Raw genomic sequence first — 57,671 nt, forward strand, 5'->3', positions numbered from 1 at the left:
CCTTTGAAAAAGAAGCAATTCGCGATAAGTAAACTTCCTCCAAACCAAATACCTTCATTAACTTCATAGCCTTCTCATCAGCTTCGTCAAAATCCATCCCGTATAACTCGCCAACGAATGTTAAATACTCTCTAGCTGTAAGATTATCGTATAGTTCAGCAATTTCTGGAACATAACCAATTCTCTTCTTATATTCAACATGCTGATCCGAAATTTCCTCCCCAAAAATCTCAACCTTTCCAGAGTAATTCCCTTCTAGTCCTAATAAAATTTTAATAGTCGTACTTTTTCCTGCTCCGTTTGGCCCGATATAGCCAATAATTTGTCCTCGATGAACAGTTAAATCAATTCCTTTTAATATTGTTTTTGCACCATAGTCCTTCTTTAGATCCTTTAAGCATAATACGACTTCTTGTTTTGTATCGATGATGGTCACCTACTTTTTATTTAATACTTCCATATTAATAGACTACTAATCTTATTGAAAAGAGTAGGATTTACCATATTTTAGGAGATTTATTACAATAATAGAAGAATTATATGTCTGTTTTAAGGAAATTGAAAATGATTCAATAGTTTTAGAAAATTCATTTGAGTCAATATAAAAAAGCACCGATCTGCAAAATCGATGCCCTTTTAATATTGTATTAAATAATTGAAAATGCTGTTTAATTTTAGCGCTTAGTTAAAATAATGAGTATTGTAATTAAACAGTCTGAATTGGTGATTTTTCAATTAATGGAGATTTGTTTCCAGAATATAATACAGTCAAATTGTGAAGTGCTCGAGTACATCCAACATAAAGTAACTTAGCGTCTTGTTTCGTTTCTTCATAATGCACGTCATCTACATCGACAAGTAGTACCGCATCAAATTCAAGTCCTTTAGAAAGATACACCGGTACTACCGAAATTCCACCTTCGTATTTTCTCTGTTTTGAATGGATAAAGGATATTTCTTCTCCAGCTACGGATAATTCACTATGTAAAATTGCACACTCATCTTCAGTACGGCCAATAATTGCAATTGTATCCATTTTATCCTTTTTTAATTGTTGGATAGAATTAATTATGACTTGAATCCGATTTGTATGATCTACTTCTTGTATTTTAACTTTTTCTCCACTTCGAAATACTGGATTTGCTAAGCTAACAGGAATATTTGCTTTTTTTATAATCTCATTCGCAAAATGAATGATTTCCATTGTTGAACGATAGCTTCTATTTAACTCGTAATAGGTTACTTCTTTTTCATTGAATACATCTAAAAATTCATCCCAAGTATTGATCCCTTGGTACTCGTGAATGGCTTGGGATAAATCGCCTAGGATGGTGAACGAATTCCCAATTGTCATCTGCTTTAATAATGCAATTTGAAACGGTGAAAAATCCTGCGCTTCGTCTACGATTACATGATGAAACTTTTGATTTGACTCAATTCCAAACAGTCGATTGTGAATATATACTAGTGGAGCCAAATCCTCCTGATCCATCTCTTTCTTTTTACAATTTAAAGATGTAGATTTAATAATATCTGCCGGTATTTCGTCTACAATCGAAGCATCCTTTGTTGTAGTGAATAGAGATTTATAGAAAGTAAGTGCAGTATGCTTTGGCCATTGTTTCATATAAGAATTTAAATATTGAGTAGTTTTTTTCTTTTTTTCTTTTCTTATGTTAGTTTCTTCAATAACCTTTAGCTCATTATCTATCCATTTCTTAAGCCTTGCAACAATCCGTTCTCTCCGTTTAGCAAGTGGATAATGTTTATATTCAATACTAAACCAATGTTTAAGTGTTTCTTTATCAATCATTCTTTTTTTCCATGGTTTGAAATCTTTTTCAGGAACAGCTGAGGATTCATATCTATCCATACATTGATCAATATATGACATAAAATGCGTTGAGCCTTTCCATTTACCTGGACTATTATGGTTATTTTCAAGGCGGTTCGCACCAGTTGCGAACCATTTGTTTAGGTTTTCTGATGAATCCTTTTGTTTTACTTCATGGTCGAGAGTATTTAATGCCCAATCAGAAAAAGTTGTTTGTTGAATGCCACCTACTCCTAACTCTGGAAGAACGTTTGAAATATAATCTAGAAACATATTATTAGGTGCAAAAATAATCATTTTATCTGCCTTTAATGTTTCACGGTATTGGTAGATCAGAAATGCAAGTCGATGAAGAGCAACAGTTGTTTTTCCACTTCCTGCTACTCCTTGAATGACTAAAGGTGTATTTTTGGATGAACGGATAATATCATTTTGTTCAGATTGAATAGTAGATACAATATCCTTTAAGCGATTATCTTTGTTTTCACTTAATCGATATAGAAGAAAATCATCAGTAGTTGATACATCTTGATCGCCTTTTACATATGTATCTACAACGCGTTGGAGATTTTTTTTGCGGATTACTATATTTCGTTTTAAATAGATTATACCTTCGATAATTCCTTCAGGAGATTCATAATAAGCAAGTTCGTCTCCTCCTGTAAATGAATAAAACATACTTGCAATTGGAGCACGCCAATCAATTATCAATGGATTTTCTGTCGCTTGTTCTGAAATCCCTACTTTTCCTATGTAAACTGGTACCGACTCTTTATGCTCCTCTTGAAAATCCATTCGACCAAAATAAGGTTCGTTTTTTGCTAAGCGAAGATTTCTTCGATTTGTTTCTCGAATTCCTTCAAGCACTTGTTCGGTTACATCACTTCCAGTGTAAACGGGAATCCCTTCAAGTTTTGTAAGCTGCCGTTCCATTTCAGATAAAATTGTGTTTAAATACTGAAGTTCTTCATTATATTGTTGTGTAGACATTTTTCTACCCCCTTTATGTAAATAAATAGCCGAATTTTCAGACGGAAAGCTATTGTATCAAGAAGTATATTAAAAAGTAAAGAGATTTAAAAAATAAAATATTTGTTTATCATTTGGTTTTACTTCAAAAAATTTACAAAAGCTCATATACGTAAGCAGTGTAAAATAAAAAAGATGAACCTGTAGTAAACAGAAATCATCTTTTTTCTGAAACTTAACGTTTTCTTAGGTTCTTCTCTAAAGGGCATATTCCACAATCGAGACTTTTTTTATTTTTAATAGCCAAAATATCATGTTTTATTTATCTTATTCCTCATCAAATGAATTTTTCATATTTCAATCTTTAATTCCTTTACATTGATAACCCTTTATCAACCAAAATAATTTTAACCTTAACCTTAATTTTTGATTGTTGAAATGCACCAACCCAATTATCTTCTACTTTTTTCCATTCTGAGTATTTAAATGATCTAGCAAAAAGACCGAGGCCAATTGGGTCCAACTTGTCATTTTGGAAGGATTTAACAAGTTGATTTAGTTCTTTTTGTAATTCATTTTCTATTTCCTTTTTTAACTTTCCTTGCGAATTGTCATTTAATTTTATTGGAGATTCTGTTATTGCTACCGGTAATTTGAGATTTATAGTAAATTGGTATTTACCACCATCATATTTTTTTTTTACATTCCTTTTTATATCAGTAATATAAAAACTGATTCTGCTATTCGGGATTGTATTTTCATTTTTGTTGTGTTGTTTTGCATTTAACCACATTGCTAATTGTCCTTCATTTTTACCCTGTAAAATTGTTAATAACATTGTTTCCTTTAATGATAGAGTTCTTCGATATTCGTTTTGATTGTTTAATAATATAGTTCCACTGACTTCCAAAATGTTATCTTTTAAAGTTAATTCAGGTGCATAAGGAGTAATACCTTTTTCATAATTCAATTTGTAATAATATCGCAATGGAGTTCGCACAGAGACGTTTCTATAAGTTGCTGTTTTTATTAACTGTGGAATAAATATTGATAACCTTGGTTTATTTTTCGGACGAAATTCAAAAATATCTGAAACAGCACCGTTAACTACTACTAGATCCGCATTAAGACGCATCTTTGGATCTCGGTAAAATAAATCTAATAACGAATACCAATTTTTTTGTTCAATTACTTTTCTACCGATTAATACAGTTTGTACCTTTCCACCAGCTGTGATTCCAGTTGATCTTGAATCTATAATATCTCTAGCTTCTCTAAATGATAAGCTTTTAACTTTAAATTGTTCGTTTTTTTCTTTAACATCTTTACTAAAAACAGGACTTGCCATATAAATATTAACATCACCTTGCTGATCTATATCAATCCCCCATAAAAGTGCTATTGTAATGTCTTCAATATTAATTTTATCTTTACAACCTGTTAATCCAATTAATAACATAACAATTAACAAACATTTGGCAATCTTTTTCACTTTGTTGTCACCCTAAACTTATCTTTTTTTACTATTCCACCTATCCATAAAATTAAAGGTAACCCTAAAATAACGATAAGTCCTGTGTAAGAAAGAATTTTTAATTGAAGATGAATTCCTTTAAAGGTTGGAATGAATAGATATGAACAAATGGTGATTATGATAAAAATAGTTAAAACAAAGAGTGGAAATTTTTTTATTTTAAATATCTCATTAAATCCGTCCAATCCGGCCCAAAAATAAGTAACCCATGTTTTTGAAATGACCATAAATAATAATGATAATAAAATTACATCCATTCGCTCTAAAAATTGAAATTCTATAGCACTTAACATTGCAATAACTGGTGTAAAAATATCTAATATTTCATATGGACTAGCATTCACAAAACTAATTATTGTTACAAATAAATATGTAAACGTACTCATCGCATTAGCGATCATTACGCCATTCATTGCTTTTTCCTTTTTATCTAAATATGGATAGATTATGAATGTTATTTCTATTCCTAAAAATGACATTGTCGTTGTAGGTACAGCTTTTAAAATAGGAAGCCAACCTTCTTTTATAATAGGAAATAGATTTTTAAAGTTTGGCTCTTTTAATGTTAAAAATAGCATAAGTAAGAAAAAAATAACTAGTGGAAAGATCGTTTCAATATATTTCGCAATTAAAGGAATACCGCCTGTTATTAATTGATAAGTCGGGATCAGAAATAAGAACAATATTACATAAGCACCCGTATGTTGAAGTAAATATGCTTGTACAAATAATACAGATAACATTAAAACTAAATAACCAGCATATAAGAAATAAATTAATAGTATTAATAGACATATTTTTCCAAGGAATTTTCCTAAATAAATAGTAATTAAGGACGAAAAATTTTCGTGTGGAACTTTTTGGCTTAATTTTATATAAAACATACTAAGTAATGTAGAGATTAAACCTCCGAATAAGATTGAAATCCAACTGCTTGTTCCTGCTATTTCAGCTAAATTATGTGGTAGAGATAACATTCCAATTCCTATTTGTACTCCAAATATCATAAGAACAAATTGATAGTATGAAATATTCAATTTGGTTCCATTCATTTACTAATCACATCCAATATTCACTTAACCCTTTTTAATGTTTTTATTTTGATTTTTCCAAAGATAGTTTAATGGCATTCGTATAAATGTATCCTTTAATTGAGTAAATATAGTCGGTGATAATGGTGCAGTATACGAAGTATTGAAACTCTTTAATGATAATCCGTGTACAATTAAGATCATCGTGCTTATTATAAGTCCAAAAAAGCCAAATAATGATGCCATTACCATAATTGGAAATCTTAATATACGCAAACTTGATGCCATTTCGTATTTAGGAATGATAAATGAAGAAATAGCTGTCAATGCTACTACGATAACCATAATATTACTTACAATACCTGCTTGAACCGCAGCTTGGCCAATTACAATTCCTCCAACCACTCCTACTGTTGTACTAATTGGTGCAGGTAATCTTATCCCAGCTTCTCTAAGCATTTCTAATGTAATTTCCATAATAATTGCTTCAAATAGAGGATCAAAAGGGACCTGTGCACGTGATTCTCCAATTGAAAAAAGTAATTTTAATGGAATAACTTCATAGTTGAAAGATACGATTGCAATATAAAGTCCAGGTAAATAGAGTGTTATAATGAATGCCACAATTCTAAGTAGACGATTAAAGGAAGCTACTAAAGTTCTAGAAGAATAATCGTCAATACTTGTAAAAAAAGATATGAACTCAGAAGGTAAAATAATGACTTCAGATGAACGATCTAAAATTAGAACGACTTTTCCTTTTAATATAGCTGATGCCGCTTCATCTGGTCTTTCTGTCGTTAATATTTGCGGAAATGGTGAAAATTGATTTCTCTCCATTAATTGAGCCAGTTGATTTGCATTTAACACTGAATCTACTTTTATTTCTGAAATTCTATTTTCTACAGATAATAGGAGATTCTCATCAACTACACGATCTAAATAAGCAATTGACACAATGCTTCTATTCTCATTTCCAATTTCAGTTTGTTTTGTTCGAAAATCTTTATTTTGAATAAATCTACGGAGCAAGGCAATGTTAGCTTGATATGTTTCAACAAAAGAAATTCTTGAACCTTTCAGCGAATTATCGATATTTGGTGGCATGAATGTTCTATGAGGTGGATTCTCTGTAGAATAAATAAAAGCAGATGAGATGCCGTCTAAAAATAAAATGCTCTTACCATCTAATATAGATTTTTCGATTTTAGGAATTCGAATCGTACTTTCCGTATTATTATTTACGAATATCTCGAAATCTTTTTTTTGCGAAATAATATTATTAATAAATGAATCAATTTTTTGGTCATTTACTAGTCCAGATAAATAAATTAAAAGTGCAGGCTTTTCATCAATCATTAGAATTTTTTTTACAAGGTCAGATGTAGGGAAAATTGATTCAATGATTTCCAAGTTTTCATTAATATTTCCTTTGGGATTTATTGTGAAATTATGGATATTATTTTTCTTATTTTTTTCGTTTCTTCCATTTAAATGATCCACTTAATATTTCATCCCTTTACTAAAAACTAGAACTATTTTAGATAAATCAATCTGTCAATTACGACTCTATATTTATCCTAATTAGTATGCGCATCTTTGCTGCATTTCATGATTGAGAGTTTAAATAATGTGTATAAAGAAATTTTTATTAAATTGTTTGTGAAATAAATACTAATTTAACGATAAGAATTCGATGGTTTTGTACGATAAATTAGAATTAGATCATAAACCTCAAACAAATAAAAAGGCATGAATCAGATTAATTTTCGGATTCATGCCTAAGATACTGCAATATATTATATTTTTTTATTAAAGTTAGTTGCCTCAAATTATTTTTTGTGAAGTTTCCCTTTTTGTTGGAGAAACTAGAATTTCTTTATTTTTCACATCATATAATCCACTCGGAGTTAATCGAATAAATGGTAAATGGGTTGCAGAAAAGAATAATAGCGTAAAAGCAGGATCATCGTATTTATATCCTTTTTCTTTTAACAATTCAATCATTTTTTTCTCAATTTGGATTAAGCTGTCCATTTCTAATTCAGACATGCTACCTTTTAAAGCTAAAGCTATTTCATGAACAACTTTGTCCTCTTCTACAAGTACCATACCACCACCTATTTCTTTCATTCTTTCAAAAGCTTTCAACATATCTGATTTTCTTTTGCCTAAAATTAAAATGTCTCCAGTACCAGAATAAGAACTTGCAAATCCACCCAAATGTTGAGCAAATCCTTTCACTAGCGAGTTTAATCTCCAAGAACCATCTCTTCCAACCATTAAAAGAAAACATTCATCATGTTCATATGATAATTCATCACTTTCTACATCAATCATACTTTCATATGGTTTTGTAATGACATTATTTATCAAGTTTATACCATATGAGTTTGAAGGACCCAGATCTTCTTTTTGTATAGTCCATTTTAAATCTAGTTTAGAGAATTGATATTTCTCCCAATCGATCGGTAAATATTGATTGATAGGGTTCCCATCTTTCTTGACCCATTGACCTTTTGCTAAAACACTTCGAGGTGTTGGGTTTTCTTTACTGTCTAGTAGATTAATATTTGCAATTCTTCCTGTGGCGATTGAACCATGTAAATGTTCCATATTATAATAGCAAGCTACATTATAACTTGCCATATTATATGCATCAATTAATGGTATTTCGTGACGTATTGCTATTTTGATTAATTCATCAGTCATCCCCTTTTCATAGAAATAAGGATGTGAACCGTCAGTCGTAAAGAAAAAACGATCAAATTTTTGAATACCAAGCTCTTTAATTTCCTTTAAAAGCACTTCTAAATCAGGTCGTATCGAGGAATGTCTTAATGAAACCATATAGCCCTGCATTAACCGCGAAAGTACTTCTTTTCCTGTCATTGCTTCATGATCGCAATCTGCACCTAATAACATTAATTTAGCTAAAGTGCGTTCTGAAGCTCCAGGAAAATGTCCTTCGACTTTCTTATTTAATTTTTTAGTCTCCTGTATCCAGGTTAGCATCTGATCGTCACCATTTAGGAGCTTTGGCCACGCAGTTAGCTCTCCACCTTGTAAAACTAATTCATTTTCGAGCCAAGTCATCACATCTTGCGAATTAAATAGCTCATCATTTTTCAGTAATTCAGTTTGTGCGTCGAAACGGCACCACCAATACATGCTTGTTGGTATATTTTTAAAATCATTCAATAATTCAAAAGCAGCTTGACTAGGCAATTCTAGGAAAAATTTCAGATTATCGTTTATTAATGTTGTTGTACCGAATTGTCCAGCATGTTTTGCTAATGTTAGAGGATTATAGAGTTGATATGGATGAGCATGAGGTTCAATATATCCTGGCACTAAATATTGCCCTTCACAATCTACCACTTCAATTTCATCTAAATTTTCTGGAAGATTTTCTCCAACATAAACAATCCGATCTTGATAAACCCATATATTCGCATGTAACCATTGGTTCAAATATGAATTTAAATACGTTGCATTTTTTAAGACGATCTGCGGATTAATTACTCCATCAAGAACATTTACTTGGTTTCTAATTTGCTCATTACTCCATCTATAATTTTTCATCATTTCACCCCAATTTTGTTAAAAAACTAATTGTACAAGAATCATATAAACAATCGTACCACCTGCGATCGAAAGAAGCATCATTCTCTTCCATAAATGGAGAATCGCAACAACAAATACTGAAATAAACTCTGGAATACCGTGTGTACCTGAAAATACATTTACATTCTTAAAACAATAGATGACCAATAGTCCAATTACCGCAGACGGTAGAACTTTACCTAGATACTGTACATACTTCGGTGTAGCTTTCCCCGGTGGAAAAATGATAAATGGCAGAAATCTTGTAAGCATTGTACCTAAAACAACCATTGATACTGTGATAATTTGCTGTGTTATATTCATCGTCATACGGATACCTCGACTTTCTTAGATGGTTTAGATGGTTTTCTAAGCACACTAAGTGTAATAAGAATTGAAAGCATCGCAGGAATAATGAAGTTATTTCCACCAAAAATAATAAGACAAATGGTTGAAAGACCAACTCCTGTTATTGCACTAATGTGTTTTGTCTCTTTTTTCCATTGCTCAATGAAAATAACAACAAAAAGGGCAGTCATTACAAATTCAAGACCTTTAGTATTGAATTTTACAAGTGATCCAAAAATTCCTCCAATTGCTGCGCCAATTACCCAATATAAATGATTAAGGAATGTAACAAAAAACTTAAACCAATTCTTATCCACGTTATCTGGTATATCAGCGGTATAATTTATCGAAAAAGTCTCATCGCAAAGTCCGAAAATTAAATAGATTTTTTTCTTACCAGTGCCTTTATATTTATCTAACATTGAGATTCCATAAAACAAATGTCGCGCGTTTACCATTAAAGTTAGTAATAGTGCGTTAAGTGGATTAAAGCTCATCAGTAATAAGTTTGCTGCAATAAATTCCATGGATCCTGCAAAAATTGTTAGCCCCATCAATATCGGATAAATCGCACTGAATCCTAATGAATTCATAAAAATCCCATATGCGATACCTAAAAATAAAAATCCTGCAAAAATGGGAATAGTGTGTGGAAAAGCAGAGCGAAATGCCATCCAAAGTTTGTTTCCTTTTTTCATACTTTCACATCCTGTATCGTTAAATTTATTATAATTTAACATACAGAATCCATACAAAAAATGAAATAATTGTATGGATTACAATTTTCTAAAAATTAAATCAAGTACAAATTAAAGAGTATTTACCAACTATCTGCTCAGTTATGAATAGATTTGTATTTTTAGATTTCCATACAAAAATGATATAATTGTATGGAATTAAAGATTAGAGGTGAACTATGCTAGTATGCCAGTAAATTCATTTGATAATTACCCAATGTCTTGGAAACCCGACAAAATGACTTTAAAACGTCCTTTTTATAATTCCATTGCGCTACAACTTGAACAAGATATTCTTAATGGCTTTCTAGCTCCCGGTACAAAGTTACCACCGCAACGAGAATTAGCGGATTTTCTTGACTTAAATTTTACGACAATTACTAGGGCCTATAAAATATGTGAAATAAAAGGTTTAATCTATGCGATTACAGGAAGTGGAACTTTTGTTGCTCCAAATGCTGCCCATTCAATAACCATTTCAACAGATAAAACAGCAAATAGTATTGATCTTGGCTTTGTGGCTTCTTTTGAACAAACGAATAGTATTGTGACTGAAGCAATTCAGAAAGTAGTCAGTAAAAGTTATTTAGATCAATTATTAAATTACAATGATCCTACCGGAATCCCACATCACAAGGCAGCTGCACTAAACTGGATGGAAGCTTTCGGCATTAAAGCTGCTCAAGATAATTTAGCGATTGTATCTGGTACTCAAAACGCTTTGGTCATTGCTTTAGCTAGTTTATTTGAGCCAGGTAATCGTATTGCAACAGACTTTTACACCTTTTCGAATTTTATAGAGTTAGCAAAAACGCTTCACATTCAATTAATCCCTATTCATTCCGACCAATTTGGTATGTTGCCAGATGAACTTGAAAAGCAATGTAGCCAATTAAATATACATGGCATATTCCTAATGCCTTCTTGTAGTAACCCAACCACTATAATGATATCTGACTTTCGAAAACTTGAATTAGCTTCTGTAATAAGGAAGCATCGTTTAATTTTAATCGAAGATGATATACATGCATTTATCACTGCGGGAGTAATATCTAATTACAAACAACCAATGTATAACCTACTTCCTGAACAAAGCGTATATATTTGTGGTACATCAAAGTCCATCTGTTCTGGATTAAGAGTTGCTTACATGGTTTTTGGGGATACATTACGTGAAAAAATTCTAAAAGCTATTTTTAATCTTAACGTAAAAACATCATCTCTTGATGTTGAAGTAATTACTGAACTGATCTTATCAGGAAAAGCGCATGAAATCGTTCAACAAAAGAAACAGTTAGCTGAAACTGTAAACAAAATTTATACATCCTATTTCCCTGTAAATAAGTTTGGTCATCCGCTTAGTTTTTACCGTTGGCTTCCTATTCATGGAAATAGTAATGGGGTAAACTTAGAAGCGGATTTAAAAAAACTAGGTGTACGTGTATTTCATTCTGATCGTTTTCTAAGTGGACAATCTTCTTCTGAAAAGTATTTACGTATTGCACTTTCATCTACCCATTCATTAGATCATTTAGATTCTGGATTGAATGTTCTAGCTCAATATCTCGATAAACAGATGAAATAATTGCGATACAACAAATGCGTTTGAAAAAAAGGAGCTGAATGACAATCAGCTCCTTTCAGACTATTAATTTATACTTTTATATTTATTTAAAGCGAGAAGAACTAACCTTTAAGTTATAATCAGTAATCTCAAATCCAAGTTGTTGATAGAGGTTCAATGCTCCTTGATTATGACCAAAAACGTGTAGACATACGTCATCTACTCCTAATTCATTAATTTCTTTTATACACTTACTCATCGATTCTTTACCGAATCCCTGACCTCTATATTCTGGATAAATAAGAATTTCATATAAATAAGCATAATTTGCCTCTTGTTTTAAATTAATAGAATACCAAATATAGCCAATCGTTTCTTCGTTTAAAACGATGTTTTTCAAATAGTTATTTTCAGTATTTTCACCTTCTGGCAATAAAGATTGAAAAGCTGCCTTAGATTGTCCTAAAGCTGTTTCTTCTTTCCAACTTCCATTTTTCACTTTATCATTCGCAAAATTCACGGTTGCTATTTCTAGGAACCTCTGAAAATCTTGATTATTCATAAGTGTTAAATTTAAAGTCAAATTAGATCATCCTTTTCATTTGAATAATTTTTAAGCTTAAAGTCCCCATTAAGTATTCAATTTCATATCAGAAATATCCTTTTTTGATCGTCAGACTATGAAAATAGGACGATACTTTTGTTGCACAATTAGAAAACGCATTTAGATGAAATGAAATAAGCTGGAATAAATTTTTCTCACTAAGTTCCATTCTTTTATCAAGGTTCTGTTAAAGTAAAATCTTGAAATTTAATATTTGAAAAAGGACTGTCTAAATTTTGACAGTCCTTTTACGATCTTATTGAAATAATGCTAGCGTTAGCTCGATAAGAAAAGCTATGTTTGAACACTGAGAAATACCTATTCTAGTATAAATTAATTAAGAAAAGATGGTAATAAAATCACCTCATTAAACAAAAACGAATACAAATTAATTGTAAAAAACAGGGGGAACTCGATCACTAGTTTTATTATTTAATAGATTGTTACTGGTATATGATCTCTTGCTACACATTCACCATTTTTTACAATATAGCACTCTACATAATGATCACAATGAAATTCATGCAAGTTTGTTGTTGTTGTGAATTCAGCCAACTTCGCTTTAAATTATGAACGCTTTATTTTTTTATTATTTCTGTTTTTTCTTGTTTACTTTAGATAATCTTCCTAATGTAAAGGCACCGACCGCTAAGCCAATCATGGTGTTGTTTTTTTTATTAAAGACCTGTTTTGCTACAAGGTTTAAGTTTTGAGGTCTTTCCGCAAGCCGACGCATAAAGTAACCGTACCAATCTTTTCCAAATGGCACATAAGTGCAGAAATTGCAGCCTTCACTTGCTAGTTTCAACTGAAGGTCTTTTCTGAAGCCGTACAGCATTTGGATTTCAAATTTATCGTTCGGAATATTATTTCTTTTTACAAAATCTTTAACATGTTGGATGATTTTGTGGTCATGTGTTGCAATAGAAGTGAATTTTCCATTTAACAAGTGCCATTCTATCAACTTTATAAAGTTTTTATCAATATCTTTCTTGTCCTGGTACGCATATTCCTCAGGCTCTTTATATGCACCTTTTACAATACGAAGGCGAAAATCTTTATACTTTTCGAGATTTTCTTGTGATTGATAGAAGTATGCCTGGATAACGGTCCCTACATTATCATACTCCAAAGAAAGCTCATCTAAAAGATCAAACGAAGGCTTTAAGTGTCCATAATCTTCCATATCAATATTAACAAAAATCCCATATTGATGTGCCTGGTGAACAATTTCCTTTAAATTACTCAAACAAAAAGAGTACTCAATGTCCAAGCCCAATTGAGTCGGTTTTAACGAGATATGTGCATCTACTTTATTCTTATGAATAGCTTCGATGACTTTCAGAATTTGTTCTCTAGCCTGAATTGCTTCTTCCTTTTTAAAGACAAATTCCCCTAAGTTATCGACCGTACATGAGATCCCATGTTTATTTAGCTCTTTAATGCTTTTAATTACTTCTTCAATATTTGTACCAGCTACAACACTTTGCGCCCCCATTTTTAAACCATACTTTTTAGCGGCACTGTTAAGAATTTGGTTTTGTGATAGAGCCATAAAAAAATCTTTCAATATCATATTGATTCCTCCTATATTTTCCTGCTACCTAAATCTTTATTAGCAGGGTTAAATGATGTTATTTTGTGATCCGTTATAATTTTTTCCCCGCCAATTATTAGGGGATATTCTTTCCTAAGCTGTGAGTTTACAAGATTTAATGCTTGATTAAACGCGTTTATATTCTCCTCTTTTGAAAAGTCTGTAAAAGGTTCGTGTTTATAAGATAGCATGTTTTTCCCCCCTCAAATCCTTTGTTGCTTTATTTAAATGCAATTTTTGTGCCAACTTAAAAAACTACTTTATACTTGATTTTTTCGAAAATTGTGTAAACCAAATGTTTACAAAAGTGTAAACAGAGTGTAAAATATAAACACTTTTGTAAACCATTAAACAATGATAAGGTGATTGGTTATGTTAAAAGAAAAAGTTTCACTTCTGTCCATCTCCCTTCCTTTAGACGCGGAGATTCATACAGAAAAAATAAAACAATTCTCTGTCGACACCTTGCTCTCAGAGGTTGAAGAAATAGTTCTAGACCAAGATATTGTTCTTGTTGATGAAGCTGGAAGGCAAGTGCGCAGGGTCCCCTTTACTACATTAATAAATGCTATTTTTCAAGAGTGGCAAAAGCTTTCAGGTGTTTATCAGACGCTTCTGCGTGCGGTAGATAATGCCATTACAATAGTAGACAGCGATGGAAAAGTTGTTGCATGGAATCCTAAGGCAGAAGATTTGTACAAAACTTCTGCTGAAGAAATGATTGGCTCTAAAATTACGAATCGCTTTAAAGAGGATTCTGTAGTTTTAATGTCCACAATGAAGGAAGGAAAAGGGGTTATTCGGCATTATAACCAGCCGCAGGAAGATGTCCATGTATTAATTAACACCTTACCAATATTCATCAGGGATAAGGTGGTAGGGGGGATTTCCGTTGAAAGTGATATTACAGAAATTGTAAAACTAAATAATGAACTTACATCTACTACTGCGTATATTCAAGATTTGGAAAATCAGATTGGGTACAAGGATATTATCGATCCTTTCCACAAAATAAAGGGAAGAAGCCAAGCGATAAAAACTTCCATCTCTTTGTCCAAGAAAGTCGCCCATACAGATGCAACCGTCGTGATTACTGGTGAGAGCGGTGTTGGTAAGGAATTGTTTGCACAGGCTATTCACAAAGCAAGTCCCCGTTCAAATGGACCATTTGTTGATCTTAACTGCGGGGCCATTCCCTCGGCGCTTTTTGAAAGTGAATTATTTGGTTATGAAAAAGGTGCATTTACAGGGGCAATAAAAGAAGGGAAGCTAGGAAAAATAGGGACAGCAAAGGGTGGAACATTATTTCTCGATGAAATTGGAGAAATGCCATTAGAGCTTCAAGTAAAATTGCTGCGTGTCTTGCAGGAGAAACAATACTATCGAGTTGGCGGAAACCAACCTATTCCAATAGATGTACGAATTCTTTCAGCAACTAACCGGAATTTGGAGAAAATGGTGGAAGAAGGTTTATTTCGTGAAGATTTATATTATCGGTTAAATGTGGTTACGATCCCTATCCCGCCCCTCAGAGACAGAAAGGAAGACCTTCCCGAACTTGTCCAATTATTTTTAAAAGAGTTTTCCATCAAATACCGGAAGCCGGTTCCAGTCATTTCTCCGGAAGTGATGGTAACATTCATGCATTTTCCTTGGAACGGCAATATCAGGCAGCTAAGAAATATAATTGAGCGAGTAATGATATTTACAGATGATAATATAATCAAATCTGAACAATTGCCAAATGAATTTTTTAAAAGACACATAAATTCTCAATCGCCTATTCTCGGAGAAGTAGAATTACACGAAGGGGATGAAAAGTCACTAATAATACATGCCCTAAAAGTAACATATGGAAATAAATCAGCTGCTGCAAAAATGCTTGGTATTTCCAGGGTGACACTTTATAACAAAATGAAGAAATATGGGCAGTTATAATGAGATGTAATTTTTAACAACAAAAGTGATCGCCCAATAGAAATTTAGCGATCACTTTTTTCAAACAGTGACGTAGCACTTCCACCTCTACCCTATTAAATTGAAGATCCTTTAAATCACTATGCTATCTTTTTGTACAAATTATTGTTGTGATAACAAATATTGAGCGTCTCTAAGTAAATATTCTGCAGACTCAGTTATGATGTGTTTACCACTTTGAGCCCTAACTTCATTCAAGAAGCCTTTCAAATTGTTATTTCCTAACTTTTCCTGTATCATCTTAATTCTTTTTGCCAAAATAGAAAAAAACGAGCTACAGTAATAGCTCGTTTTTGCACGCGTTAATACACAAACTTTTATATATTTTGTGAACTCTTCAACTACACAGACTGACTTTGACTTGTCGCTATTTCCATTTCCACATTGTTTTTTGATTTCCATAATATAAAAAGTGAACAAATTACAAACAATATACAAAGTAAATAAACATTTCGAAACCCTGCTAATTGTGCAAACAGACCTCCGCCTAAATTTCCTACTAAACTTCCGATCGTCGAGCAATTCGCATAAATCGATGCAGAAAAGCCGGGTGAATTAGGTAGTAGGTCGTTAAAATAGCTTATACCATTACCCATAACAATCGCAATGTATGTTGCTTGTAGAAGCTGTGCAACGATTAACTCCCAAGTATGAGTTGATATGCTTAAGATTAAATAATAGAGTAACCCAATAAAGCAACCGTAGATCATCAAAGCATGATTCGATATTTTTTTAGAAAGTACACCCAACACTAACATGATTGGAATTTCCAAGCCTGCACATATACTTACGACTAATCCAACATCAGTATTAGTACCATGTAGCTCATTGACGATAAAAAGAGGTGTGTTGATCCAATTAATCGAACTAACTGCAAATAATAAGATAAAAGCAATAACTGGTAGTCTAAGCTGTTTACGTTTAGCTGATGTGACTTTAGTTTTACTTTTCTTTTTTAGATTGTTCTGAACTGGCTTTCTCTTTTCTAAAAAGAAGAATACTAGAATTGTAATCATTACATAAATGCTAGATGTTCCCCAAAAAAGTCCATGATAACCTTTTGCTCTTAGAATTATTGTTCCTATTAATGGTCCAATTAAAAATCCTAAAGAAACGAGCGAGCGTAAAGTTGATAAGGCTAAAGTCTTATCCTTAGATAAACTTGCATTTGCTGATTCCTGTGCGGATGCAAAAATTTGTGGCATGGCCGCTGCGCCTAATCCATTAAATAAAGCAACGAAAACTAATAATAAAAAGTAGTTATGAAATATTAAATAAGATGCATAACCTATTGCTGATGAAATCATCGCAATCATTATAATCCATTTTCTGTCAATCCCTCGATCAGAACGTTCAGCAATAAATGTATTTACTAAAACACCACTTAATGAAATCACTGCCATGAAGATACCAAATGCTCCAGAACTCATCCCGATATATTTTGTACTATACAGTGATAAATAAGGAGTTGTTATTGAAAGTCCAATCCCTACAAATAATAAACATATGACAAACAAACTATACCCTTTAATAGCAAATAGATCTTTTATCCGTCTAACCAATATTCACTCCCCCTTACCATTCTATATTTTAATCGATTAGTTAAAATAGACAAATAAAAACACCCTTGGATAAATTAAGATGCACCATTAATTTAACCAAGGAAAACGTTGCTTATTTGGATGTATTAAGATTCCTTAACTATTATAGTACATTCGACTTATTAAAAATATATTTTTCGAATGCATATGCAACACCATTTTCATCATTGCTTAATGTGACAAGATCACATGCGAGCTTTACTTCTTCTTCAGCATTCCCCATGGCTATTGATAAGCCGGCTATATTAAACATCGGTAGATCATTTTTTTCATCTCCAATAGCTACTGTATTCTCTAATGGTATCTGAAAATAGGATGCCATTGCTTTTAAACCATACCCTTTATTTCCATTCATATGTGTAATCTCGAGATTAAAAGGAGAAGAACTAGTAACAAAAGTCTCATCTATGAATCTTAATTTTTTTTCAATTCGCTCCATTTGTTTTGGATCAAGGTTTAAAATAAGAAACTTTTGAATCGTATAATCCTCATTATCAATTATTTCTTGAACTTTGTTAAAAAACGAATGTCCATATACATTTGGTGGTGTGGTAAACATTTTGTAGTGTCTATTTGTGAAGTAATCTTTAGGAACTCGCCCGGATGAAACAACTTGTTCAAATCGTTTATCCCAATTACTTGGGGCAAATATTCACTTATTTGTAGAAACATTGTACGGTAATTCTTCTCTCTCAACTTCTAAGGCAATTTTTTGTATTTGAGATTTCCCAATTGAATTTAGTTCAATTAATTCTCCGTTCACATATAATGCCGTCCCGTTATGCCCCCCAACTGGACAATTTAAGCCATACTTTGAAAGCTCATCGCTTACTGAACTTGGTGAACGACCTGATAAAATCATAACGATATGTCCTGCTGCCTCAGCTCTTTTAATCGCGCTTAACGTTTCCTCACTTATTATTTTATTTGAGTTGAGTGTAGTACCATCCAAATCTAAAGCAATTAGTTTCATATGAATCTCTCCCTTTATGGGTTCTATATTTTGATATTGTTATAGTTTTGATGATATGTTTGATATAATTAAGTATGCATTAAAATAAGCAGAGTTCGTTAACTCATTCCTCCTAAATGATTGCCTAATCCTCTCACTTTTACATATCCTATGGAAAATTTTTATGTTTTTTTAATATAAAATCAGCAAGGAGGACTATATGTCTGAAATTAATGTTTCTTATCTAAGCGAACTAATCCAAATTATTGATCGCAATACTAGTCGTGAAGGTGTTAATGAGACCTCAATTAACTCGTTATTTTTCATACGAGAGTCAAATATTACTGATCCAAAATACAGGGTCTATAAGCCATCTCTCTGTATTGTTGTTTCTGGTGTAAAGGAATTGTTACTAGGAAATGAAAGTTTTAAGTATGGCCCTGGAAATTTTTTAGTTGCATCCGTTGATTTACCTGTTACAGGCCAAGTTATTGAAGCTACACCAACCACTCCATATCTAGCTTTAAAAATTGAATTTAATCCAAATCAAATTTTAGAAATTTTAACTGATACAGAAATCCCCACTAATTCAAAGGAAAATGCAAAACGAGCGATATTTGTCAATGAATTAGAGGGTTCGATCCTAGAGGCAGTGATTAGATTGGCCCGTTTAATAGATTCGCCTGAAGATATTCCAATACTTGCACCTATTTTTACAAAAGAAATTCTATATAGAGTATTGCGTGGACACAATGGGAGTATATTGCAACAAATCGCCATCGAAGGTAGCACTACTAATCGAATAAGGGAAGTTATTGAACAAATTAAAGCGAATTTTTACAAGTCTTTACGAATTGAAGAACTTGCAGAAATAGCAAATATGAGTGTTTCTTCCCTACATAGACACTTTAAAGATGTAACTGCAATGAGTCCTCTACAATTTCAGAAACACTTAAGATTGCAGGAAGCAAGACTATTATTACTGTCCGAGTCTTCAGATGCAGCAGAAGTAGCATACCGAGTGGGGTACGAGAGTCCTTCCCAGTTTAGTAGAGAATACTCCCGTTTATTTGGTTTGCCTCCAAAAGAAGATCTTAAACGCCTGAGAGCGAAATAATTGATTCATATTTTTACAATTTTATAAAGATCTTCTGTAATTCTAAAAAATGTAAAAGCCTGCGTTTTTATTAACGTAGGCTTTTTTAATACACTAATCATTATTCATAAAATTGTATTGGTCTTGCCGTTCGTTGTTCTCCGTTTATATCATTTCCTACATATCTTTTTCCAGTATCTTCTATAAACCGATTCGATCCCCTTTTTCAAGTCTTTGAATCTGCTTAGAACCGACTTCGGCTAATTCTTGAAATTGTAGGATTGTTTGACGCATTTTTGGCAAAGCTTCTTGTTTAAATGTACTAATTGATTCAAATGCGGATATGACGTTAGTGAAAGAGGTTTTTAGTGTTTCAACAGAAACCGCTGACTCCATCGCTTGCTTTTGGATTGCAACTCCTTGTTCCTTTAATAATCGAGAAGTACCTTCAATAATAGTATTTGTTGTTTGATTTAAAGCAGTGATTTTTTGCAAAACAATTTTTTGATTATATAGAGCACTTGCTACAGTTACTGCTGTATTCAGTGCTGAAATCGTTACCGTTTTTGCACGTTCCACACCTCGAATTAATTCACGATTATTCCGAATCACAACCTCATAAGACATATCTCCTTGGTGATTGACGACTAACATTTGCTGTAGGTCCATGACTCGTTGTCTTAACGGATAAAGAACTTCCTCTGAGATGAATTTAATTTTTTCTTGATCTTCCCCTTCGACTTTTGCTTTTTCAATTTGATTTTCAATTGACTCATCCATTAATGTTCCAAGTTGGATTTCCTTTTCTAGCGTTTTTGAAAGCATACGAAGTGATAGTTGTTCATGCTCTAATGTCGTGTTATCATTTTCAAGAATTTTTTTCCCCTTATCAAGTGAATTTACGATATCTGCGATTGCTACATCTGCTTTTTCAAATCTCTGAAAATATGAACGAATCGGATTAAATAACTTACCTAAAAAACCAGACTTTGTAAAATTAATTACACTTGGATCTAAATCCTTTAGTTGAACTTGAAGGTCTGCTAATCCTTTTGCAACTTGCCCTCCTTCGTCTCCACTTTTAGCAAGTTGACCAAGTGAAACTTTTAGAAGCGAATTTTTATTCGAAGAAGATTTCATCGTCTGTAATCCAAATGATTCAATTGATTGGAGAATTTCCTTTCGTTTTTCGTACGTTTCCTTTGAAACAGTGTCTAACTCCATAATCATCGCTACATTTGCATCCGCTGTTGCCTTTAATTTGATTAATTCCTCAGGTACAGGCTTTACTTGCTCTTCTATTACTGCCTTAATTTCCTCTTCATTTACAACTTGCATAGAAAATGACATTCTTAAATCCTCCTACTAATTAAAGTTGAACATTAAATAGATTACGAATTTTATAGATTACATCATCTGAATCTGCATTAATATTTGCAGCTTCGTTTATATTCGAAATACTTTCAAGCGCTTTAATATTAGCGTTATAACCAATCGTATAAATTGGAATTTTATATGCTTTTATGATTCCTTTTACATTCTTCAATGAATTCCCATGATTGGTCTCACCATCGGTAAGGACAAAAATGAGCGGTCTTACATTTGGATTTTTTTTCATTTCTTCTTTTAGCATATTTATTGCAACAAGGATTCCATCATTTGTTGCTGTATCTCCGCTTGCATCGAGGCTAGATACCGCACCAACAAATTTTGACTGTTGATTTGCATCATATTTCGCTATTGGAAGATTGATCGTCACATCCGCAGAGTATGAGATTAAGCCAATACTATTATCTCTTCCTAAATATTTTTGACCTTTAAGTAATGATTCTTTTAGCTCATTTAAAGGTTTACCATCCATACTACCTGAAACATCTGCAACAAAAACCGCAGCAATTGGATTTGAAGTATTTTTCTTTCCTTTCCAAAGTTTCTGTGCAGCAGTTAAAGTATCCCCATCAATCGTTTTAAGCTCTGATTTGTAATTGTTCAACCCATTAAACCCATCCTGTTTCGCAAGTGATTGAAGGTTATTTTGACCAGTAAATTCAGCAAATTTTTTCAAAATATCCATTTTCTCTTTTGATAAATTCCCTAAAGCATAAAGTGGACTGTCGTGGCGCACCCCAAATGGAATAAATTCATAACTATTTTTTAAATCAGGTGAATTAACAAAGGTTTGATATTCAAGGACAAAGGCATCTAGTACGCCAGATTCCGCTGCATCACTCATTTGTAGAGTCGTAGATGCTGTGAACGGTACATTTGCTTGAAAGCTTTCAAATCCTTTTACAGCAGTAGCACTAAGTACATCATTTGAATCAAATGAATTTAAAGTCGTTACTAAAAAATTTAATCCAGTTGAACTCGTAAATGGGTCAGTATATCCCATTGATAGTTCATTTTTTGTCATTGCTTCAATAACGGTTTTCGGATCGACTTTACTATACTTTTTCATTAACTCATTATATTTTGACCGTGAAATGACAATTCCAGGAACATTTCCAACTAATCGCGACGATACCGTTTCTGTTTTAACACCACTTGCTGTAATCATTTGACCCCAAAGTTCATTTGAAGGTGTAAAGGCATCAGGAACATATTTACCAGATTTAATAAAATCCGTTGCAGTACCAGATGCAATGTTTCTAATTTTGACAGATACTTTCTGACCATTTAGATTGAATTTTGCATCATTAAACTTATTTGCAACTTCGTTTAACCAACCATTTTTCCCGTCACTTGATTTTTCAGTAGATGAAAAAATTTCAACAAAACGATCAGTCGTATTGTCTACAGATACAGGAAATTTAGAAATATCAGGGAGTTCACTTGCGACATCAGCGGTACTTAAGTCAATTTGACCTTTAATTGGTTTTGCTTTTGATATATTTATTTTTGAAATCATTTTAGCTAATTGCTGATTTTTATTTTTATCAGTAATTTTCACAACTTTATGCCCTGAAGTCATATTGATTCCAATATAGACAAGAAGAAAAACTACAACAATTACTGCAATAGATGCAAAAAGAAACTTCCTCATTTTTATCATCCTTTCATTCATTGCCTATAATATTTTGTCTGTTGAATTAACGTATCGATTTCTTTCATACATTCCATTTTTTCAATATCATCGATTCCTATTTCATCTAGTCTTGAAATTTCTAAAATTAATTTATCAATATTGACAAGAATCTCTTCATTCATTTCAATTGCTCTTTTTATGAATTTGAAATATTCATTATAAAGATTTGTTTTCTCTTGAATTAATGACTTAGAGTATCGTGATCCGTCTTTCCCCTTTATTTTTTTATAATCAAATTCATCAAAAGTACTGATTTTGTTTATGATGTTTCTTATTCTTAAATAAAATAATGTTTCAACCTCGTCCACAACAGATGCAAACTTGTTGTATGTAATTTCTGTTGGAGAAAATCGATCTGTTAATAAGTTATAAAATACGCCTTTTTTCTTTTTCATTCTCTCGATTTGCTCAATTGAAGTAATAATATCTTCTTTTAGTACTTTACTATTTTTATATCGACTTAAAGCAAAAACGAAATCTTCATTTGTTTTTAGCTGCTTAATTGACTTTTCTTTAACTGGCTTGAAATAAAGTTGAAACAGATTAAATAGAAGTACTAACAAACTCGCTATTATGAACGATACCCCAAATGCAGTTTGAAATGCACTCGCATTAATTAATTGAATTCCGATTAAACCTGGAGAGAATAAAATCACATTTAAAATCGCAATAAAAGCGACTAGCCCCACTAATTTTAATCCTTTTGTCATTCTTCACTCCTCCGCTATACTCTATTTATGCTCTATTACTCATTTATATTTATCATTCTGATTTTTTAGTTTATAAAATTGCAGAAATAATGACTTGACTTAATATTTTTACTTATGATACTTTTCAACAAACAAAAAAAGACCGCTAAACGGTCTTTTTGATCGATTAATAAAGTTAAACACCTTTTCTCTTCATTTCTCCCCAACCTTTTTTTTGCCCTAAGAATATGCTGATTATTGCTACTACACGCCAATAGGTCAAAATTGGACGATACCAAATTGCTTCTGTCAACGAATAGAAAAATAAACGGTTTAACTCACTAATTTTTTTATATTTTTCTAAGCGCCATTCTTCTAATAAAACTGCACTAACGGAGAAGAATGAGCCATAGATGATCATGAGGATTAAAAACGCAAAGGAGTACAAAATATTTATATTGTGCATAGTGATGTTTATGATTAATGAAACATAACCTAAAAACTCAATAATTGGGCCTAAAAATTCAACGAAGAAAAAATATGGCATTGCAATAAATCCGATTGAACGGTAATTTTTATTAAAAATCATTTTACGATGAGCCCACAAACTTTCAAATAATCCACGGTGCCATCTTACTCTTTGGTTTTTTAAATATTTGAATGAATCTGGTGCTTCAGTATAACAAACTGGATCGGCTACATACTCGATTTTTGCTCCCCAATTTCCTTCAATGTTTTTACGGTGAAGACGAACTACGAGTTCCATATCTTCACCAATCGTATTCGTTAAATAGCCTCCTACTTGAATGACTCTTGACTTTTTAAATACACCAAATGCTCCAGATATTATCAATAATAAATTCTTATTACTAAGTCCAATTCGTCCAATTAAAAAAGCTCTCATATATTCGATAACCTGCATTACTACAAGTGGATTTTTCGATAGAAGCATTTCATTTACTTTTCCAAGCGAGGTTTTACTTCCATTTGCAATTAACACGTTCCCACCAGTAGCAAGTATTTCGTCATCTGTATTTTCAATAATCGGTTTCATAATTTTAATGAATGAGTCAGAATCAAGGATTGTATCGCCATCAATAGAAGCAAAATAAGGATACTTACTAAAATTAATTCCAGCATTTAATGCATCAGCTTTTCCACCATTTTCTTTATCAATTAGAAATACGAAGGGATAAATTTCTGATTGATATACATTTTTAATCGGTTTCGTTTCAATCCCTTTATGTTTATGAAATACTTTGTTTTTTACCACTTTCATCTCGAATCGCTCGATCGTTTTTTGAAGAGTAGAATCTTTTGATCCATCATTAATGACGATTACTTCAAATTCTGGATAATCTAACCTACCACTTCCTGTCACTAAGGATAAAATCGTATTAATTACCCCTACTTCTTCATTATAGGCAGGGACTAGTATCGAAATTGGTGCAGTAAAGGCAGAATCTTTTAATCTTTTATATTGTTCAATTTGATGTAGACCTTTTTCTCTCTTTAATCGCATAAATGCTAATAAAAATAGGATTAAATAAGTTGAACAAAGGAGCAACACGTAAATGATAATCACTTTATTAAGAATTAAAAAGAATATATTAATCATATTCCGGAGTCCTCTCCAACCATTCTTTTGCTATATTTCTTGCATATGCATCGGTATGCTCTTCGATAATTTTATTAAGAATTTCCATACCATTCTTATATTTTTTAATCGATTTAGCAGCTTCAGACCTTATCATATAAGCCTTATCTGAAATTAACTCATTTAAATAAGACAAAAATAAATCATTGCGAATACTTCCCATTAATCGCACAATCATTAACTTTTCCTCATTGCTTAGTTGATTCTCTTTCCCATTTGATTCCAAAAGTTGAACAATTAAATTTGGTGAAGAAATATATCCTAAAGATGCGATTGTTTTCGAGGACCGTATTCTTAATTCCATATTTTCTGAAGTAATTAATTTCTCAAGAAATAAATGGATTTTATCAGATCGCAAATTTTTAATTCGGATCAAATCCAAAATAGGGTTTTTAAAATGCTCCGGTAAATTATCAAAATCTATTAGTAATTCATGAATATTCTCTTCATTAACATGTCGATACAATATTTCCGTTAGTAAAAATGAAGGTATTTTTTTCTGTTCTACTAACAACTGCATTAATTTCTCATATTTAAAACTCCCCAAAATAAGAAAAATATTAAATTTTTCTTCGAGTGAGCATTGTTTTTTTGATAAATGTTGAATTAAATCGTCTTGCATCATTTTTATTTTAAATTGATTGATAAATAATAAAGAATTAATGCGTTCTCTCCAATTACCATGTTTAAGTTTATCTTTATATCTAGGGATAAAATACAAATTTACAATTGGCCTAATTGGATCAAATCCTTCTTCAAATTTGATAATATTTATAAAACTGCTGAATATATTTTCTAACGCTTCAAACTCAATTTCCTTTCTTGGAAGAAACGAAGCAGATAATTTTCCTTTTATTAAATAATTTTCAATAGATAAGATATTTTTATTTAACCATTCTTCTTTTTGCTTATTTTTTTGTTGTCTAATGATTTTCCTAAAAACTAAATAAATATAGATAAAAAGTATTAATAGAAAAAATATTCCTGTTATATAAGAGATAATAAATATGTTCATTTTGCAGTAATTCCTAACATTCGATTTAAACGAAGACGAAGTTCTTTCAAGCTAAACGGTTTTTCCAAGTAATCATTCGCTCCGCTTAGTAATGCGATTGCTACGTCATTATCAGAGCTTTTACTACCAATCATTAAGCATAAATATTTTCTACGATCGTAGTTAGTACGCATTTTTCGTATGATTTCAAAGCCACCCATTTTAGGTAAAATACGGTCGATTATTAAAAGATATCTTTCATTCTGCTTGTGCCAAGGATCATTTAAAAATTCTTCTCCATCTACAAACACTTTTATTTCAACGTCATATAATTTTCCACCTAAATCTGACAATTGATGTTTTAACATTTCACGTATAAGGCGATCTTCATTGATTACCGCTACTTTTAGCCTACGAATCATATTTTCATTCTTACTTGCAGAAGAATCAAATTGATTCATTGAATCCATTTCATTAGAAGTGAGTAGTGTTAAACATTCGTCAGCGCTAATACTTGGATCAGGAAATTCAAGTAAATTAAAATGAAATGACGCATAGTGAATGCGATTATCAAAAGAGATAGGTAGCTCCGAAAATGATATGGATAAACGATTCATTAATTTAATGCCATCTTCTTTAACAGTTTTTGGCAGCAATAGTGCAAATCCATTATTCTTATAATGAGCTAGCAAATCGGACGATCTTAAACTTCTTTTTAAAAATTGAATAAAACTTTTTTCGGTTAAATTATTCAAAGAATAATCTTGTTTTTGGTCAATTTTTACGTATACCATCGAAAATGATTCGTAGCTACGTTTTAAATCCTCTAATTGTTTTGTTACCTTATTTTTTAAATATCTAAAATTGTAAACACCACTAATTGGATCAATTAAAACTTGTTCCTGTATTTGATTTCTACGCTGAAGGAATTTGTTAATATATTTTTGAAGTTCAATACTAGCAACTGATTCACTAAGTACTACATCAGGCATTAGTGCACTCATAGTCATTTGATCAGCTGTAATACATATACATATTGTTGAAATATATCTTCTTTCACAAAAGTCTCTTAATTGATTGAATCTCTCTATATTAATTGTGTTTAGTATTTCTTCGATAAAAATAATTAGTACATCAGGATTAAATAAATCTATTTCTTCAAACAAACCTAAAATATTCTGATTGGGCTTAACTAATTTATATTGATAGTTATTTACATCACAAAAGTTTTGATAATTAAATTTCTCTTCACTACCTATAAACATTACTGTTGGATATTCAGTTTGAATATCAATCACGTCTATCACCCGCTCGCTTTAATCTAGTTGGTTTTAATCGGTGAACATTAAAATACTTTTTTATGACTTAACTTGATAAACTTCAAACTAAACGTTAAAAATTAAAATAAACTCCAAAATCAAGTTTACTTTATCTAATATTAACTTTGAATTAACATACAATCAACGTTATCTTTATTGGTAATTTAAGTCATCATTTCCAATATCAAATAACTGCCAAATATAAAACAAAAACCGCAATTCGTCTATTTTCGAATTGCGGTTTTATATTTTTAAATTTAACTCTAAACAAACCTTTCTTAACTTCAACAAAATGATCCTAAATGTCGTCATCATTAGTTAAATCATTACATCTTTTCAATTAATTTATCTACGATTGTGGTTATTCTCTTATTTTGTTCCTCAATCATTGTTTGCTGTTTTTTTAAAGTTTCTCTATTCTCGTCAATTTTCTTCCTATTTTCATCTATTTTTTCTAGTGCATGATTCAAAAGCTCAGTTCTTATATCTAAAATTTCAAATAAACGGTCCAAACTAGTTTTGATATCATGTAGTAATTGTACTTCAACTGGCTGTGATAATGCTGTATTTCCATTCATTCCTCTACTTTTTTGGAATTTATAAATCGAAGCAGACACATTTACTTCTTTGTTTTCTTCAATTACATTGCTTTCTAACCATTGAAGTTTAATCATTATTACACCATCTTTTAAATAGCGATCTAATACCTTAAATTTCCCACTAGCAGTCTCGTGTACAGTACCATTAGCATATTTCCTTGAAGGTTTGATTCCATCATTACTATTCATCATTTTTTCCTCTCATTATTAAAAAGATAACGATTTTCATTAAAACCATTTTTCTTAACGTTAATTTAACCGTATTTTACTTTTTTAACTAGCATTTGTTATAAATACATAGTTTATTTTTAATAATAATTTCGTTCTTAATTTGAACTATTCAATCATTCTAACTGAATTGAACTTAATTCACTCCTAACGAATATAGGAAATTACCTTACAGCATACTAAATGAATAAGTTTTAAATGTTTTGGAGGATCTAAATGATGAAGGAAAATAAAAAACTGATAATTTTACTGATGCTTTGTCTAATGATTGGTGTGGCATTTATAATATTCCATCAGACAAAGACTAGTAAAGTAAAAGTAATTAGGAAAGTTAACACTTACACATATAAAACAAATAACATTACAATTCCAGCTCAAATCGGTAAAAATTATTTTCAACTTTTTGATAAAACAAAAACACCACACGATCTCTTACTAAAAGGTGTAAATCTTGGAATTGCCAATCCAGGACATTTTCCAGGCGAAACAGCTATCACAAAAGCCGAATATTTAAGATGGTTCAAATCGATTGGAAAGATGCATTCAAATGTTATTCGAGTATATACCCTTCATCCTCCTGCTTTTTATGATGCACTTTTTGAGTACAATCAAAAAGCTAAACAGCCACTCTATTTAATTCACGGTGTTTGGGTTAACGAGGAAAAAATGAATTCATTAGGGGATATTTACAATGAGAGCCTAACTAAAGAGTTTAAAAATGATATAAGGCAAACTGTTGATGTAATTCATGGGAAAGCTAAAATCCCTCATAAACTAGGTCACGCTTCCGGTCAATATCATTCAAATATTTCAGAATACGTTATTGGATGGATTTTAGGTATTGAGTGGGACCCAAATATGATGAAATCAACAAATGATAAACATAAAGATAATGTTGACTTTAATGGCCAGTACTTTCAAACAAATAATGCGACTCCATTTGAAGTTTGGCTTGCAGGTATATTAGATGATACCGTGAAATATGAAACAGAAAAATATGCATGGCAACGTCCAATTAGTTTTGCGAATTGGGTAACTACCGATCCAATTCATCATCCAAATGAACCAATGGAAAATGAAGATATGGTTTCATTAGATCCGAATCATGTCATTCCAAAGTCAACATTATATCCTGGATATTTTGCTTCATATCATGTATACCCATATTACCCGGAATTTTTAAATTATGAACTAGCTTATACGAATTATATTGATTCCCGAGGTAAGAAGAATAGTTATGCTGGATATTTAAATAATCTAAGGAAAGTACATACTATGCCAGTTTTAATTTCAGAATTTGGGGTACCATCTTCTAGAGGTATGACTCATCGAAATCGTTATGGATGGAACCAAGGGTTTCATAATGAAACAGAGCAAGGACAAATTACTGCTAATCTTTTCGAAGATATTCAATTTGAGGGAATGGCAGGTGGAATTGTATTTTCGTGGCAAGATGAATGGTTTAAACGAACATGGAATAATATGGAATTAGATGATCCTGAACGCCGACCATTTTGGTCAAATGTACAAACAAGCGAACAGCAATTTGGTTTACTATCTTTTGATCCTAACAGTTCAAAACATGTCATTTCTGTAGATGGTGACTCTAGTGATTGGAAAAAAAATAAAATCAAATCAGCTAATATGAAAAATGCTAATTTTATTAATACTTTTGATCAAAACGACAACGAACGGAAATTAAAGAATTGGTCAATGTCTAGCGACGAGCGATCAATTAATTTCCTCTTAAATTTTGAAAAAACTAAACAACCTTTTGATTGGTCTAAAACAGGAGTTATGCTTTTACTTGATACTATTCAAGGACAAGGTCAACATCAACTTCCAAATAACAAGTCTGTTAAAACCGAAAATGGAATTGATTTTGTAATTGACTTAAATGGACCTAATGATTCTCGTGTTCTTGTGGATAGCTATTATGATCCATTTTATTATGAATACGCCAATCTTTTACATTACGAGCCAATTGAACCGAATGTAAATGTGAAAGATAATGGCCTCTATCATAAAGTCATGCTTGGATTAAATCGACCACTTGTTATTCCAAATTTAAACGGGAAATCTGTAAATTTGCCTTTGGAGTTTTATGAAACAGGTAAATTAATGTTCGGAGATGGAAACCCACTTCATAAAGATTTTAACTCTTTAACTGATGTATCCCTCAACAAGAAAGATCATGTATTAGAAATCCGTATCCCTTGGCAATTATTAAATGTAAGAGATCCAAGTACACGTGAAATAATGGGGGATATATGGAAAGGTGGATTAGAAAGCAAGAAAAACACAAAAAAAATTCAAGTAGCTATTGTTACTTATCGTCCAACTGAATCAAATAAGGAACTATCCTATTCAACTGTTAGACAAAAAAATGGAAAACTTTTAATGGATGATTTTTATTCTTATACTTGGAAAAAATGGGATAAGCCTAGATATCATGAACGTCTAAAAAAATCATACTTCATCTTGAAAGATACTTTTCTAAAAGTAGATCCAATTAAATAACCAAATCAAATTAATGCCCCCGATTTTTTTTCGGGGGCATTAGCATTCTTATTTTTTGTAAATATTTGCTTGAAGAATGTTCTTACATTTTTTAATCTTTTGTTTGATTTGCAAGTTTTCAAAGAAATATACTTCTGTACCTGACCAAATAAAAACCCAACATACAATGCTTAATATTCCTCCAATATAGGCATGACTTTTTTGAAGCTTTAAGTAGAACAATCCAATGATAATACCAAGCACAAATAAAATAATGGACTTTTTAATATTTCTAGCATAAATCCGTTCATCAGTTTTCATAAGATTAGTAAAAGAGTTCACAGTCGCTGTTTTTAAGACATTTTCATCAAATTCAGTTTGACCATCAAATAGTAGCTCGATATTTTTTCTTTTAGCATTATGTAATTTAGATAATATAAAATCTTCTAATTCAGAGCTTAAGTGTAAATAGTCATGGCTATAATAACTTGCAAATGGATTATCCGACTCTTTTAAAAAAATATTAATACTTAATTTATCTTCCATTTTAAAACTCCTTTAACACTATTCACTTGAAAAAACGCATTGATCCATTCTCAATGCGTTTTAAATTTAAATTTAATGTGGATTAGTTGGATTAGGAACAATTGGATTAACAGTATTATCTCCACTTTCGTTTCCTGTACCCGGCGTTTGTTCACCTGGCTTCGTACCTTCTCCTGTACCTGTCCCGGTTCCAGTTCCATTCCCTTGCTCATTTCCAGTTCCCTGTCCATTTCCTGTTCCAGTGCCAGTTCCTTGTCCACCTTCATTTGCTGGTGGTATCGTTGGTTGTTCAGTTGAAGATAAATCAACGGTAACTGTAACAGGTCCACTCTTACCTTCAGCATTCGCAGCAATAATTGTTATTTTCACAATATCTCCAGGGACAATTCCATTAATACTTGTTGCTGTACCCTGAATTTTTTGAGTTTGTCCCGCTGCTCCATTTACAGTATAACTTACTTCAAAAGACGTTTTTTGAAGCAGATTTGCTGGATACGTCCAATTTAATGAGATATTACTTGTAACTGGGTCATAGTTTGCCTTAACATTTTTTGCAGACTCAATCACAATATCTTTAGGAATATCATCTACTTTTTCTCCACGAATGTATAATTCATTTCGAATTTCTTCAACTGATGAAGGCTTTCTAAATATTGCGTTTCGATCTCCATTAGCAGCTAACATATCCCTTGCAATGAATTTTGCAATATTCGTTGAACCTTTACCAAGAAAATTATTCTTTTTATTTTTTTCATACCCTGTCCAAACAGCCATTGTAACATCAGAAGAATATCCTATAAACCAACTATCACGAGTTGCGTTATCCGGAAATCCGTATTTTTGTTTTACTTCATCAGAGTAGTTTGTCGTACCTGTTTTACCTGCCATATCAAGTCCTGGTACATTAGCTCTTTTACCAGTACCAAGTGGTGTTTTTACTACATCTCGAAGCATATCTGTTATCATATATGCAGTATAATCACTCATTACTTGTTTAGGCTCAGTTGAAAATACTTTTTCAGTATTATCAGGGTAAATAATTTTCTTAACGGAGTGAGGCTTATTATAGATTCCACCATTACCAAAAGCAGCATATGCTCCTGCCATCTCCATCGCTGATACACCTGTGAATCCACCTATCGAATAAGATTCATAATATGTATTTTTCGAAAAATTAAACCCTAAACCATTCCCAAATTCTCTAGAACGATCGGCTCCTACTGCCTGGAAAGTCTTTAATGCAGGAATATTTCGTGAATCAACTAATGCTAATCGAATTGAAATATCACCTTTATATTTTCGATCCCAGTTTCTAATAGGCGTACCATTCGAATAACTATAAGGCTCGTCAAGAATTTGATGATAAGTTGACCATTTTAAATATTGAATAGCTGGGCCGTAATCAAGTACAGGTTTAATTGAAGATCCCGGCTGTCTTTTTATATCAGTAGCGAAGTTTAAACCACCAGTACTTGTATTTCTACCAGCACCGACTGCTCGAATTTCACCGGTTTTCGTATCTAATAATACAAACCCAGTTTGAAATTCATCACTAGGATAGAAGCTTTTTCCTCTACTTAATATTTCATCTGCTGTATCTTGGGCTTTAGGATCTAATGTTGTTTCAATTGTTAGTCCATCAGTATAAACATTTGCATCACTGTTTTTTTCTACTTCATTTACGACTACATCAATAAATGAATTGTATTTTGTACCACCAGATTCATGAACTTTTACTAATGATTTCATTGAAATTGCTTTTGCATTTGTATATTGTGCCTCTGTAATATAACCATATTTTTTCATTTGACTTAAAACAGTATTTCTACGGTTTTGTGACTCAATAGGGTGCCTTGCAGGATTATAGTTATTTGGACTTTTCACCATACCTGCTAATGTAGCTGCTTCTGGTAGTGTAATTTTAGATAAATCTTTACTAAAATAAGTTTCACAAGCTTTGGCTACACCATAAACCCCTCGCCCTTTTAGACCATTCGAAAAGTATACTTTATTTAAATACATTTCTAATATTTGATGTTTTGAGTATCTTTGTTCTAATTTAAAAGCCAAGTACATTTCTTGAACTTTCCGCTTTATGGTTTTTTGAGAAGATAAAAATGAGTTTTTTACTACTTGCTGGGTGATTGTACTTCCACCTTGCGAGCCAAAACCTCCAGTTATATTCGCTAAAACAGCACCGAATACCCGTCGGATGTCAACTCCTTTATGCTTATAAAACCGCACATCTTCAGTAGCAATAAATGCGTCTTCTACAACCTTAGGAATTTCATTATAGGACACCTTTGTTCGTTGTTCTCTACCTAATTCGGCTACAACTTTACCATCTTTATCAACAATAGTAGAAGATAACGGTACTTTGAGTTTTGATTCATCTAGAGCAGGTGCTCCACTAACTAAATATGAAAATATTCCTACACCAATCAGTATGAAAACAATTACGATTGATAATAATGTTACAGTAATTTTTTTCCACAAGCCTTCAGACTTATCGGAAATTTTTGAAGGCTTTTCCAGCCGTTTACGTTCCTCTCGCGAACGGTATTCATCTGCCATCTTAGTTCGCCTGCCTTTTTAGTAAAATAGAGCTTTTTAGGGCAAAAATTATACTTTTTATTTAAATCATTTTATAAATAGTAGTATTTTCTACACGCTCAACTTTCATGTACTGAAGAATATCTTTCTAAATAAAAAAACAGATAAACCGCTTTTTAAGGTTCATCTGTTTCGTAAAATCTAATTAATTATTCAACTTCCATTAGACGAAAACGTCTTTTCAATAAAATCAATTACTTTCTTAGTATATGGTTCCGGTTCTTCAATAAATGTTGTAATATGTCCATGTTCTGTCAGCCATAATGTTTTTTCATTTTCATTAGGGATTTGATCATAGATCATTTCACTACTACTAAATGGTACTTTCAAATCATTCTTTCCATGAATTAATAAATAATTTGTTGAATTTCCTTTTTGAACTGAAATGACCGGAGACACTTCTTTTGGGTCAATCTTTAATAAATGTTTCATCGAACGTAAAATGATTGAAGTAAAAGGTTTTTTAGGTAATTTAGACCAGACACTTAAATTATCTTCCAAATAAGTCTGTAAATCATGGAATGGACTGTCTGCTATAACTCCTTTAATTTGCGGATGAAGGCTACCAACGAGTAAACATGTCGCCCCTCCCATACTCCATCCAAGCAAAACAATTTCTTGTTGATTTCGTTCGTTAATCACATATTCTACTGCCGATGATAAATCATGCTGTTCATAATAGCCAATTCCAGTTGTTCGTCCACCTGATTTTCCACTATTACGGAAATCAAACATCAATACATTATACCCACGATCATGAATTGATTGCACAATTCGGAGACCGTTAATCTTTTTTTGACTTCGTTCATCTGTGTACCCGTGTGCAGTTATGACAGTTTTACCTGTAGGATTTTTTGCTGGTATCCACCATCCTCTTATCACAACTTGATCTAGATTACTCTTAAATTCAACCTCTTCAAATTGCAAATTGTAATCGGCAGGTGTTTGTTCAGTTTTTCGTCTAAATGGATGCGTTAAGATTAAACCGACTAGTATCGGTATGAGGAAGAACAAAACCGGAGACAAAATTACCATCCAAATTAAAAGCTTATTTATTTTTTTCCGTTCCATCTTGCACACTCCTTTTGTCTGTTAGCCAAATAGAAGTTCTTCTATTTAAATTATGAAATATGTTAGACTTTGTTAGTCTTAATGAACTCTTATTTATGTATTTATTGTATCTTGTTAAGTTCCTGCTTATCAATAGATACGATAAGGGGTGCCAAAATTTCAGTTTAACCGAATTTTTAGGCACCCCAAATAAAGAACTCTATATTTTTAAAATTTACTTATGTGCTAATTTTGTGATTTCTTCCATTATACAATCTTGTAGTTCTTGTTTACATGTTAATATAACTAATGTTGTGATAGCGACTAAATAAATTTAAAGTAACATATAAGGTTTAGAGTAAATTCTCGATATTATGTATTTTTTGTGATTAAATTCACAATAATAGGTTTTGAGAAACTTTGTTTTAAGTTATTAAAACGAGCCTTCCTATTTCTTTTTATCAGTTCGGACAATCAAACCATTACTAGTCATAATTTTGATATTAATATGGAAAATCCAATTAGTTTACTGCTAGAAAGTGTAATAGCAACGATCGCGCTAATTAGCTTAATCGTTGCCATCATCAACATTACTTCTAATAAGAAGTAATCGTCCTTCCCCAAGGACATAGTTGTCAACCGTATCACTACGGATGTAGTACTTAAGTTTGGTGTTACCAGCACCAAACTCTTTTTTATTATACCCATATTACATCATAATTTATAATCAATTCTAAGAACTTATTAAGCAATCGCATAGCAAATTGCTAATCCTAATCCAGTTCCATTTTCTTTTGATGTCTCATTTCCCCTATGAACTATAGGATAAATATAGAAGGACATAGTTTTATCTTTTATAATTTACTCATACTTATATATTTAATGATTAATTCATTTGATACCTACTCACTAATATTTTTTGAACAGTACATGATCTACACCTGCCGATTTCACAAAATTAACAACTCCTTTTCTAATTTCCAAATTGTTCATTTTCCTTCGCTACTTCATACGCTTCTTTTGTATCGATATCGAAAAAGTCCCACTTATTCTCAAATTCCACTAATAAACCTTCTAAGTTAGCATGATTCCGAATAATAGCTCTTGCCCCTTCATCTCCATTTAACATGAATAGATCAGTTAGCGTATTAGGTGACAGTATGATTGGAGGTCTAGGAACACCTCGGAAGCTCGCTGCTAAAAAAGGAATTGTTGAATTATCACTTACACGCTTTAAATAATTTTGATGCAATATATTAATAGTTTGAATCGATAAAAAAGGTTGATCAGCAAGGAGGATCATTATCCCTAAAGGCTTTGTTTTTAGAGCTTGAGTTAAACCACATTTCAAAGAGTATGATTGTCCCTTGTTAGCACTGGTACATGGTACATGCGTCCAAAAATTTTTATTGGGTTTTTTAAAAAGATCTTTGCTAATCCAATTTAGTGAATCATTTTCTTTTGTAACGACAAAAACATGGTCAATATTAGAATTGATAAATTTACGCAAACCAAAACTCCCAATTGTAGAATTACCTAATGGAAGAGAAATTTTATTCTGCCCCATTCTTTTACTACTACCTGCAGCAAGTAAAATTGCAATGATCCTACTATTGTTCATGCTTAGTCTTCTTTATTCTTTGTCTCTGAATTAATTCACTAACAATACTGATTGCAATCTCTTCTGGGCCCTCAGCACCAATTTTTAGTCCAGCTGGACTATTTATTTCTGAATCTACTTGTTTACCATCTAAAAGTCGTTGTATTCTTTTTTTTCCACCAAGAACTCCTAAATACTTAAGATTAATATTTAAAATATGATTTAATATTTCTTTGTCTTTTTGGAATTGATGGGTAATGATTATGGCAGAATCTGATGTAGACAATTGAAGTCTCGGTATAATTTCGCTCGGAAAGCCCACAAGTATTTGATCTGCGTCTGGAAAGTATTCTTTAGAACATTGATCAGCTCGCCAATCGGTTATAGTGACAAAGAATCCAGCTAATGTTGCAAGTTTTACTAAAGGAATCGCATCCTTACCAGCTCCAAACACAAATAAGCGGGGCTTAGGATGAAAAGTATGTAAATACACATTTGTTTCAAGCGGTTCGATCGTTTGGAGTCCACTTTTTTGATTAGTATCATGTAATTCATTTAGTACACTTATAAGCTGAACTGTATTTTGCTCATTACAATTGCCAAAAAAGGTTTTTTCATCCACTAGGAACAAAGTTTCAACGTTATTATTATCATCCGATAAAATTTTCATCATCGACACACTCGTACCATTTAATAGGAAAGTTTTTAATTCAATAAGTAAATTAAACATCCTTTCATCAATTGGCTCTATAAGCACAGTTATAATACCGTTACATCCTGCTCCGTTTCCCCAAGATAAATCATCCTCTGCACTCATATCATAAGTAACAGTTTGAGGTGTTTTTCTTACTCTTGTTTCTTGAACTCGATATGACAAATCTGCTTCAAGGCAACCGGCACTTAGTAAGCCAACCTCTTTCCCATTTCCTTTAAATAACATGGAAGTTCCTTCTTTCCGGTATGCTGAGCCTTCTACATGAATAATTGTAGCTAATACATCACCCTCTTTAGATGATGTAATCTCATTTAGTATCTCATGGATACTTTCCATTAGATCCCTCCTAAATAAAATCACGATACAGGCATTTTTAGTAAATATTAATATATAGTTCTATGATGAAAGGGTTATGTCTAGATTCAAATTTAATTAACATAAGAAATAACTACAAAAAAAGATTAACCATAATCTATGGTTAACCGATTATTTAAGTTAAAGTGAAAACTAAAACTTAATACAATATTTTTTATTGTTTTATACCTAGTGCATTCATTCCAATAGTAGCTAGTACAGTTTGTCCATCAATAGTTGGATGTATATCTCCCTTTCTTACATAAGTTGCTTGTTTCTCATCAAATGCAGAAAAAGCATCAGCTATTTTTACATTCTTGTATTTACCTGCAATGCTCGAAATTTTTGGATTAATAATGAGCGATAATAACTGATTTGATAAGTTATGCATCGGTTGATTACTTACTTGAAATGGATTATAAAAATTGTACAAAACAATCTGAGCATCACTAAGTCCACGAATTTCCTTAATTATTTCATTTAAATTATCTGCTAACTTTGGCATCATCGTAGCAATTTTTCCAGTAAGTTGTTCTATATTATTACTTTTTTTCAATGTATGTAATAAATCATTATTTCCTATATCTAAAGTAATATAGTCTGCATGTTTAACTGATTGTCTGAAATTGGTATCATATTTTATTGCTTGCAAAAGATTATCTGTTGTCCAACCTGGTACGCCTAAATCACGTACTTCAAGGTTTGCGTTTTCACCAATAAGAAAAGGGAACGCATAATTTGATGGTATATTATTAGTAGTTCCTAAATTGAAACCAAATGTTATGGAGTCTCCAAGACCTACAAGTTCAATCTTTTCAAAAGTATAAACATTATTATCATTATACTCTTTTGCAAGTGCAGTAGTTGAAAATAAAGAACTTGCTAAAGCAAGAGTAAGAAACGTTATACCAATTTTTCTTCTTCTCAACATATACGCCCCCTTAAATAAGTGTAATAAGTAGACTCTTATTACCTTTTTTATAGATAGTATGTTTTATTAAATTATTTGTCTAAAAGTACAAAATCATGTAACCATTTCCTTAGATTTGATAATAATGGAAGGATTTGAGAAATAAAAAAAGCTAACTGTATTAGTTAGCCTTTTTTTTGATTTAGCTTGACCCATTATAAATTAATTTAAAACTTCTTTTCTCGAACTAAATTTAAATCTCAGCAACCTTTGAAGGGTTATTTAATTTATATTTAACCTCTTTGTTTAATTTCTTATCAACTACTTTACCATCAAATTGATATGATTTACCTACCTCTAACTCGGCTGCCTTTAGAGTTTTACTTAATGAACACCAAGCATTTCCAATTAATAGATCTTGATCTCCTTTGACAGCCACATTTTCCCATATAACAATCTCTTCTTCGCTATCATTAAAATGATTATATTTAGTGCTAAATTCTTTAACCGTGCCATTAAAATGTGACTTATCAGTTGGTAATGTGATTAAAACTTCCTCTTTCTTTTCTTCTTTTTTCTTTGTAGTAGCTTTGGAAGTACTTTCTTTTGACTTTGTTTCTGTTTTCTTCTCCTCACTGTTTTTCGTATCATTTTCACCAACAGTGTAGACTTTCTTAAAGCTTGGGGACTGCATTTCTTTTAAATAAGCAGGATGAATACATGATAAATTGCCATCTTCAAATTCAATGATAATTGTATGATACTCATCCGTAACCCCATAAGTTTCATAGCCAACAAGCTTTACATTTACTTGAAAATCTTGACCTTTGAATAAAAAATCATGTTTTGGATTTTTATTAAATAAGCCCCATGAACGTCCTTTTTCTAAATAATCCTCATCTGACAAAAATTTTGTAAATTCTCCTTTTGGAGGTATGTATTTTATTAACTCAGTCTTCTCATTTTGAACTATATTTTCTGTCATTTTATTTACTCCTTTGGTGAATCTTTTTTATTTCCATTATTTAGTAGTAGTTTTATTAGTTATATGTAGAAATTATAGTTTAGTTTGGAACTTCTTGTCCATCTTATCGTCTAAAGAATTAAATTTTTGATATATATTACGGTACGTGAAATTATTAAAATTGAATTGCTGTTTATTAAGAATATTGATTTTTAAAATATAAAATGTTTTGACTATAAATTACGGTAAGTGAAATTTCTTTTTTAAACTACATTACTCTCAAGTAACTAAAATACAAAAAACGCCGATTTTTTAACCGGCGTTTTTAAAAACTAAAATTCCACCTTATCGAAATGATAACAATTTGTTAAATAGGACGATTTTGAGTTTACGACTAACTTTTGGCAATAATCTTCTAAAACTTTTGGTCCTGTAACAAATTTACTCATCGCAAATGTACCTTTTCGATATTGGTCTGTTCGATCCCTTGAACTATCAAATCGATAATAAATTAGTTTTCCATTATATTGATATTCGGTAATCACTGGATCACCTTTTGTAGTAAATTCAACAAATCGAATAAAGTCAGGCTTCTTTTTTTTCACATTATTAATAAATTTTTGTATCCGTTCATTATGATTAGTCGTTCTTCCTATTATTAATATATCTCCATTTTTTAGCGCTTCTTCTTTACTATAGGATGCCGGGATTTTGTTAGTTGCTTTTTCTCCATAATTCTCGATTTCTTTTTTTAACATTTCTTTCGTATATACACTAGCCTCTGCTACCATGAAATGATCAAAGGAAAAACCAAGAAATATTAAAAGCATAAACGATATGATTGATTTATACATTTTGCCCTCCAATATTACAATTAATAATATTGGTTAGTTTTTCCATTCTATTATAACTTATGCAATTGGCAAAAAAGTCCACCTTTCGTATAAAGGTGGTATTTTTTTTATGAAGAGTATGAGCTATAAGAACTTGAATGTCTACGATGGTGACGTCTGGATGATGAAGAGTGTCTGTAATGATGCCTTGAAGATGAGTGATCATGACGTCTTTTATGTTTTCGATGACGGCGATGAGAACTTCCAAACAATGATTTAAAAAATCCTAACTGGAGAGTTTCTTCTTCAAGTGAAAATCGACCGACGTCAACAATTCGAACTTCACCATCATTCGATAACATTAAATTATGATTATGCAAGTCGAATGCATTTAAACCAGCGTTTTGAGCATCAAAGATCGCTTGATTAATTTCTATTTCATATTGTATACGTAAATTTTTACTGTGGCCATCTAATTGATAAAAAGTTTCACCAAATACTCGATCACTTACCATAAAATCATTCGTAAATGCATGAACTTTTGGATAGTATATACTTCGCTCTAGAAGGTGAAGTTTCATTCCGTCATCTCGACTTTTTCCATCTTCCTTAAATACTTTTATTACATAATTGTCTCTAGTGTAAACATCTCCATCTTTTCCACTTGCTAAGTATTCAAAGTGATCTGCATATTCACCGAATAAAGTAAAATCATGAATTTCTTGTAGAAGTGATTGTTTCATTCATAAGCCCCTTTCAGCTTGTATATATTCTAAAAGTTAAGTCATCAAGATTAGAATTTTCTATACAAATATATTCTTTAAAAACATTCTTTTTACCTACCAACCATTTGATTTATAAAAAAAGTTTTCTTTAATGTAGTAATTTGTATTAGCTATGATTTTTGGGGATAATACCCTATTAACAGAGAAGATGGCTATACGTAAATACAAAAAAAGTGTTTTAGCAAAAGGGGTTAGTAAATATGCATGAAATAATTATGAGCTTAATCGCAGGTTTAATTGTTGGAGTTGTATTTACACTCATTAAATTACCAATTCCAGCACCACCTGTATTTTCATCAATTTGTGGAATTATAGGTGTATGGGGTGGGATGAAGTTAGTTCAGCTATTTATATAAATAAACCTTTCTTTATTTAATGATATTTTTAAACTGATTGGAAACAATAAGATTGCAAATTAGAAATTATTCTACGTTTTTGTAGTTTGGAGGAAAATAAATGTCATATATTTTCGCAATCATTGGCATTATCTTGATATTTGCTATTTGTTGGTTAATGTCTAATGATAAAAAGAACATTAATTATAAAGCTGTTGCAATTATGTTAGTAGTTCAATTGATTTTAGCTTGGTTTATGCTAAAAACCTCAATTGGAAGAACAGTTTTACAAAAGATCGTCTCATTCTTTAATAAAGTTTTATCTTTTGGTAACGAAGGTATTTCATTTGTATTCGGCGATTTATCGACAAAGGGTTATTTCTGGATTAACGTTTTAATGATGATCATATTCGTATCTTCATTATTATCAATTTTGACTTACACAAGAATACTACCTTTAGCAATTAAATATATCGGTGGTGCCGTTGCAAAAGTTACGGGATTACCAAAGATTGAGTCATTCGTTGCTGTAAATAGTATGGTATTCGGTGATACAACAGCAATTCTTTCTGTTAAAACGGAATTACATAAACTTACACCTAACCGATTATTTGTTGTTGTTACATCTTCGTTAGTAGCGGTATCATGTTCGATCTTAGGTGCATATATGCAAATGATTCCTCCTGAATATGTACTAGTTGCACTCCCTATCAACGTGTTCTCTGGTTTAATTCTTTCTTCAATGGCATGTCCTGTTACATCAGAACAAGATGAAGATATTAACGTCAAAGAAATGATTAAAGAAAAGTCATTATTTGAAGCCATCGGTAACGGTGCACTTGATGGTGGTAAAGTTGCCTTAATTGTAGGGGCAATGTTAATTACTTACATTGGATTACTTGCAATGATTAATTTCGTATTCAATTCGATTATCGGAATGACATTTACTGAAATTTTAGGATATGTTTTTGCACCTGTTGCTTTCATTATGGGTATCCCAACAGATGAATTAGTACGTTCAGGATCAATTATGGGTACAAAAGTTGCTGCAAATGAGTTTGTTGCGATGCTTGATTTCCAAAAAATCATTCCTAATTTATCAACAAAAACGGTTGCAATCGTGTCATCATTCTTAGTATCATTTGCTAACTTTTCATCAATTGGAATTATCTATGGTGCAATTGCTGCGATTGATAAAAAGCAATCAGAGCTTTTTGCTAAATTTGGTTTAAAAGTATTATTAGTTGCTACACTAGGTTCAGTTTTAACAGGAACGATTGTAGGATTATTTGTTAGATAATACTTTAGTTCATTAAAAATTTTAAAAAACACAACAGCCGAATCTATTTATTAAGTTTTCGGCTGTTTTATTTTATTTCATCTTTTTAACTTCACGAATTGTAATTGGATACACAAAACAATTACCTTACCAATCGAATTATTAAAAAATACTTTATTAAAGATACATTTCTTGGTAGAGCCCATTCTATTGATCCGCTTCCCCCTTCTGATAAATATCCGTTGTTTTCTATAATGGCAGAGTAATTCCTGCAGAATAACGGTTATTGTTGCAGATTTGATTAACGTTCAAATATTGTTTTCAATCATCCAAGCTTAATAAAAGTAGATTTTTTATCCATTTAAAAAAGCGCAATGTTTTTTGTCACTCAATTTAAGGAAATACATTTACATTATCTTCATATCATAATTCCCCCTAGAGAATAGTGTTTTTACCTTTCTTTTTCTTAATAAGTAAACAAAGTTTTTTTAAAAAAATTATATTACGGTACGTGAAATTTCTAAAATACGAAGACATTTTAATATTTGTATTGTTAGTATTCATTTTGAAATAAATTGTTCAAAGAATAACATATTAAACAACCTAAAATCTCGTTAATATAATCTTATGTTTATTTAGTAAAAATCTATATTTGTACTGATTGATTATTGTCTTTCATACTTAGATATTGAAAGTACTTAACCATACCAGTTTTAAGGAGCTTTTTAATTATGCAATTTGTTACAATTCTCACCCTTTTCTTATGTACCTTTTTCCCACTCTTACATATGATAAATGCACTTCCAATATTTTCCAATCGAAAGAAACGAAAACAAAGCCTATTACGAACAAATAAAAGTATCAGCATACTTATACCATGCTATAACGAGGAAAGTATTATCGAAACAGCTATAAAAGGTATAAATAGATTAGATTACTCAACAAAAGAAGTTATTTATATTAATGATGGATCACAAGATGGAACCATGAAAGTTTTACATAAACTCCTTGGTCTTACACCGGAAAATCGAAAAATAGCAAATCAGTTAAATAGTAATAAAATCAAAAACTTTTATAAATCGACTATTTACCCTAATGTATTCGTAATAGACAAAGAGAATGGTGGAAAACATGATGCCTTAAACGCTGGAATCGAATACTCAAAAAATGAATTAGTCGTAACTTTAGATGCAGATAGTATTCTTGCAAACGACGCATTGCATATTCTAAATGAAGTTTTTCAAGATCCTGATGTATTAGCAGCAGGCGGAATGGTACACCCCCTTCAAGGTGTCCAGTTTAATCAAAAAAATATCGAGCGTACTTTATCCGTAAAGCATGTCATTCGATTTCAAATTTTTGAATTTATAAAAGGATTCTATATTAATAGAGTATCTCTTGCGAAATTCGATGCACTCTCCGTTATTTCTGGGGCATTCGGGGTTTTTAATAAAGAAATTTTATTTAAAGTTGGTGGATACAGAAAGACTTTAGGAGAAGATATCGACATTACATTAAAATTCCAGCAATACATTTTAAAAAATCCTGGTAAAAAAATGGTTTTTGTCCCAAATGCTGTATGTTATACAGAGTGTCCGGAAACCTGGAAGGATTTATTTAAGCAAAGAATTCGTTGGCAAAAGGCCTTTATTGATTGTGTCATTTATTATTTTCCGATGCTTATAAAGACATTTTTATTTCGCACTGTTTCCTTCTTTATGCTAGTTGATTCTTTTATTTTAGGTACTGTTGCTATTTATTTTACAATCTTTAATTTTGGCTATATGTTGTTTACAAATATAGGACATGCTCAAAATCTACTATTATTCTATTTGCTTGGTGTCGTATCTTTAAATTTAGTCTATAGTATATTTGCTATGTATTTGGCTAATTATTATGGCGTTAAATTTAAAGGCAAAGAAAAGATAAGATTATCGGTCACTATTATTTTAGACTTATTTGTCTATCGTTTTGTAACATTATTTTTTGTACTAATTGGAACTGTTTCCTATTTTATAAATCGTAATGATTGGAACAAAGTTTCACGATCTGGAAGAATTTATGAGTTAGATAAGGATAAAGGAATGATGAACGTTGGATAAAAAACTTGTTATTGTATATGCTGTTCTAATTTCATCATTTTTGATAGCATATCCGTTTATGAGAAGTAGTGCATCTTATTTGTCAGTGCCTAAACCACAAAATGATTTGATGCAAACTACAAATTGTAAAACTTTGCAAAGTAAAGTACAAATACCACAAGAAATTAAAAAAAACCAAAATAAAGCAAACATTATTTTTACAATGGATGATGGATGGGAAACGCAATTTACGAAAGGTTTTCAAATCTTAAAAGATAATGATATAAAAGGAAGCATTGCTGTCATACCTTCAAAAATAGGTACTGAAGGGTATATGTCATTACGTCAATTAAATACTTTATATCGTTCTGGTTGGGATTTGATGAATCATACAAAAACACATCGACATTTAGCAAGCTTAAATAAACAAGAGCAAAAAAGTGAATTAAACGATGCACGCCAATGGCTAGATCAACGCTGTTTTACAAGAGCAAGTAATATCGCTGTTTATCCATATGGGTCTTATAATCAAGATACATTGAAAATCTTACAGGAAGAACATTATCGAAGTGCTCGTACCATAAAGGACGGAATACAAACAAACAATATTAAAAAATATGAAGTTCGTACGGTAAATTTACTTCCTAGTACTGACATTTCATGGGTCAAAGATCAAATTGACTTAGCAATTAAGACGAAACAATCAATTGTATTTACAAACCATCGATTTGAAAAAAAAGCCGATAAAGCTCAAATGAATTTTGATCCAGAAAAATATAAAACGATTGTTAATTATGTCGTAAGTAAAAAAGATGAATTAAACATTTTGACCTATTCTGAATGGCTAGATTTAAAAGAAATCAATTAACTTTGTCTCTTTTTACTGGAACAAACAAAAAAAAGCTGCATTGCAGCTTTTTTTCTTATAAATAATAATAAAATAGGAGAGTGGGAATCAGTTAACTTACTTTCCTCCCTCTCTCCTATTAATAAACCTGAATGATTTTAACTTACTTGAATATCTGATTCATCCATTTTCATTTTATTTAATTTTGATTTATTTATGATATACTCGATGATTATACAAACTATAAGAACACCTAATAAAATTGCAGATGCGATTTGTGTTCCATTCGCTAATCCTAATCCGCCTTTTTCTTGAGGTTTAATTAGGAAATCTCCGAATGTTGCTCCGAACGGTCGTGTCAGTACGAACGCTGCCCAAAATAAAAATACTCTATTTAAATTTGTAAATCTGTATGCTAAAAGAATTAATAAAATTAATCCGCCTGTAAGCATAGCCCCTTGTGCAATAGTTAGGCCTAATCCTTGTTCTAGGTAATTGCCACCACTTGCTAATGTACCTACACCTTCTGATTTATGAGATAAAAAATCGCCTGCTGCAGTCCCTAATGTATTAGATACGAGAATGGCAATCCAATATAATACCTCTACCCTTTTCGTCGCAATATATTTCACGTTTAACGTTGGCTCTGTAAAATACCAAAAAATAAAAATGATAGCAAGTATACTTATTAGTATAAGTGAGCCCTTCATATAACCTAATCCTAATGAACGATCCATATAATCAGAAAACGCTGTTCCCGCAAGACTAGTAGATAGTATAACGGTCCAATAGACTGATGGTACATATCTCTTAACAAACAATTGAATTGTTAAAAAGACTGCGAATACACCTACGAAGAACAAAAAAGGAGTTAAATAATTATCTTCCGTTCCAGGAACAGTTACTAAATCACTCCCCGTTTCTCCTAGCGTTGTCGCTGCAATCTTCATGATCCAAAACAATAGTGTCAATTGAGGAATTTTACTAACAGACGATTTTACAATTTTTTTTGCAGATGACATTTAAATATCATTTCCCTTCATATGTAATTTTAAAGACAGTTTATAATCCCATACAATTATGAAAGGTAAATGAAAATATAGTATATTTTTTTAAAATTTTCCCAAGATTTTTTTACTGTTTTTTAATAAAAAAATTCAAAGTCTATCCAGCAATACCTCAAACAATCCCAATAACTTTTAAGGCAAATCCACGCTTTTCTTCATTATAGTCTCTTTCTAGAACTACAACTATGCAAATCGCAAACAGTCCTAAAAAATTGGGTAAAGCGTCCTTTTAAGTTCTTATTCTACTAAAATAGAAGTAATTATAATACCTTAGCCATATAATACTCATCGAAGCTTTTACCATCTATTAGTAAGGAACTTCTTTTTGTTCCTTCAATTTCATACCCCATTTTTTTATATAAACCTACTCCCGCTTCATTCTGCTTTACAACAGTTAATTCGAATCTGAATATACTATGATTAATTGCCCATTCCTCTAATGCTTGAAATAATTTTGTCCCTATTCCCTTACCTGTATATTCCTCTAAAATTCCAACGACAAGATAGACGGAATGTTTCTTTCTTTTTGCGGTACTACCAATTGCAAACGCATAACCAACTAATATTCCAGAAGTCTCTTCCGCTACAAATATCGTAGAATTTGGTGATTTTTCAATAACTTCTAACTGTTTTCGTTGTTTTTCAGTTGTTAAATTCCTTTCTCCTGCTCCATAAAGCATAAAATCCTCCTGGTTTTCAACTTCTATAATTAGTTTTGCAAAACTTTCTGCATCCTCTACTTTGATTTCTCTAATTTTCACTGTTTACCCACCTTATGTATTGATTTTTTTCACAATTAAATTGCGATTGTACGATTAAGAAAGTGAAGATTCTAATGATCTTTGATAGACGAATATCTTCGTTTGTTATAGGATTCTCGTAAAGTTTTGTTCGTACGAATAGCTCTTTAATATTCGATATGTTGGCATTGAATCCCTTTATTTCAAGAAACTGAAACCTTACCAATTCGTGTTGATCGTGACCCATTTAAAAATGGCTTTGTTAAATAGTATTATAGTTTTTCAGGCAAAAAAAATGGGAACGTCTGATTTGGACGTTCCCCGTTCTTATTTCCGTAAAGCACCCGATCATGAAATAAGGTAATTTATTTATTATAACCTTACCAGTGTACTTGAAGTTTATTACCATTTGGGTCATAAAAGTGGAAAAAGGCGTGACCATTATCTTCTTTTATATCCTCGACCTTAACTTGATGATCAATTAAGTGTTGATGAAATTTAGTTAATTCTGGACTTGTAAAGCCAATGCTAAATTCTTGTTTATTATCAATTGTAAAATGTGCAAATGTTTTATCTTCAGTAGGAACTAAGATAAGTAAGAAAGGTCCTTCATTTACTTTTAAAATCGCAAGTTTCTCAGTATTATTTAATAGCTGGAGCCCTAATACATCTCTATACCATTGAGCAGAAAGTTCTAAATCATTTACAGGAATTCTTATATAATGTACTTGTTCAATAAATGATTTACTCATAGCCTTGTCTCCTTTATTTAATCTGACATATCAAATAATTCCCTTTCTATCTACCTTTTTCCTCCCGTTAATTGAATTAACCTGCTATTGATTTGGTAAATTATGTCATTAAAACTAACTCGCTCTCAGTAAATTTTACAACTGTGCAAGCAAAACAAATAACACATTATTCTTTAATTATGCTTTAAAATTAAATCCTTTTATTTAGGAATTTGGCTAATGCCTCAACTATCAAGTTATGATCATCCTCCTGAGCTAAACCCGAAACTGTAATAACACCAATTACGCCCGATCCTACAATTTTAATAGGAAATGCCCCACCATGTGCAGCAAACTCATATGGACTGGCTGCGTAAAATTCATTATATGATCTATTTTTCATTTCGTTGTAAAGTCTCATATAATAAGAACTGCAATGATGACGGAGAACAATATTAGATTTTCGCTTGATCCATAAATCTTGGTCTGGCGATGTATGATCCATTGCAAAATGGAATATACTTTGACAATTTTTCAAGATATTTATAGCAACTGGTTTATCAAACCTTTTAGCTGCTTCAATAATTAACAAACCAATTTCTAAAGCATCTTTATTTGAAAAACTTTTAAATAGTAGATTTTCTTCTTGTTTCCTTACCTCTTCAAGTTTTTGTTGAATTGTTTTCTCTTCCATACAAACTCCAATTATAGATCGATCACTTTCTTTTCTTCACTACTTTTAAGTGCTGCTTCAATGATTTTAATAACAGATAAGCCTTCTACACCTGTAACGGGAGGATTTGAACCATTTAAAATACTTTCAGCAATTTTCTTGTAATAAGTTGTATATGAGCCCAGTATTGTTTCAATCGTTTCTTCCACTTCTTTTTCACCGTCAATAGAATAGAGCTTTCCATAGAATTGTGCTTCATCAGTTCCCCATGTTTGTTCAGTTGGTTTTTTACCTTCTTTTAGTGCAGCTTCTTGTCCATCTATTCCATACTTAATAAAGCTACCTTTGTTTCCATGTACTTGAAAACGTGGTCCATTACTTGGGATGATGGAACCAGAATGTAAGATTACACGTAGCTTGTCATATCCTAAAATAATATGGAAATAATCATCTATTTCTGCATTTTCTCTTTGTGCAAATACATCCGCAAAAATGGATTGAGGCTGTCCAAAAAGGGTTAAAGCTTGATCAATTAAATGTGAACCTAAATCATATAACATGCCAGAACCAGGACCTTGCTTTTCTCTCCATCTATTTCTTACTTCCGGTCTATAACGGTCAAAATGAACTTGATAAGTATTGATTTCTCCTAGCACACCTTCATTTATTAACTTTTTAACTGTTAAAAAGTCGTTATCCCATCTTCTGTTATGATAAACGCTTAGTACTCGATTCTTTTCTTCAGCAATCTTAATTAGCTCTTCTGCTTCCCATGTTTCCACTACCATCGGTTTTTCTAAAATGACATGTTTACCCGCTTCTAAACTTTGTTTTGCCATTTTATAATGCATACCACTTGGCGTAGTAATGACAACTAAGTCAATCAATTCATCATTTAGAACCTCATCTAAACTGCTTACTACCTCTACATCTCCTAAATCTTTTTGGACATCTTCCTTTTTTGAACTAACAACTTTTATCAATTCAAATTCTTCTAATTCACTAATAAATGGTGCATGGAACGTAGCTCCGGAAAAACCATATCCAACTAAACCAACCTTAATTTTTTTCATCCGAAATCCTCTCTCTTTCCTCTTCTTCTAAACTAATTAAATGAATATTGTATTCGGTTATTTTTCTTTTAAATTCTTCATCTGGATCTTTGTCTGTAATAATGATGTCTATCCCCTTAATATCACATACTTTGTGCAGAAAGACTTTTTCAAACTTTGTATGATCTGCCAATAAAACTACTTGTTTTGCACAACTAATCATTTTTTTCTTTAAAAACGCTTCCTCTTCATCAGGTGAAGTTAGTCCGTCAGTGCTAATTCCACAAGCACCAAGAAATAGCTGATCAACTTTGTAGTCATTAAGTGTCTCAATTGTTCTAGGGCCAACTAAATTTCTATTTTTCCGATTAAATTTTCCTGGTAGCATAAAGGTTTGAATTTCTTCATACTCACCTAATAAATCAACTATATCAATTGAATTTGTAATCACATTTACTTGTTTACCCGACATAAATTTAGAAATGAGTGCACAAGTTGATGAAGTATCCATCAATAAGTCACTAGTTTCACGAATAAGTAATGCGGCTCTTTGCGCAATTTTCTCCTTGTCCTCTGTTGTATTTCGTTCTTTATATTCGATTAAATTTCGATTAGAGGTTGGAAGTGTTGCTCCACCCTTTATTCTCAGAATTTCCCCGCGTTCTTCTAGTTTGACGAGATCTCTTCTTGCTGTATCCCTTGAAACGCTAAGCATTTCACATATTTCTTCTAAAGTAATCTCACCATTTGAAGCCAAATACTTTATTATCAAAGCTAATCTTTGTTCTTGATACATAGTTTAAAGCCCCTTTGTGTATGTCCTTAAGTTTGAATTCTAAAGATATTATATATAATTATTTTAAGTATTTCCATAAAAAAACTTAAAAAACTTAATTTAATTACGTTATATAAGTTTTCAAGGATTATATGTACATAAAAAAAGACGGTAATGAAACTTACCGTCTTTAAAAACTAATTATAAAAATTTAATTTGGTGGAATAGATGATTTTTGCCATTCCATTCGATGATAAATTCTTCAATCCCTAAAACTGCAGTTTCTGGTTTTGACACTTGATGATCAATCCATTTCTTAAGTTTAGGTAATACATCATTATGAAATTGAGATTTCGCCTTCTCTGGATAAATAGTTTGTGAGATTGGATAGAAATAAATTCTAATATCCTTATCTCTATTACAAGTAACCGATGCAACAACAGTACCGCTGATTTGTGGCGGTCTTGCACAACGATTATCAAATTCGAATTTTCTTGTCAGGCCAAATATAACACTGGCCTCATCTTTACTAGGAAGATTTAACTTTATTTGTTTTCTATTTGCAGCATACGTTTCAATTTTATTGAGATTTCTAAAAAAAACGATCTTCAATTTCGCACCTCCTAATAATGGTCGCAACAATATAATTTCTACTTCATTTAATTTATGCCCCTACTAATAATCATATTGACCTACTTTGAAATAATCACAATAAAAAAAATCGACAAAAATGTCGATTATGATAAAAGCTATTAAACTATTTGAGTTATGATTGCATTTAGTCATAAAAAAATTAATTAATATAGTATACTAGTCCTCCGATACAAATAAAAAAAATACCAATAACTCCTGACCATAATGAGAATAGATCCTTATTTAAGTGTCCTAACTTAAAAAAATCATCTTTCACAACTCTTTGTTGTTCTGGAGTTTGAAATGCACCTATGAGTATTCCAGAAATGAATATAAAAATTGCACCAATAATAAAACAAATTTTCACCAAATTTATTCCACTCTCCTTTAAGAGTTATATTCTAAGGAGAATTAGTAAATCCCTTTATTATTTGATCCACTTATATAATCGAGTTAACGATTAAACTCCAAAGAAAATTTCCAACTAACAACGATATTCCAATATATAGAACAAAAATGAGAAGTACTACTAAGAACCTTTTAAACTTATTCAACATAGTATTCCCCCCATTATGTAATAAGATTAGGTGTCAATATAAGACAATTAATATAATTGTATACTGAGAATGTGGAGAAAGAACTTAAGTGGTTAATTTTTCCTTTTCAATTACTATAGACGTCATATCTTTCTGTTAGCTAAGTGTCCTAATGTATTTTCTTTGTCAGATTGTTTTCTGATTTTGGGTGAAATTTACAATCAAATTGTTTAAAATTTGTTTTAGTATTAATTCGTATGTTTTGAAATCGTGAAATAACCTCTCTAAACAGAGAGGTTATTTGTCGGCTTTTAGATTGTATACCGGTTTCATAAAGAAATCGATGTCAATTTGTTCAGTAATATTTTCTAATATTAATTTTGGTTTTTTATATACCATTGGTGATTCATCGACTGTATGTTTGTTGACTGAAGTTGTAAATACGCCTTTCATTGCTTTTTGATAAACATCTAAATCGACTTTATATGCTGCGTCAGTTCGACTCATAATTCGTCCTGCTCCATGTGGTGCTGAATAATTGTAGTCTCCTGAACTTTTACCTTTTCCTACAACACATCCATATGCCATATTAAATGGGATGATTATCTCTTCACCTTCACTAGCTGAAATTGCGCCTTTTCTTAGAATATTGTTTTGAAGGTCGATATAATTATGTACCGATTCAATTTTTTTAATTGATTCAATATCGAGTTTAAAATATTTTTCAATGATGATTTTAGCAATCATTTCTCTATTTAGCGAAGCGAAATGCTGAGCAATTGATAGATCTCTTAAATATGCATCTTTGTCTTCCTGTTTAGATAAATATTCGTATCCTTTATAATTTTCTCCGAATAATTGTTTCATATTTTCTTTAGCGACATTCATATGATGTTTTGCTATTTCAAATCCAAAATTTCTTGAACCCGTGTGGATTACAAGCCAAAAGTGGTTATTCTCATCTTTATCAATTTCAATAAAATGATTTCCCGAACCTAGCGTTGCAATACTGTTCATTACATACATGTAGTTAAGATTAAGTCTTTCAATCGCTTCAGCAATCTCTACCGGTTCGATTACTGGTTCCTCGTGAATATTTGAACCAATCGGGATATTTTTTCGGATGAACTTATCAAGTTTTTCACTCTTAACTGTTTTCATTCTCCCTAGATGGTATGCGCTGACTCCACATCCAATATCTACACCGACGATCGAAGGAATAATAAAGTCATTCAATGTCATCGTAAAACCTACCATGACGCCTCCACTAGATATATGGCAGTCTGGCATGACAACAATATTTGAATTTGCAAAGCATTCTGTATCCAAAATTGTTTTTAACTGTGTAATAACATTTGTATCAACATAATCAAGTAGTATTTTCCCATTATTGTGTTTTCCGTTAAATTCGATCATTTATGTCCTCACTTGTATTTTTCTAAAACAAATCTACTTTTTCATTCAGTCACGTCCAATAACCATTAAGTAGAAATAACTTATAAATATTATACCATCTCTTATTCTATGATTCTGCAATTTCTACCATATTCAAATACAACATGTATTAGAAGATAACAAAAAAAGAAATTTCGAAATTGAAATTCCTTTTAATTAGAAAATTCTTTTTTTCTATCTACGCGAATGGACTATTTCATTAACGCCATATTCTATTCACTTCAATTAATGCCTCACCTTCAAAAGTTAATTTATAAATATCTGGCATCGCAAGCTCGTTCCAAAAATTAAAATCGTATTTTTCATCAAAAAAATTCATAATTAGTACCATCATATTGCCATGTGTACCAATAGCAATGTTTTTACCAGAATAATTTTTTAATAGATTATTTATTGCTTTTATTCCTCTTTTTTGAGCTGTATAATTTGATTCTCCACCATTCCATGATCGATTAAAGTCCATCCATACTTCTCTTATTGCATCATCAAAATTCACAACAGGCTCTTGTGATAGAATTCGCTCTTTAAAATTTTCTTCAATCATTATTTCTAAATTTAATGATTTGGCGAACTCTTCAACTGTTTGAATTGCACGTTTAAAAGGACTTGAAATAACGTAATCGATTTTTTCGTTTAATAGTAATTCAGTAACAATCTTTGTATCAGAAAATCCTCTATTAGATAATGGCCGGCCCAATTCATCAGGCGTATAAGATGAATGCGCATGTCTTACTAAGTATAAGTTTGTTATCATTAGAGTGCTCCCTTTTTATCTATTATTCTATTAATAATTTTAATTGAACAGAAATATTCATATCTTCTCCTAGCAATAAAATATAACAATTATCTTTTATAGTTATCCGACTTCGAATATTTTTTAAAGTATAGTTTTGAATAATTCAACTCAAACTAAATGAAAAATGATTATACAAGGTTTGGTGTAAATGGATGAAAAAAATTCGCATGACTACTTTCTTAATTATTTTCATTTTTTTTAGCTCTTCACAGTTAGCGCTATCAGAAAAGTTGAATGAAGTTTCTGCAATACTTACAGTTCAAGTAGGTCCCACAGCAGACTCCTCAGGAGAATCTGGTCAACCTATTAAAGGTGCTAGGGTTATTGTAATCAATTCATTCGGAAAAATTTTAGGTACTGAATTAACAGATTCAAAAGGAATTGCAAAAATAAATGTAATAGTAAACAAGAATCCTCTTTTTCCGAAAAAACAAATGGGTGAGGTTACGATTATTACTGTAGCAAACGGATATAATGAACAGATTGACTTTAGTGTACCAATCAATGAATTCAATGACCATACTGCTAAAGATTCGGTGTCACTGTTGATTGTGGATCCAAAAAGAAGAAATGAACCACGATTTATCAATGGTTCTTATCATCGGTTAACCGTATATGAAATGTTAGATGGTTATGCAAAGCAAGTCGGATTAACGAAACAAAATATTACGATGGATGCAGGGGCAGAGCCGCCTTGGGGACCAAATTTGAAAAAACAGCAAGATTGAACAATTCAAAGTGATTTACAGTTCGTTATAAAACCACAAAATAGACTGTTGCAAATTAACAGTCTATTTCAGGTATAACTCAACATTCTCGAATGTTATAAAACTTCATTCAAGAACTAAATCTGTATAACAGAATCTAGTTTCTCCTGTATAAACATCTGCAGTTAGCTTCTTTTCTCCAATACTAAACTGAATTGGCTGATTAAAAATAGGACCATCAAATACAAATGAATGGTATTCTCCATTCTCACCGCAAGGATCAACCTCTTTTGGAAGTTCGTTGATTAAATGATAATCTATTTTTTTACCAGAAAATTCTTCTGTTAATCTAGTTAAATCAACACAAGTAATAATCGTTTTATAGCCTAAGGAAATAAAGCGTTCAATCACATTTGTCGTACCTTCACCCCATAAAGGAAAAATTGCATTAATTCCTAATGGTTTAAGCATTTCCTCTCGATACTTTCGTACGTCTTCAAGAAATAAATCTCCAAATGCAATATATTCAATCCCTTGTTCCTTTAACTCTAAATTAACCTTTGTCATAATTTCTTGATATTTTTGATTAGAACAATTTTCTGGAATCCAAATTTTCTTTAATGGTAGACCGATTGAGTTTGCTTGTGCCTCCAATAATTCAACCCTAACCCCATGAATGCTTGTACGATTAAATCCTTCAGTTACTGATGCGATTAGTACCTCTACTTCATATTCATCTGAATGCAAAAGATCATGCAATGCCAAAGTTGAATCTTTACCACTAAAAGATACTGCTATTTTTTTCTTATTAATTGCGATTACCACCTTTTTTATATACTTTTCTAATAAAAATTTTAAGTCTCCTATTTGACATAGGTTCCATCATCTTCCATAAAAAATTATAGCATTTTTCAATTAATTAATATCATTTAAATAACATAAGGGCGGTAAAATGATTAATCTTCATAAATAGATAATAAATTTTTATAAAATAGCTAATAAATAACGAAGTGTGACTAACAGAAAAATAAAATTGACATACAACCATAAGGTGTTATAATTTAAATAACACCTTATGGTTGTATAAATACTATTTAGGAGGCAACAAGAATGGACAAGCAAGGTCAAGAAATGTTTTTAAATTTTATTTTACAAAGAGTTCAAGAAGGTAAAGAAGATGAAGCAAGGGAAATTCTTTTAGAAAACTTCAGAAAACAAGATGAAGGTACATTTTCATTAGAAGAAGTTCAACAATTTGTTCCTAAGATGATTTCTTTATTAAAGCCTGAGAAACTTGAAGAAGTTAAAGCAGTTGTAATGCAATTTTCTGGAAATTTTGGTAAATAACATGAAAAAAAACTCTGTCTATCAGAGTTTTTTACTTTATATTACATTTTTTAAAACTCCCTACCGAAATTCAACGCTCTATACGCTTCTAATAAATCGATTAGCATTTTCACCTTCGATCAATCTTTCTACTTCTCTAAATGTCTTTCAAAAATAAAAAATGAGTATAGTCTATACATTATTGCGATCAGCGCTAAAATTAACAAATAGATCATCGAATGGTCATCAATAAAAAATGTCGCGATACAAATCGCAAATGCTAAAAATGATAAAAAGTTCCCAGAAAAACCATTAATAGGTTGATTGTTTAGAAAAAGTGTTTTAACACCCTTTAGATCTTTTGCGTAACAATCTTCATGATAAGGAACGACTTGAAAAAACATCGTAGCAGTAACGAGATCTCCTCTAATCCTTATTTCCTTTAAACACCGATCGCAATAGACAGTTTTAGCCAATTAACACACCCCATTCTTTTTAATTCAACTTAATCATTCTTTCTATTTTTTTTAATCAATTCCTAGTAAACTATGAAAATTTTTTATATTTACTAACCGATCTAATTTGAATTCCCCCTTCTTGTTTTACTAGCAATTTGACATTCGATCATTCATACCCCAATTCCGGGTAAAATTTTGTTAAAAATTCATTTAAAATAACCTTGTGACTTTTAACAATATTATTTGGTAGTTCATTTGGATAAAAGAACTCAAATTTAATCGATTCCGAATCATTAACACTTAATTCCCCTTTATATTCTTTTGTATAATAAGCAACTGTAACAACAAAAAATTCATCTCCGTTTTCAGCTTTAACGAAGTTTTGTGGTCCTGAATAGACATTTATTAAGTTCAAGTGATCTACAATAAGTCCCGTTTCTTCAAAAACTTCTCTCTTGGCAACATCTTCAGTAGATTCCCCTAACTCCATCAGTCCCCCTGGTATTCCCCAATATCCATTTGGAAATTTCCTAAGTTGTAATAATAATCTACCGGATTGGTTAACGATGATTGTAACTGAGCCTACAAATATTAATGGTCTATGTCCAACAATTCCCCTTAAATCTTCAATATATCCCATTTTTACGCCCCCTCTTTATTACTATATTTTACCAGAAACCCTCTAATCTTGATTCCCTAATTGCTGTTTACTAATTTTCTTTTCATTTCCATGAATAGAAATTATTGGAAAAAAACAAACTAACTTTTAGTCTATATATTGAAATTGGAGGGATTAAATTGTCTTCAAAAAAAACTGAGCGAGAACAAGATCATGATTTAAATGGAACTTTCATCAGTGTCTTTATACTTGGAGTTTTCATTTTAATCTTATGGTTTAGCTTCTATGCTTTTTATTTACATCGCTAGTTAGGAGATTGTTCATGCATCTACATAAATTTGAAAAAATATGGTTAACATTTGGAATGATTTCATTAATTGTTTTCCTAGTAATTATCGGAATTACTGCCTTTCGTTCACATCTTCAGCCAGCAGGCGGAATGAACACGGTAAATCCTCAAACAGTTGAAAAAGCTGCTCCATTTAATCATCCAGGTGTGTACCAAAAAGATGATGGTACATACGAAGTCGTAATACTAGCAAAAACATTTGCTTATGCACCGAGTAAATTAAAGGTACCAGTTGGTAAGAAGGTGCGATTTGTTTTGACTAGTACCGATGTGACACACAGTTTTTCAATAGTAAATACAAATGTCAATATGATGGCTGTTC

Annotated in this window: 54 protein-coding genes and 2 pseudogenes (2 of these 56 cut by a window edge); 12 read left to right on the plus strand and 44 right to left on the minus strand. The window is 31.4% G+C overall.

Features of this window, described 5'->3' with window-relative positions:
- The 8 genes from AB1282_RS18505 to azlC all read right to left on the minus strand — a co-directional run.
- Positions 1 to 436 carry the 5' portion of an ABC transporter ATP-binding protein gene (locus AB1282_RS18505; RefSeq protein ID WP_429899760.1) on the minus strand. The gene continues 362 nt to the left of window position 1, outside the view, so 436 of the gene's 798 nt are visible here — the first part of the coding sequence; its start codon is at positions 434 to 436; the stop codon falls past the left edge of the window.
- Between the two features lie 270 nt (positions 437 to 706).
- A complete protein-coding gene (locus tag AB1282_RS18510; protein ID WP_429899762.1) occupies positions 707 to 2,824 on the minus strand; it encodes a HelD family protein in 2,118 nt (705 codons plus the stop codon).
- A gap of 352 nt (positions 2,825 to 3,176) precedes the next feature.
- Positions 3,177 to 4,295 carry a Ger(x)C family spore germination protein gene (locus AB1282_RS18515; protein WP_429899763.1) on the minus strand — a complete coding sequence of 373 codons (1,119 nt, stop codon included), beginning with the start codon at positions 4,293 to 4,295 and terminating at the stop codon, positions 3,177 to 3,179.
- Positions 4,292 to 5,389: a GerAB/ArcD/ProY family transporter gene (locus tag AB1282_RS18520; RefSeq protein ID WP_429899765.1), complete on the minus strand. Its 1,098-nt coding sequence runs from the start codon at positions 5,387 to 5,389 to the stop codon at positions 4,292 to 4,294. Before AB1282_RS18520 ends, AB1282_RS18515 begins: the two co-directional genes overlap by 4 nt.
- A 24-nt stretch (positions 5,390 to 5,413) precedes the next feature.
- On the minus strand, positions 5,414 to 6,871 hold the full coding sequence (locus AB1282_RS18525; RefSeq protein ID WP_429899767.1) for a spore germination protein: 1,458 nt from the start codon (positions 6,869 to 6,871) through the stop codon (positions 5,414 to 5,416).
- Between the two features lie 324 nt (positions 6,872 to 7,195).
- Entirely contained in the window at positions 7,196 to 8,953 is a 1,758-nt protein-coding gene (locus AB1282_RS18530; RefSeq protein WP_429899769.1) for an adenine deaminase C-terminal domain-containing protein, read from the minus strand.
- An 18-nt stretch (positions 8,954 to 8,971) separates the two neighbouring features.
- Complete coding sequence (locus AB1282_RS18535) at positions 8,972 to 9,304, minus strand: branched-chain amino acid transporter permease (RefSeq protein ID WP_056465752.1); 333 nt, start codon at positions 9,302 to 9,304, stop codon at positions 8,972 to 8,974.
- Positions 9,301 to 10,020: an azaleucine resistance protein AzlC gene (gene azlC, locus AB1282_RS18540; RefSeq protein WP_056465754.1), complete on the minus strand. Its 720-nt coding sequence runs from the start codon at positions 10,018 to 10,020 to the stop codon at positions 9,301 to 9,303. Before azlC ends, AB1282_RS18535 begins: the two co-directional genes overlap by 4 nt.
- 226 nt (positions 10,021 to 10,246) lie before the next feature.
- Between azlC and AB1282_RS18545 the strand changes: the two genes are divergently transcribed.
- Positions 10,247 to 11,644 (plus strand): PLP-dependent aminotransferase family protein, encoded by a 1,398-nt coding sequence (locus tag AB1282_RS18545; RefSeq protein WP_429899771.1) that lies wholly within the window; start codon positions 10,247 to 10,249, stop codon positions 11,642 to 11,644.
- Between the two features lie 82 nt (positions 11,645 to 11,726).
- Here the strand turns inward: AB1282_RS18545 and AB1282_RS18550 are convergent, their stop codons facing one another.
- The 4 genes and pseudogenes from AB1282_RS18550 to AB1282_RS18565 all read right to left on the minus strand — a co-directional run.
- Positions 11,727 to 12,206, minus strand: a complete 480-nt coding sequence (locus AB1282_RS18550; protein ID WP_056465758.1) for a GNAT family N-acetyltransferase — start codon at positions 12,204 to 12,206, stop codon at positions 11,727 to 11,729.
- Positions 12,207 to 12,659: 453 nt separating this feature from the next.
- Positions 12,660 to 12,782, minus strand: a complete 123-nt coding sequence (locus AB1282_RS18555; RefSeq protein WP_172795382.1) for a nucleotide-binding domain-containing protein — start codon at positions 12,780 to 12,782, stop codon at positions 12,660 to 12,662.
- A gap of 34 nt (positions 12,783 to 12,816) precedes the next feature.
- Entirely contained in the window at positions 12,817 to 13,803 is a 987-nt protein-coding gene (locus AB1282_RS18560) for a proline dehydrogenase family protein (protein WP_056465760.1), read from the minus strand.
- A gap of 32 nt (positions 13,804 to 13,835) precedes the next feature.
- Positions 13,836 to 14,015, minus strand: a pseudogene (locus tag AB1282_RS18565) (L-glutamate gamma-semialdehyde dehydrogenase); the annotation flags it as partial.
- 181 nt (positions 14,016 to 14,196) lie between these two features.
- Between AB1282_RS18565 and AB1282_RS18570 the strand changes: the two are divergent.
- On the plus strand, positions 14,197 to 15,762 hold the full coding sequence (locus AB1282_RS18570) for a sigma-54 interaction domain-containing protein (protein WP_429899773.1): 1,566 nt from the start codon (positions 14,197 to 14,199) through the stop codon (positions 15,760 to 15,762).
- Between the two features lie 380 nt (positions 15,763 to 16,142).
- Here the strand turns inward: AB1282_RS18570 and AB1282_RS18575 are convergent, their stop codons facing one another.
- Complete coding sequence (locus AB1282_RS18575; RefSeq protein ID WP_056465766.1) at positions 16,143 to 17,363, minus strand: sugar efflux transporter; 1,221 nt, start codon at positions 17,361 to 17,363, stop codon at positions 16,143 to 16,145.
- 142 nt (positions 17,364 to 17,505) lie between these two features.
- Positions 17,506 to 18,375 (minus strand): annotated as a pseudogene (locus AB1282_RS18580) (Cof-type HAD-IIB family hydrolase).
- A 199-nt stretch (positions 18,376 to 18,574) separates the two neighbouring features.
- Between AB1282_RS18580 and AB1282_RS18585 the strand changes: the two are divergent.
- Positions 18,575 to 19,471: an AraC family transcriptional regulator N-terminal domain-containing protein gene (locus AB1282_RS18585; protein WP_429899775.1), complete on the plus strand. Its 897-nt coding sequence runs from the start codon at positions 18,575 to 18,577 to the stop codon at positions 19,469 to 19,471.
- Positions 19,472 to 19,651: 180 nt separating this feature from the next.
- Here AB1282_RS18585 and AB1282_RS18590 read toward each other — a convergent pair whose 3' ends face one another.
- From AB1282_RS18590 to AB1282_RS18620, 7 genes are all read right to left on the minus strand, one after another.
- Complete coding sequence (locus tag AB1282_RS18590) at positions 19,652 to 20,800, minus strand: toxic anion resistance protein (protein WP_429899777.1); 1,149 nt, start codon at positions 20,798 to 20,800, stop codon at positions 19,652 to 19,654.
- A gap of 19 nt (positions 20,801 to 20,819) precedes the next feature.
- The gene (locus tag AB1282_RS18595; RefSeq protein ID WP_429899779.1) at positions 20,820 to 22,502 is read right to left on the minus strand and encodes a VWA domain-containing protein; all 1,683 of its coding nucleotides are present in this window, start codon (positions 22,500 to 22,502) and stop codon (positions 20,820 to 20,822) included.
- Positions 22,503 to 22,510: 8 nt separating this feature from the next.
- Entirely contained in the window at positions 22,511 to 23,245 is a 735-nt protein-coding gene (locus AB1282_RS18600) for a hypothetical protein (RefSeq protein ID WP_056465775.1), read from the minus strand.
- A 175-nt stretch (positions 23,246 to 23,420) separates the two neighbouring features.
- On the minus strand, positions 23,421 to 24,842 hold the full coding sequence (locus AB1282_RS18605; RefSeq protein WP_429899781.1) for a glycosyltransferase: 1,422 nt from the start codon (positions 24,840 to 24,842) through the stop codon (positions 23,421 to 23,423).
- Complete coding sequence (locus AB1282_RS18610) at positions 24,835 to 25,896, minus strand: hypothetical protein (RefSeq protein WP_429899783.1); 1,062 nt, start codon at positions 25,894 to 25,896, stop codon at positions 24,835 to 24,837. Before AB1282_RS18610 ends, AB1282_RS18605 begins: the two co-directional genes overlap by 8 nt.
- Complete coding sequence (locus AB1282_RS18615) at positions 25,893 to 27,173, minus strand: GGDEF domain-containing response regulator (protein WP_429899784.1); 1,281 nt, start codon at positions 27,171 to 27,173, stop codon at positions 25,893 to 25,895. The genes AB1282_RS18610 and AB1282_RS18615 overlap by 4 nt, the downstream gene beginning before the upstream one ends.
- Positions 27,174 to 27,520: 347 nt before the next feature.
- On the minus strand, positions 27,521 to 27,982 hold the full coding sequence (locus AB1282_RS18620; RefSeq protein WP_429899785.1) for a hypothetical protein: 462 nt from the start codon (positions 27,980 to 27,982) through the stop codon (positions 27,521 to 27,523).
- A gap of 255 nt (positions 27,983 to 28,237) precedes the next feature.
- Between AB1282_RS18620 and AB1282_RS18625 the strand changes: the two genes are divergently transcribed.
- The gene (locus AB1282_RS18625; RefSeq protein ID WP_429899786.1) at positions 28,238 to 30,541 is read left to right on the plus strand and encodes a hypothetical protein; all 2,304 of its coding nucleotides are present in this window, start codon (positions 28,238 to 28,240) and stop codon (positions 30,539 to 30,541) included.
- Positions 30,542 to 30,589: 48 nt separating this feature from the next.
- Here the strand turns inward: AB1282_RS18625 and AB1282_RS18630 are convergent, their stop codons facing one another.
- The 10 genes from AB1282_RS18630 to AB1282_RS18675 form a co-directional block, all read right to left on the minus strand.
- Positions 30,590 to 31,066 (minus strand): hypothetical protein, encoded by a 477-nt coding sequence (locus tag AB1282_RS18630; protein ID WP_390312176.1) that lies wholly within the window; start codon positions 31,064 to 31,066, stop codon positions 30,590 to 30,592.
- Positions 31,067 to 31,138: 72 nt separating this feature from the next.
- Entirely contained in the window at positions 31,139 to 33,640 is a 2,502-nt protein-coding gene (locus AB1282_RS18635) for a transglycosylase domain-containing protein (RefSeq protein WP_056465789.1), read from the minus strand.
- A gap of 192 nt (positions 33,641 to 33,832) precedes the next feature.
- A complete protein-coding gene (locus AB1282_RS18640) occupies positions 33,833 to 34,750 on the minus strand; it encodes an alpha/beta hydrolase (RefSeq protein WP_056465791.1) in 918 nt (305 codons plus the stop codon).
- A gap of 468 nt (positions 34,751 to 35,218) precedes the next feature.
- On the minus strand, positions 35,219 to 35,359 hold the full coding sequence (locus tag AB1282_RS18645) for a hypothetical protein (RefSeq protein ID WP_156339585.1): 141 nt from the start codon (positions 35,357 to 35,359) through the stop codon (positions 35,219 to 35,221).
- Positions 35,360 to 35,702: 343 nt separating this feature from the next.
- Positions 35,703 to 36,350 (minus strand): NTP transferase domain-containing protein, encoded by a 648-nt coding sequence (locus tag AB1282_RS18650; protein WP_429899788.1) that lies wholly within the window; start codon positions 36,348 to 36,350, stop codon positions 35,703 to 35,705.
- Entirely contained in the window at positions 36,340 to 37,380 is a 1,041-nt protein-coding gene (locus tag AB1282_RS18655) for an XdhC family protein (protein WP_429899790.1), read from the minus strand. The genes AB1282_RS18650 and AB1282_RS18655 overlap by 11 nt, the downstream gene beginning before the upstream one ends.
- A 193-nt stretch (positions 37,381 to 37,573) precedes the next feature.
- A complete protein-coding gene (locus AB1282_RS18660) occupies positions 37,574 to 38,326 on the minus strand; it encodes a GDSL-type esterase/lipase family protein (protein ID WP_172795383.1) in 753 nt (250 codons plus the stop codon).
- 235 nt (positions 38,327 to 38,561) lie between these two features.
- The gene (locus AB1282_RS18665; RefSeq protein WP_082459313.1) at positions 38,562 to 39,293 is read right to left on the minus strand and encodes a hypothetical protein; all 732 of its coding nucleotides are present in this window, start codon (positions 39,291 to 39,293) and stop codon (positions 38,562 to 38,564) included.
- A gap of 311 nt (positions 39,294 to 39,604) precedes the next feature.
- Positions 39,605 to 40,126, minus strand: coding sequence for a DUF4362 domain-containing protein (locus AB1282_RS18670; RefSeq protein WP_429899792.1), 522 nt, complete (start codon positions 40,124 to 40,126; stop codon positions 39,605 to 39,607).
- Positions 40,127 to 40,233: 107 nt separating this feature from the next.
- Positions 40,234 to 40,848, minus strand: coding sequence for a hypothetical protein (locus AB1282_RS18675; RefSeq protein WP_056465801.1), 615 nt, complete (start codon positions 40,846 to 40,848; stop codon positions 40,234 to 40,236).
- Between the two features lie 242 nt (positions 40,849 to 41,090).
- On the opposite strand from AB1282_RS18675, the gene AB1282_RS18680 reads away from it, so the two are divergent.
- The 4 genes from AB1282_RS18680 to AB1282_RS18695 all read left to right on the plus strand — a co-directional run bounded on the left by AB1282_RS18680 (position 41,091) and on the right by AB1282_RS18695 (position 45,453).
- Entirely contained in the window at positions 41,091 to 41,246 is a 156-nt protein-coding gene (locus tag AB1282_RS18680) for a XapX domain-containing protein (protein WP_056465803.1), read from the plus strand.
- Positions 41,247 to 41,346: 100 nt separating this feature from the next.
- The gene (locus AB1282_RS18685) at positions 41,347 to 42,525 is read left to right on the plus strand and encodes a NupC/NupG family nucleoside CNT transporter (protein WP_056465804.1); all 1,179 of its coding nucleotides are present in this window, start codon (positions 41,347 to 41,349) and stop codon (positions 42,523 to 42,525) included.
- Between the two features lie 710 nt (positions 42,526 to 43,235).
- Complete coding sequence (locus tag AB1282_RS18690) at positions 43,236 to 44,606, plus strand: glycosyltransferase family 2 protein (RefSeq protein WP_429899795.1); 1,371 nt, start codon at positions 43,236 to 43,238, stop codon at positions 44,604 to 44,606.
- Entirely contained in the window at positions 44,599 to 45,453 is an 855-nt protein-coding gene (locus AB1282_RS18695) for a polysaccharide deacetylase family protein (protein WP_429899797.1), read from the plus strand. Before AB1282_RS18690 ends, AB1282_RS18695 begins: the two co-directional genes overlap by 8 nt.
- A 137-nt stretch (positions 45,454 to 45,590) precedes the next feature.
- Here the strand turns inward: AB1282_RS18695 and AB1282_RS18700 are convergent, their stop codons facing one another.
- The 10 genes from AB1282_RS18700 to AB1282_RS18745 form a co-directional block, all read right to left on the minus strand.
- Positions 45,591 to 46,454, minus strand: coding sequence for a COG4705 family protein (locus AB1282_RS18700; protein WP_056465810.1), 864 nt, complete (start codon positions 46,452 to 46,454; stop codon positions 45,591 to 45,593).
- Positions 46,455 to 46,759: 305 nt separating this feature from the next.
- Positions 46,760 to 47,260, minus strand: a complete 501-nt coding sequence (locus AB1282_RS18705; RefSeq protein WP_429899799.1) for an N-acetyltransferase family protein — start codon at positions 47,258 to 47,260, stop codon at positions 46,760 to 46,762.
- Between the two features lie 359 nt (positions 47,261 to 47,619).
- Positions 47,620 to 47,991: a VOC family protein gene (locus AB1282_RS18710; RefSeq protein WP_056465813.1), complete on the minus strand. Its 372-nt coding sequence runs from the start codon at positions 47,989 to 47,991 to the stop codon at positions 47,620 to 47,622.
- Positions 47,992 to 48,181: 190 nt separating this feature from the next.
- On the minus strand, positions 48,182 to 48,664 hold the full coding sequence (locus AB1282_RS18715; protein WP_429899801.1) for a heme-degrading domain-containing protein: 483 nt from the start codon (positions 48,662 to 48,664) through the stop codon (positions 48,182 to 48,184).
- Positions 48,665 to 48,675: 11 nt separating this feature from the next.
- Positions 48,676 to 49,716, minus strand: coding sequence for an oxidoreductase (locus tag AB1282_RS18720; protein ID WP_429899803.1), 1,041 nt, complete (start codon positions 49,714 to 49,716; stop codon positions 48,676 to 48,678).
- A complete protein-coding gene (locus tag AB1282_RS18725) occupies positions 49,703 to 50,491 on the minus strand; it encodes a DeoR/GlpR family DNA-binding transcription regulator (protein ID WP_429899805.1) in 789 nt (262 codons plus the stop codon). Before AB1282_RS18725 ends, AB1282_RS18720 begins: the two co-directional genes overlap by 14 nt.
- 180 nt (positions 50,492 to 50,671) lie before the next feature.
- Positions 50,672 to 51,082, minus strand: a complete 411-nt coding sequence (locus AB1282_RS18730) for a hypothetical protein (protein WP_056465819.1) — start codon at positions 51,080 to 51,082, stop codon at positions 50,672 to 50,674.
- Between the two features lie 181 nt (positions 51,083 to 51,263).
- Positions 51,264 to 51,473, minus strand: coding sequence for a hypothetical protein (locus AB1282_RS18735; protein ID WP_056465822.1), 210 nt, complete (start codon positions 51,471 to 51,473; stop codon positions 51,264 to 51,266).
- Positions 51,474 to 51,936: 463 nt separating this feature from the next.
- On the minus strand, positions 51,937 to 53,055 hold the full coding sequence (locus AB1282_RS18740) for an RtcB family protein (protein ID WP_429899807.1): 1,119 nt from the start codon (positions 53,053 to 53,055) through the stop codon (positions 51,937 to 51,939).
- A gap of 238 nt (positions 53,056 to 53,293) precedes the next feature.
- Positions 53,294 to 53,848, minus strand: coding sequence for a histidine phosphatase family protein (locus tag AB1282_RS18745; RefSeq protein WP_429899809.1), 555 nt, complete (start codon positions 53,846 to 53,848; stop codon positions 53,294 to 53,296).
- A 194-nt stretch (positions 53,849 to 54,042) separates the two neighbouring features.
- On the opposite strand from AB1282_RS18745, the gene AB1282_RS18750 reads away from it, so the two are divergent.
- The gene (locus tag AB1282_RS18750; protein WP_429899811.1) at positions 54,043 to 54,618 is read left to right on the plus strand and encodes a hypothetical protein; all 576 of its coding nucleotides are present in this window, start codon (positions 54,043 to 54,045) and stop codon (positions 54,616 to 54,618) included.
- Positions 54,619 to 54,723: 105 nt separating this feature from the next.
- Here AB1282_RS18750 and AB1282_RS18755 read toward each other — a convergent pair whose 3' ends face one another.
- Positions 54,724 to 55,422, minus strand: a complete 699-nt coding sequence (locus tag AB1282_RS18755; protein WP_429899813.1) for a diphthine--ammonia ligase — start codon at positions 55,420 to 55,422, stop codon at positions 54,724 to 54,726.
- 285 nt (positions 55,423 to 55,707) lie between these two features.
- On the opposite strand from AB1282_RS18755, the gene AB1282_RS18760 reads away from it, so the two are divergent.
- The gene (locus tag AB1282_RS18760; protein WP_056465834.1) at positions 55,708 to 55,944 is read left to right on the plus strand and encodes a hypothetical protein; all 237 of its coding nucleotides are present in this window, start codon (positions 55,708 to 55,710) and stop codon (positions 55,942 to 55,944) included.
- A 128-nt stretch (positions 55,945 to 56,072) separates the two neighbouring features.
- Here the strand turns inward: AB1282_RS18760 and AB1282_RS18765 are convergent, their stop codons facing one another.
- Together AB1282_RS18765 and AB1282_RS18770 are read right to left on the minus strand one after the other, a co-directional pair.
- Positions 56,073 to 56,399, minus strand: coding sequence for a hypothetical protein (locus AB1282_RS18765; RefSeq protein WP_390312290.1), 327 nt, complete (start codon positions 56,397 to 56,399; stop codon positions 56,073 to 56,075).
- A gap of 148 nt (positions 56,400 to 56,547) precedes the next feature.
- Positions 56,548 to 57,021: an NUDIX hydrolase gene (locus AB1282_RS18770; RefSeq protein WP_390312288.1), complete on the minus strand. Its 474-nt coding sequence runs from the start codon at positions 57,019 to 57,021 to the stop codon at positions 56,548 to 56,550.
- 158 nt (positions 57,022 to 57,179) lie between these two features.
- Here AB1282_RS18770 and AB1282_RS18775 point away from each other — a divergent pair, with 158 nt between their 5' ends.
- Together AB1282_RS18775 and AB1282_RS18780 are read left to right on the plus strand one after the other, a co-directional pair.
- Positions 57,180 to 57,308 carry a cytochrome c oxidase subunit 2A gene (locus tag AB1282_RS18775; protein ID WP_429899815.1) on the plus strand — a complete coding sequence of 43 codons (129 nt, stop codon included), beginning with the start codon at positions 57,180 to 57,182 and terminating at the stop codon, positions 57,306 to 57,308.
- A gap of 14 nt (positions 57,309 to 57,322) precedes the next feature.
- Positions 57,323 to 57,671: the 5' portion of a cytochrome c oxidase subunit II gene (locus AB1282_RS18780; protein WP_429899817.1), read on the plus strand. 122 nt of this gene lie beyond the right edge of the window; 349 of the gene's 471 nt are visible here — the first part of the coding sequence; it begins with the start codon at positions 57,323 to 57,325; the stop codon falls past the right edge of the window.

It is taken from the genome of Gottfriedia sp. S16(2024), from assembly GCF_050473765.1.
Lineage (GTDB): Bacteria > Bacillota > Bacilli > Bacillales > Bacillaceae_G > Gottfriedia.

Excerpts from the sequence above, each read along its gene's own strand:
- AB1282_RS18670 (WP_429899792.1), bottom strand. The coding sequence starts at position 40,126 with ATGTATAAATCAATCATATCGTTTATGCTTTTAATATTTCTTGGTTTT.
- AB1282_RS18620 (WP_429899785.1), bottom strand. The coding sequence starts at position 27,982 with ATGAATAGTAATGATGGAATCAAACCTTCAAGGAAATATGCTAATGGT.
- AB1282_RS18690 (WP_429899795.1), top strand. The coding sequence starts at position 43,236 with ATGCAATTTGTTACAATTCTCACCCTTTTCTTATGTACCTTTTTCCCA.
- AB1282_RS18720 (WP_429899803.1), bottom strand. The coding sequence starts at position 49,716 with ATGAAAAAAATTAAGGTTGGTTTAGTTGGATATGGTTTTTCCGGAGCT.
- AB1282_RS18605 (WP_429899781.1), bottom strand. The coding sequence starts at position 24,842 with ATGATTAATATATTCTTTTTAATTCTTAATAAAGTGATTATCATTTAC.
- AB1282_RS18655 (WP_429899790.1), bottom strand. The coding sequence starts at position 37,380 with ATGGAAAGTATCCATGAGATACTAAATGAGATTACATCATCTAAAGAG.
- AB1282_RS18740 (WP_429899807.1), bottom strand. The coding sequence starts at position 53,055 with ATGATCGAATTTAACGGAAAACACAATAATGGGAAAATACTACTTGAT.
- AB1282_RS18535 (WP_056465752.1), bottom strand. The coding sequence starts at position 9,304 with ATGACGATGAATATAACACAGCAAATTATCACAGTATCAATGGTTGTT.
- AB1282_RS18635 (WP_056465789.1), bottom strand. The coding sequence starts at position 33,640 with ATGGCAGATGAATACCGTTCGCGAGAGGAACGTAAACGGCTGGAAAAG.
- AB1282_RS18685 (WP_056465804.1), top strand. The coding sequence starts at position 41,347 with ATGTCATATATTTTCGCAATCATTGGCATTATCTTGATATTTGCTATT.
- AB1282_RS18600 (WP_056465775.1), bottom strand. The coding sequence starts at position 23,245 with ATGACAAAAGGATTAAAATTAGTGGGGCTAGTCGCTTTTATTGCGATT.
- AB1282_RS18650 (WP_429899788.1), bottom strand. The coding sequence starts at position 36,350 with ATGAACAATAGTAGGATCATTGCAATTTTACTTGCTGCAGGTAGTAGT.
- AB1282_RS18640 (WP_056465791.1), bottom strand. The coding sequence starts at position 34,750 with ATGGAACGGAAAAAAATAAATAAGCTTTTAATTTGGATGGTAATTTTG.
- AB1282_RS18645 (WP_156339585.1), bottom strand. The coding sequence starts at position 35,359 with ATGTCCTTGGGGAAGGACGATTACTTCTTATTAGAAGTAATGTTGATG.
- azlC (WP_056465754.1), bottom strand. The coding sequence starts at position 10,020 with ATGAAAAAAGGAAACAAACTTTGGATGGCATTTCGCTCTGCTTTTCCA.
- AB1282_RS18595 (WP_429899779.1), bottom strand. The coding sequence starts at position 22,502 with ATGATAAAAATGAGGAAGTTTCTTTTTGCATCTATTGCAGTAATTGTT.
- AB1282_RS18520 (WP_429899765.1), bottom strand. The coding sequence starts at position 5,389 with ATGAATGGAACCAAATTGAATATTTCATACTATCAATTTGTTCTTATG.
- AB1282_RS18590 (WP_429899777.1), bottom strand. The coding sequence starts at position 20,800 with ATGTCATTTTCTATGCAAGTTGTAAATGAAGAGGAAATTAAGGCAGTA.
- AB1282_RS18510 (WP_429899762.1), bottom strand. The coding sequence starts at position 2,824 with ATGTCTACACAACAATATAATGAAGAACTTCAGTATTTAAACACAATT.
- AB1282_RS18585 (WP_429899775.1), top strand. The coding sequence starts at position 18,575 with ATGTCTGAAATTAATGTTTCTTATCTAAGCGAACTAATCCAAATTATT.
- AB1282_RS18630 (WP_390312176.1), bottom strand. The coding sequence starts at position 31,066 with ATGGAAGATAAATTAAGTATTAATATTTTTTTAAAAGAGTCGGATAAT.
- AB1282_RS18610 (WP_429899783.1), bottom strand. The coding sequence starts at position 25,896 with ATGAACATATTTATTATCTCTTATATAACAGGAATATTTTTTCTATTA.
- AB1282_RS18545 (WP_429899771.1), top strand. The coding sequence starts at position 10,247 with ATGCCAGTAAATTCATTTGATAATTACCCAATGTCTTGGAAACCCGAC.
- AB1282_RS18760 (WP_056465834.1), top strand. The coding sequence starts at position 55,708 with ATGGACAAGCAAGGTCAAGAAATGTTTTTAAATTTTATTTTACAAAGA.
- AB1282_RS18745 (WP_429899809.1), bottom strand. The coding sequence starts at position 53,848 with ATGATAACAAACTTATACTTAGTAAGACATGCGCATTCATCTTATACG.
- AB1282_RS18710 (WP_056465813.1), bottom strand. The coding sequence starts at position 47,991 with ATGAGTAAATCATTTATTGAACAAGTACATTATATAAGAATTCCTGTA.
- AB1282_RS18725 (WP_429899805.1), bottom strand. The coding sequence starts at position 50,491 with ATGTATCAAGAACAAAGATTAGCTTTGATAATAAAGTATTTGGCTTCA.
- AB1282_RS18700 (WP_056465810.1), bottom strand. The coding sequence starts at position 46,454 with ATGTCATCTGCAAAAAAAATTGTAAAATCGTCTGTTAGTAAAATTCCT.
- AB1282_RS18715 (WP_429899801.1), bottom strand. The coding sequence starts at position 48,664 with ATGGAAGAGAAAACAATTCAACAAAAACTTGAAGAGGTAAGGAAACAA.
- AB1282_RS18770 (WP_390312288.1), bottom strand. The coding sequence starts at position 57,021 with ATGGGATATATTGAAGATTTAAGGGGAATTGTTGGACATAGACCATTA.
- AB1282_RS18530 (WP_429899769.1), bottom strand. The coding sequence starts at position 8,953 with ATGAAAAATTATAGATGGAGTAATGAGCAAATTAGAAACCAAGTAAAT.
- AB1282_RS18625 (WP_429899786.1), top strand. The coding sequence starts at position 28,238 with ATGATGAAGGAAAATAAAAAACTGATAATTTTACTGATGCTTTGTCTA.
- AB1282_RS18570 (WP_429899773.1), top strand. The coding sequence starts at position 14,197 with ATGTTAAAAGAAAAAGTTTCACTTCTGTCCATCTCCCTTCCTTTAGAC.
- AB1282_RS18680 (WP_056465803.1), top strand. The coding sequence starts at position 41,091 with ATGCATGAAATAATTATGAGCTTAATCGCAGGTTTAATTGTTGGAGTT.
- AB1282_RS18560 (WP_056465760.1), bottom strand. The coding sequence starts at position 13,803 with ATGATATTGAAAGATTTTTTTATGGCTCTATCACAAAACCAAATTCTT.
- AB1282_RS18665 (WP_082459313.1), bottom strand. The coding sequence starts at position 39,293 with ATGACAGAAAATATAGTTCAAAATGAGAAGACTGAGTTAATAAAATAC.
- AB1282_RS18675 (WP_056465801.1), bottom strand. The coding sequence starts at position 40,848 with ATGAAACAATCACTTCTACAAGAAATTCATGATTTTACTTTATTCGGT.
- AB1282_RS18750 (WP_429899811.1), top strand. The coding sequence starts at position 54,043 with ATGAAAAAAATTCGCATGACTACTTTCTTAATTATTTTCATTTTTTTT.